Source organism: Streptomyces sp. NPDC088350 (genome assembly GCF_044753545.1).
Lineage (GTDB): Bacteria > Actinomycetota > Actinomycetes > Streptomycetales > Streptomycetaceae > Streptomyces.
In genome coordinates, this window is record NZ_JBIVNL010000012.1 from 1 (window position 1) to 57,671 (window position 57,671).

48 protein-coding genes and 2 tRNA genes (1 of these 50 running past the window's edge) are annotated in these 57,671 nt (G+C 67.9%); 22 read left to right on the forward strand and 28 right to left on the reverse strand.

Annotated features, from left to right (window positions below; genetic code table 11):
* Window positions 1-593: 593 nt before the first annotated feature.
* A tRNA-Ala gene (locus tag ACIQBL_RS35920) sits at window positions 594-666 on the reverse strand.
* Between the two features lie 180 nt (window positions 667-846).
* On the opposite strand from ACIQBL_RS35920, the gene ACIQBL_RS35925 reads away from it, so the two are divergent.
* The gene (locus tag ACIQBL_RS35925) at window positions 847-1,395 is read left to right on the forward strand and encodes a helix-turn-helix domain-containing protein (RefSeq protein ID WP_401949644.1); all 549 of its coding nucleotides are present in this window, start codon (window positions 847-849) and stop codon (window positions 1,393-1,395) included.
* Between the two features lie 204 nt (window positions 1,396-1,599).
* Window positions 1,600-2,961, forward strand: coding sequence for a protein kinase (locus ACIQBL_RS35930; RefSeq protein ID WP_401949647.1), 1,362 nt, complete (start codon window positions 1,600-1,602; stop codon window positions 2,959-2,961).
* A 19-nt stretch (window positions 2,962-2,980) separates the two neighbouring features.
* Here the strand turns inward: ACIQBL_RS35930 and ACIQBL_RS35935 are convergent, their stop codons facing one another.
* Entirely contained in the window at window positions 2,981-4,312 is a 1,332-nt protein-coding gene (locus tag ACIQBL_RS35935) for a hypothetical protein (protein ID WP_401949650.1), read from the reverse strand.
* A 191-nt stretch (window positions 4,313-4,503) separates the two neighbouring features.
* A complete protein-coding gene (locus tag ACIQBL_RS35940; protein ID WP_003999697.1) occupies window positions 4,504-4,632 on the reverse strand; it encodes a DLW-39 family protein in 129 nt (42 codons plus the stop codon).
* Between the two features lie 337 nt (window positions 4,633-4,969).
* Here ACIQBL_RS35940 and ACIQBL_RS35945 point away from each other — a divergent pair, with 337 nt between their 5' ends.
* Window positions 4,970-5,317: a DUF6344 domain-containing protein gene (locus tag ACIQBL_RS35945; protein ID WP_401949653.1), complete on the forward strand. Its 348-nt coding sequence runs from the start codon at window positions 4,970-4,972 to the stop codon at window positions 5,315-5,317.
* Window positions 5,318-5,458: 141 nt separating this feature from the next.
* Here ACIQBL_RS35945 and ACIQBL_RS35950 read toward each other — a convergent pair whose 3' ends face one another.
* From ACIQBL_RS35950 to dnaA, 10 genes are all read right to left on the reverse strand, one after another.
* Entirely contained in the window at window positions 5,459-5,869 is a 411-nt protein-coding gene (locus ACIQBL_RS35950; RefSeq protein WP_401949656.1) for a hypothetical protein, read from the reverse strand.
* A gap of 62 nt (window positions 5,870-5,931) precedes the next feature.
* A tRNA-Ile gene (locus ACIQBL_RS35955) sits at window positions 5,932-6,008 on the reverse strand.
* 123 nt (window positions 6,009-6,131) lie between these two features.
* Window positions 6,132-6,929 (reverse strand): DUF3566 domain-containing protein, encoded by a 798-nt coding sequence (locus tag ACIQBL_RS35960; RefSeq protein WP_401949659.1) that lies wholly within the window; start codon window positions 6,927-6,929, stop codon window positions 6,132-6,134.
* A gap of 18 nt (window positions 6,930-6,947) precedes the next feature.
* Entirely contained in the window at window positions 6,948-9,539 is a 2,592-nt protein-coding gene (gene gyrA / locus ACIQBL_RS35965) for a DNA gyrase subunit A (protein WP_401949662.1), read from the reverse strand.
* A 42-nt stretch (window positions 9,540-9,581) separates the two neighbouring features.
* Entirely contained in the window at window positions 9,582-11,642 is a 2,061-nt protein-coding gene (gyrB, locus tag ACIQBL_RS35970; RefSeq protein ID WP_401949665.1) for a DNA topoisomerase (ATP-hydrolyzing) subunit B, read from the reverse strand.
* A gap of 352 nt (window positions 11,643-11,994) precedes the next feature.
* Complete coding sequence (locus tag ACIQBL_RS35975; RefSeq protein WP_401949668.1) at window positions 11,995-12,564, reverse strand: DUF721 domain-containing protein; 570 nt, start codon at window positions 12,562-12,564, stop codon at window positions 11,995-11,997.
* Entirely contained in the window at window positions 12,561-13,682 is a 1,122-nt protein-coding gene (recF, locus tag ACIQBL_RS35980) for a DNA replication/repair protein RecF (RefSeq protein ID WP_401949671.1), read from the reverse strand. Before recF ends, ACIQBL_RS35975 begins: the two co-directional genes overlap by 4 nt.
* A gap of 79 nt (window positions 13,683-13,761) precedes the next feature.
* Entirely contained in the window at window positions 13,762-14,637 is an 876-nt protein-coding gene (gene gnd / locus ACIQBL_RS35985; protein ID WP_401949674.1) for a phosphogluconate dehydrogenase (NAD(+)-dependent, decarboxylating), read from the reverse strand.
* 233 nt (window positions 14,638-14,870) lie between these two features.
* Window positions 14,871-16,001 carry a DNA polymerase III subunit beta gene (gene dnaN / locus ACIQBL_RS35990; RefSeq protein WP_401950377.1) on the reverse strand — a complete coding sequence of 377 codons (1,131 nt, stop codon included), beginning with the start codon at window positions 15,999-16,001 and terminating at the stop codon, window positions 14,871-14,873.
* Between the two features lie 1,214 nt (window positions 16,002-17,215).
* Window positions 17,216-19,147 (reverse strand): chromosomal replication initiator protein DnaA, encoded by a 1,932-nt coding sequence (gene dnaA, locus ACIQBL_RS35995; RefSeq protein ID WP_401949677.1) that lies wholly within the window; start codon window positions 19,145-19,147, stop codon window positions 17,216-17,218.
* Window positions 19,148-19,546: 399 nt separating this feature from the next.
* Here dnaA and rpmH point away from each other — a divergent pair, with 399 nt between their 5' ends.
* From rpmH to ACIQBL_RS36040, 9 genes are all read left to right on the forward strand, one after another.
* Window positions 19,547-19,684 (forward strand): 50S ribosomal protein L34, encoded by a 138-nt coding sequence (gene rpmH, locus ACIQBL_RS36000; RefSeq protein ID WP_006381191.1) that lies wholly within the window; start codon window positions 19,547-19,549, stop codon window positions 19,682-19,684.
* 21 nt (window positions 19,685-19,705) lie between these two features.
* Complete coding sequence (gene rnpA / locus ACIQBL_RS36005) at window positions 19,706-20,077, forward strand: ribonuclease P protein component (protein ID WP_078532680.1); 372 nt, start codon at window positions 19,706-19,708, stop codon at window positions 20,075-20,077.
* On the forward strand, window positions 20,074-20,427 hold the full coding sequence (gene yidD / locus ACIQBL_RS36010) for a membrane protein insertion efficiency factor YidD (RefSeq protein ID WP_033285733.1): 354 nt from the start codon (window positions 20,074-20,076) through the stop codon (window positions 20,425-20,427). Before rnpA ends, yidD begins: the two co-directional genes overlap by 4 nt.
* 3 nt (window positions 20,428-20,430) lie before the next feature.
* Window positions 20,431-21,729, forward strand: coding sequence for a membrane protein insertase YidC (gene yidC / locus ACIQBL_RS36015; RefSeq protein ID WP_401949682.1), 1,299 nt, complete (start codon window positions 20,431-20,433; stop codon window positions 21,727-21,729).
* Between the two features lie 15 nt (window positions 21,730-21,744).
* Complete coding sequence (locus ACIQBL_RS36020) at window positions 21,745-22,257, forward strand: R3H domain-containing nucleic acid-binding protein (protein ID WP_019055151.1); 513 nt, start codon at window positions 21,745-21,747, stop codon at window positions 22,255-22,257.
* Between the two features lie 136 nt (window positions 22,258-22,393).
* The gene (gene rsmG, locus ACIQBL_RS36025) at window positions 22,394-23,110 is read left to right on the forward strand and encodes a 16S rRNA (guanine(527)-N(7))-methyltransferase RsmG (protein ID WP_401949686.1); all 717 of its coding nucleotides are present in this window, start codon (window positions 22,394-22,396) and stop codon (window positions 23,108-23,110) included.
* Between the two features lie 319 nt (window positions 23,111-23,429).
* A complete protein-coding gene (locus tag ACIQBL_RS36030) occupies window positions 23,430-24,503 on the forward strand; it encodes a ParA family protein (protein ID WP_078652772.1) in 1,074 nt (357 codons plus the stop codon).
* Window positions 24,500-25,603, forward strand: coding sequence for a ParB/RepB/Spo0J family partition protein (locus ACIQBL_RS36035; protein WP_401949689.1), 1,104 nt, complete (start codon window positions 24,500-24,502; stop codon window positions 25,601-25,603). The genes ACIQBL_RS36030 and ACIQBL_RS36035 overlap by 4 nt, the downstream gene beginning before the upstream one ends.
* A 326-nt stretch (window positions 25,604-25,929) precedes the next feature.
* Window positions 25,930-26,547, forward strand: coding sequence for a GNAT family N-acetyltransferase (locus tag ACIQBL_RS36040; RefSeq protein ID WP_401949691.1), 618 nt, complete (start codon window positions 25,930-25,932; stop codon window positions 26,545-26,547).
* Window positions 26,548-26,628: 81 nt separating this feature from the next.
* Here ACIQBL_RS36040 and trxA read toward each other — a convergent pair whose 3' ends face one another.
* The 7 genes from trxA to ACIQBL_RS36075 form a co-directional block, all read right to left on the reverse strand.
* Complete coding sequence (trxA, locus tag ACIQBL_RS36045; RefSeq protein WP_401949694.1) at window positions 26,629-26,961, reverse strand: thioredoxin; 333 nt, start codon at window positions 26,959-26,961, stop codon at window positions 26,629-26,631.
* Window positions 26,962-27,003: 42 nt separating this feature from the next.
* On the reverse strand, window positions 27,004-27,972 hold the full coding sequence (gene trxB, locus ACIQBL_RS36050; protein ID WP_401949697.1) for a thioredoxin-disulfide reductase: 969 nt from the start codon (window positions 27,970-27,972) through the stop codon (window positions 27,004-27,006).
* Between the two features lie 183 nt (window positions 27,973-28,155).
* Window positions 28,156-29,112: an anti-sigma factor family protein gene (locus ACIQBL_RS36055; RefSeq protein WP_401949700.1), complete on the reverse strand. Its 957-nt coding sequence runs from the start codon at window positions 29,110-29,112 to the stop codon at window positions 28,156-28,158.
* On the reverse strand, window positions 29,109-29,834 hold the full coding sequence (gene sigM / locus ACIQBL_RS36060) for an RNA polymerase sigma factor SigM (protein ID WP_401949703.1): 726 nt from the start codon (window positions 29,832-29,834) through the stop codon (window positions 29,109-29,111). The genes ACIQBL_RS36055 and sigM overlap by 4 nt, the downstream gene beginning before the upstream one ends.
* 27 nt (window positions 29,835-29,861) lie before the next feature.
* Complete coding sequence (locus tag ACIQBL_RS36065) at window positions 29,862-31,577, reverse strand: serine/threonine protein kinase (protein ID WP_401949706.1); 1,716 nt, start codon at window positions 31,575-31,577, stop codon at window positions 29,862-29,864.
* Window positions 31,578-31,695: 118 nt separating this feature from the next.
* Window positions 31,696-33,948 carry a murein biosynthesis integral membrane protein MurJ gene (gene murJ / locus ACIQBL_RS36070; protein WP_401949709.1) on the reverse strand — a complete coding sequence of 751 codons (2,253 nt, stop codon included), beginning with the start codon at window positions 33,946-33,948 and terminating at the stop codon, window positions 31,696-31,698.
* A gap of 46 nt (window positions 33,949-33,994) precedes the next feature.
* Entirely contained in the window at window positions 33,995-36,397 is a 2,403-nt protein-coding gene (locus ACIQBL_RS36075; protein WP_401949712.1) for a DUF6049 family protein, read from the reverse strand.
* Between the two features lie 257 nt (window positions 36,398-36,654).
* Between ACIQBL_RS36075 and ACIQBL_RS36080 the strand changes: the two genes are divergently transcribed.
* Window positions 36,655-38,097, forward strand: a complete 1,443-nt coding sequence (locus ACIQBL_RS36080; RefSeq protein ID WP_401949715.1) for a CCA tRNA nucleotidyltransferase — start codon at window positions 36,655-36,657, stop codon at window positions 38,095-38,097.
* Between the two features lie 96 nt (window positions 38,098-38,193).
* On the opposite strand, the gene ACIQBL_RS36085 is transcribed toward ACIQBL_RS36080, so the two are convergent.
* From ACIQBL_RS36085 to ACIQBL_RS36100, 4 genes are all read right to left on the reverse strand, one after another.
* Window positions 38,194-38,763: a hypothetical protein gene (locus ACIQBL_RS36085; RefSeq protein WP_401949718.1), complete on the reverse strand. Its 570-nt coding sequence runs from the start codon at window positions 38,761-38,763 to the stop codon at window positions 38,194-38,196.
* Between the two features lie 119 nt (window positions 38,764-38,882).
* Complete coding sequence (locus ACIQBL_RS36090; RefSeq protein ID WP_401949721.1) at window positions 38,883-40,160, reverse strand: MFS transporter; 1,278 nt, start codon at window positions 40,158-40,160, stop codon at window positions 38,883-38,885.
* A 78-nt stretch (window positions 40,161-40,238) separates the two neighbouring features.
* Entirely contained in the window at window positions 40,239-41,321 is a 1,083-nt protein-coding gene (locus ACIQBL_RS36095; protein WP_019055136.1) for an inositol-3-phosphate synthase, read from the reverse strand.
* 44 nt (window positions 41,322-41,365) lie between these two features.
* Complete coding sequence (locus ACIQBL_RS36100; protein WP_401949725.1) at window positions 41,366-42,052, reverse strand: PadR family transcriptional regulator; 687 nt, start codon at window positions 42,050-42,052, stop codon at window positions 41,366-41,368.
* A gap of 735 nt (window positions 42,053-42,787) precedes the next feature.
* Between ACIQBL_RS36100 and ACIQBL_RS36105 the strand changes: the two genes are divergently transcribed.
* Complete coding sequence (locus ACIQBL_RS36105) at window positions 42,788-45,031, forward strand: transglycosylase domain-containing protein (protein ID WP_401949728.1); 2,244 nt, start codon at window positions 42,788-42,790, stop codon at window positions 45,029-45,031.
* Between the two features lie 108 nt (window positions 45,032-45,139).
* The gene (locus ACIQBL_RS36110; RefSeq protein ID WP_401949731.1) at window positions 45,140-46,639 is read left to right on the forward strand and encodes a glycosyltransferase family 87 protein; all 1,500 of its coding nucleotides are present in this window, start codon (window positions 45,140-45,142) and stop codon (window positions 46,637-46,639) included.
* Between the two features lie 81 nt (window positions 46,640-46,720).
* On the opposite strand, the gene ACIQBL_RS36115 is transcribed toward ACIQBL_RS36110, so the two are convergent.
* The 3 genes from ACIQBL_RS36115 to ACIQBL_RS36125 form a co-directional block, all read right to left on the reverse strand.
* The gene (locus ACIQBL_RS36115) at window positions 46,721-47,752 is read right to left on the reverse strand and encodes an alanine racemase (protein ID WP_043676063.1); all 1,032 of its coding nucleotides are present in this window, start codon (window positions 47,750-47,752) and stop codon (window positions 46,721-46,723) included.
* A gap of 83 nt (window positions 47,753-47,835) precedes the next feature.
* Entirely contained in the window at window positions 47,836-48,957 is a 1,122-nt protein-coding gene (femX, locus tag ACIQBL_RS36120) for a peptidoglycan bridge formation glycyltransferase FemX (protein ID WP_401949734.1), read from the reverse strand.
* Window positions 48,958-49,166: 209 nt separating this feature from the next.
* Window positions 49,167-49,481, reverse strand: a complete 315-nt coding sequence (locus ACIQBL_RS36125; protein ID WP_401949737.1) for a hypothetical protein — start codon at window positions 49,479-49,481, stop codon at window positions 49,167-49,169.
* A gap of 276 nt (window positions 49,482-49,757) precedes the next feature.
* Between ACIQBL_RS36125 and rpsF the strand changes: the two genes are divergently transcribed.
* The 4 genes from rpsF (at window position 49,758) to rplI (ending at window position 51,493) form a co-directional block, all read left to right on the forward strand.
* Window positions 49,758-50,048: a 30S ribosomal protein S6 gene (rpsF, locus tag ACIQBL_RS36130; RefSeq protein ID WP_006604399.1), complete on the forward strand. Its 291-nt coding sequence runs from the start codon at window positions 49,758-49,760 to the stop codon at window positions 50,046-50,048.
* Window positions 50,049-50,125: 77 nt separating this feature from the next.
* Window positions 50,126-50,734 (forward strand): single-stranded DNA-binding protein, encoded by a 609-nt coding sequence (locus ACIQBL_RS36135; protein ID WP_359610746.1) that lies wholly within the window; start codon window positions 50,126-50,128, stop codon window positions 50,732-50,734.
* 57 nt (window positions 50,735-50,791) lie between these two features.
* The gene (gene rpsR / locus ACIQBL_RS36140) at window positions 50,792-51,028 is read left to right on the forward strand and encodes a 30S ribosomal protein S18 (protein WP_006381652.1); all 237 of its coding nucleotides are present in this window, start codon (window positions 50,792-50,794) and stop codon (window positions 51,026-51,028) included.
* Window positions 51,029-51,046: 18 nt separating this feature from the next.
* Window positions 51,047-51,493: a 50S ribosomal protein L9 gene (gene rplI / locus ACIQBL_RS36145; RefSeq protein WP_301973392.1), complete on the forward strand. Its 447-nt coding sequence runs from the start codon at window positions 51,047-51,049 to the stop codon at window positions 51,491-51,493.
* A 166-nt stretch (window positions 51,494-51,659) separates the two neighbouring features.
* Here rplI and ACIQBL_RS36150 read toward each other — a convergent pair whose 3' ends face one another.
* Window positions 51,660-52,997, reverse strand: coding sequence for an MATE family efflux transporter (locus ACIQBL_RS36150; RefSeq protein WP_401949742.1), 1,338 nt, complete (start codon window positions 52,995-52,997; stop codon window positions 51,660-51,662).
* A 460-nt stretch (window positions 52,998-53,457) separates the two neighbouring features.
* On the opposite strand from ACIQBL_RS36150, the gene dnaB reads away from it, so the two are divergent.
* The 3 genes from dnaB to ACIQBL_RS36165 all read left to right on the forward strand — a co-directional run.
* Complete coding sequence (gene dnaB, locus ACIQBL_RS36155) at window positions 53,458-54,936, forward strand: replicative DNA helicase (protein WP_043676076.1); 1,479 nt, start codon at window positions 53,458-53,460, stop codon at window positions 54,934-54,936.
* 230 nt (window positions 54,937-55,166) lie between these two features.
* Window positions 55,167-55,964: a TnsA-like heteromeric transposase endonuclease subunit gene (locus tag ACIQBL_RS36160; protein ID WP_401949745.1), complete on the forward strand. Its 798-nt coding sequence runs from the start codon at window positions 55,167-55,169 to the stop codon at window positions 55,962-55,964.
* A gap of 46 nt (window positions 55,965-56,010) precedes the next feature.
* A protein-coding gene (locus ACIQBL_RS36165; RefSeq protein ID WP_401949748.1) for a transposase crosses the window boundary here: on the forward strand, window positions 56,011-57,671 show its 5' portion. The gene runs 550 nt beyond the window's last position; only the first 1,661 of its 2,211 coding nucleotides appear in the window; its start codon is at window positions 56,011-56,013; its stop codon lies beyond the right edge, outside the window.

The following is a 57,671-nucleotide window of genomic DNA, read 5'->3' on the forward strand; positions in this document are numbered from 1 at the left end:
CCCCGCACGACCCGGCCCTGCACGACCTCACCCCGCACGACTCGGCCCTGCACGACCCCACCCCGCACGACCCGGCCCCGCCCGACCCCCCCCCCCCCCCCCCCCCCCCCCCCCCCCCCCCCCCCCCCGACCCCCCCCCCCCCCCCCCCCCCCCCCCCCCCCCCCCCCCCCCCCCCCCCCCCGCGGGGGGGCGGGCCCCCCCCCCCCCCCCCCCCCCACGGCGATGTTTCACGTGGAACATCCGAACAGCGGCGGTCGCGGGGCCCGGTAAACACCTTGATTTACGCAAGCTGCCTGCGATGACGTTTGCAACGCCCCACGTGCGCAAGTACCGCACAGACTCCCTTGACGGACCGCACACCCCTGATTACGCGACCGTATTCATGCCAGCTCACACAGGGCCCGCACACACGGGCACACCATCCCCACACCGCGCCGGCCGCCGACGCGACGCCTTCGCGGACTTCACTCGGCGCATCCGTTTGCGCAAACAACTGCAACGAAGATCCGCCCTTTGCGTGACACACGTCACCGCGCGGGCACAGACAAACACCGGCCGGACGCCACTGAGGGCGACCGGCCGGTGCGGGATGTGGAGCCTAGGGGAGTCGAACCCCTGACATCTGCCATGCAAAGACAGCGCTCTACCAACTGAGCTAAGGCCCCGCTAGGGAAGCGTCCGACCGGCAGAACCACGCGCCGGTGGGCTTCGGGGACCAGCGTACCGGGTCCTCCCCGGTATCTCGCAAAAAGATGGGGCTCCCGGTGAACGACCACTCTCCGTAAGATGCTCGTCGTGGTTCGCTAGAGCGAACCGCGGTTTTGGGGAAGCGATGGGGAGACGCAATGGACGCCGCACAGCAGGAAGCCACCGCCAGAGCGCGGGAGCTGCAGCGGAATTGGTACGGGGAGCCTTTGGGGGCGCTCTTCCGTAAGCTCATCGACGATCTTGGGCTCAACCAGGCTCGTCTCGCGGGGGTGTTGGGACTGTCCGCGCCGATGTTGTCCCAGCTGATGAGCGGTCAGCGGGCGAAGATCGGCAATCCGGCGGTGGTCCAGCGGGTGCAGTTGCTGCAGGACCTGGCGGGGCAGGTCGCGGACGGCAGTGTGAGCGCGGCCGAGGCGACCGACCGCATGGACGAGATCAAGAAGTCCCAGGGGGGCTCGGTGCTGAGCAACACCACGACCACGACGAGCAGTTCGGGAGCGCCCACGGTCAAGCGGGTGGTCCGCGAGATCCAGTCGCTGCTGCGCTCGGTGGCCGCCGCGGGCGACATCATCGACGCGGCGGACACCCTCGCCCCGTCCCATCCCGAACTGGCGGAGTTCCTCCGGGTGTACGGCGCCGGCCGCACCTCCGACGCGGTCGCGCACTACCAGTCCCACCAGAGCTGAGCCCCACGGCCCGGCCGCCGACGGGGGGTTCGCCGGCCGGGCACGCTTCCGGCGAGGGGCACGAGGGGGTCGTGTCACTCACCGGAAGCACGTGCGGAACAGCCGCGGGGAAGTGCCACAAGGAAGTACGGCCAGGGGGAGTCGTATCGCTCGTCTCGGGGGAAGCAACGGGGGTAACCGAAGGGGGAGGAGCGACGCACAGCCATGGGTGAGGTCTTCGCCGGCCGGTACGAACTGGTCGACCCGATCGGGCGCGGAGGTGTCGGCGCGGTCTGGCGCGCCTGGGACCACCGCCGTCGCCGCTATGTCGCCGCCAAGGTCCTGCAGCAGAGCGACGCGCACTCCCTGCTGCGCTTCGTCCGGGAACAGGCGCTGCGGATCGACCACCCCCATGTGCTCGCCCCGGCCAGCTGGGCCGCCGACGACGACAAGGTCCTGTTCACCATGGACCTGGTGACGGGCGGCTCCCTCGTCCACCTCATAGGGGACTACGGCCCCCTGCCCCCCGCGTTCGTCTGCACGCTGCTCGACCAGCTCCTCTCCGGTCTCGCCGCGGTGCACGCGGAGGGTGTCGTGCACCGTGACATCAAGCCCGCGAACCTGCTCCTCGAAGCCACCGGCACGGCCCGTCCCCGCCTGCGCCTGTCCGACTTCGGCATCGCGATGCGGCTCGGCGAGGCGCGCCTGACGGAGACCAACCTCGTGGTGGGGACGCCGGGTTACCTCGCGCCCGAGCAGATGATGGGCGCCGAACCGGACTTCCCCGCCGACCTGTTCGCCGTAGGACTGGTGGCGCTGTATCTGCTGGAGGGGGCCAAGCCGGATTCCAAGGCGCTCGTGCAGTACTTCGCGGAGCACGGGACGCCGGCGGCGCCCAAGGGGATCCCGGAGCCGCTGTGGCAGGTCGTGGCGACGCTGCTGCAGCCGGATCCGCAGGCGCGCTTCCGGACCGCCACGGGGGCGCGCAAGGCGCTTGCGGCGGCTGCGGAGCTGCTGCCCGAGCCGGGCCCCGACGACGAGTTGATCGAGATCTTCGACCAAGTGGGGCCGCTGCCTTCGGGGTTCGCGCCCGAGGGCCCGCTGGAGCGGGCCTCCGGGGTGGACACCGGATCGACGACGGCTCGTGTGCCGACCGAGCCCGAGCACGCCCCGGACACCGGTGCGAGCGGCGAAGGCATCGACTCGGCCTGGCCCGGCACGGACTCCGTGCCCGTGGATCCACGGCAGGGGATCGTCTCCCGGCCGACCCCGGCCGCGCCTCCGCCACCGTCCCCCATGTCGGACACCGGAAGCTTCCACCTGCCGCCCCCGCAGCCGCACCGGACGGACCGGGCACACCGGCCCGCGTACTCCTCCCCGGACGACGTCACGCGCGTCCTGGCCTCCCCCCAGCCTCCGACTGCCGCGTACACCACGCAGGTTCCGCCCTCCGCGCCGCCGGTCGCACAGCACCGCGCCAGGCGCGCCAAGCGCCGTCCCGGGCCGCCCGCGAGGGTGGCGGTACCGGTCCTGCTGCTCGCGCTGGCCTGCTACGCCGTGGGGTTCTGGGCGCTGACCCGCATCTGACCCGGCTGCGACGGGATCGCTACGACGCGGCAGCCGTCGAAGCGCGTCGCCGGGCCGTCACCGTCCACACGCCTAGCGTCGCCAGCAGCACGCTGCCCCCGCCGATGCCGGCCACCGCGAGCACCTTCATCGCGGTGCCGCCTCCCCCGCCGGTCCCCGTCACGGCCGCCTCGCGGTCCTGTGCGGTCACCTCGAAGACGTTCCGGGGTTCGGACCGCGCCGCGTACCCGGGACCGCCGTGCGCCGAGCCCTCGACGCGCACGCGCAGCGTCACCGGGAACGGCCCCCGGCCGAAGCTGTCGGCCACCTGCGCGGCGAGGTGTACGACGAGGTAGTACGACCCGGCGAAGCGCATCCCGCTCTCGTGGTCGACGACGGAGTAGCGGTTGCGGTACTCGACGGGCGGCAGCGGGTCGAGCGCGGTCGACTCCTGACTGCCCTGGTAACCGAGGCCGGCCTCGTCGACGGAGCCGCGCACGGGGTTGTAGAGCGCCAGGTCCAGCGCATCGGTCGCATAGCCGCTGCCGCCGCTCGTGGCGCCCAGTTCGGCGGTGACGGACAGCTGCTGGCCCCAGTCGACCGGCACCTTGTAGAAGAGGCTCCCGCCGGGCTCGACGTCGTCCTCCCACACCCCCTGTCCTACGGCGACCGCCCCGGCGAACCCCGAGCCGCCCGCACGGCGCCGGGCCTCCCCCGTGACGGCCTCGGGCGACGCGGAGTTCCAGTCCTGGGGCGCGCTCGTCGTGTCGACACGCGCCAACGGGGCTTCGGAGACCGCGGTGAGTTCCAGACCCCAGGTGTCCGGCGAGGAACCCGACGCGTCGACCCGCTCGACGAGCACGTAGTACTTGCCGGCCCCGTTGCACAGGGCCTTGCCCGCCTCCCGTACGGCCCAGGCGGCCACGGGGTGGGGACTCCGGCCCCCGCCGAAGGTGGCGCTCCGGTACGTGCAGCCGGTGCCCGCGGCGTTCCGCAGCGACACCTTGATGCCGTCGGTGGCGGCGACCGTGGTGCCCGCCGGAGGCACGGCGGTGACGGAGACGTAGACGTCCGACACGGCGTCGAGATCGAGGCCGTAGTAGAGGGCGGCGCCCTTCCGCAGGGAACTCCGGTACGTCCCACCGGGATCCAGACGTACCGCATGAGCGGTGTCGCTCGCTCCGTCGACGACCCGGTCGCCCTTGTCGTAGCCGTAGGCGCTCGGTGACCCGGCCGCGGAGGCGGGGTGGCCCGTCAGGGCGGCCGTCGCGCACAGGACGGCGACGACGGCACCGACACGTCGTACGGCCTCGGCGACGGGCGTACGGCCGCCCTGTGCCCGCGTCCGCCACCACGCCGTACGCCGCCCCATCACGCGCCACCCCTCGTCGTTGCTCCGGACGTGGCCCATCCTGCCCCGCACGCGCGCGTGGCATCCGGGCAATCCGTACGAGCGTCCGAAATTCCGGGGTCGTCGGGCCGTACCCGCACCGCGGCGAGGGCGCAACACAAAGCCCCGACCGCTACGGCGGCCGGGGCGTGCTCAGAACTGGATCTCGGTACTCACGAACCCGTGGGCACGGAGTCGGTCGCCTCCGTCCACAGGTCCTGCTCGGCGCGATCCGCCTGGATCTGGCGGTACACGAGGAGCCCGCCGATGGCGGCCAGTGCGACCAGGAGAAGCTTCTTCACCGCGCGACCTCGTCTTTCCTTGACGTAGGGGACCTCTGTCGCCCGACTATACACACCGACCGAGACCGATCGGTGACCTGCGTCCGAGGCCAACTCCCGCCCGGGACAGCGCAGTAGATGCGGACTCAGCCGCTCCGATCGGAGGGTGATCACACCTCCACGGACGGTCACTTCACCCCCGCTTCACCCTTCTTCGGCCGTTTTCTGGCTACTTGCACCCATCCGAGTGGTGTTCATCAGAACATCGACGCGCCATGGGCGTCGGTCCACCACTTCGCGAGCCCCATACACATCATGAGGAAAGTACGCAAATCGCCCAACCTGAAAGTGAGGGGCCATGACCCAGATCAAGGTCATGAAGCTGTGGAACGCCTTCGTCACCGCCTTCCTCGCGCTGTGCACGGCGCTCGGACTCATCACGATCACCGCGACGGCCGCCACCGCGGCGACACCGTCCGCGACGACGAGCACCAGCACCGCCGCGCAGGTGACGACACCGGCGATCTCCCCCTGGTCCTTCACCAGGTCACTGCCCCCCACGATGAAGCAACGCATCCGCGCCGAGGCCCACGGCAAGTCCCCCAGCTGCCGCCACCGGCCCCCGACGGACACGGACGAGGCCACGGAGGCCGTCGACCCGGCGGAGCCGGACCACGCCGAGCCGGGGACACCTCTCCAGCGCTGACGCTCCCCCTCACCCACTTCCACTTCCTTGACGCCCCGACCTCTCTGACACAGCGGCGAACTTGCGTACAACGCTCCAGAGAAGACCCCGGAGACCCCCGGCCCGTCGTGGCCGAGGGTCTCCTCGCCTGCCCGCGCGGCGTCATTCCGCGGGCCCACCGCCCGGCCCGTCCGTGCGGACCAGCATTCCGGGACAGTCCGCATCGACCTCACCCGTGTAGTGGTTCACCCAGAAGTCCCGGCGCGTGCGCGGCAGCGGTATCTCCACGAGCCTGCCGTCGTGCATCATCCACAGGCCGAAGCAGTCGTCCTCCTCGTCGTGGATCAGCACCTGAACGGTGTGCGGCGACGGCCAGGGCAGCGACTCCAGGTGTCCCAGCAGCCCGACCCATCGGCTCCGCCGCACGAACTCGATGGCCCAGCCGCCGAACATGCCCTGCCCGATATCGACGAACCGGCCCGTCCACGCACGGCTGTCGTCCCGCTCGGTCAGCGGCTTCATGATGTCTTCCGCGTCCCTGGCCAACACGATGACCTCGGCGATTCTGCTCATGGGCGAGTATCACCGGAAACGCCGAAGACCCCCAACCACATTTGAGTTGGGGGTCTTGGTGCTGGTGGGGCTAACAGGATTTGAACCTGTGGCCTCATCCTTATCAGGGATGCGCTCTAACCAACTGAGCTATAGCCCCGCCGCGCTCTGCGGAGTGTGTCCCGCGCGCTGACTCCTGAAGATTAGCGCACGACATGGGCAGTCCCAAAATCGATAGTCACAGGACCGCCCAGGGAGGTTTCAACCTCCGTTCACCCGACTCTCACTCGTCCTCGGCGAGCGTCAGCTCGATGCCGCCGACGAAGCCGGCGGAGAGGTTGTAGATGAACGCGGCGAGCGTCGCGAGCGCCGTGGCGAGGATCACGTCGATGACCGCGATGATCCCCGAGAACGTCAGGACGTGCGGGAGGGACAGGAAGGACTGGAGGTCGAAGCCGTTCGACTCGTTCGAGCCGGTCGCCTCCGAGATCGTGCCGCCGACGGTCGAGAAGACCCCCATCGCGTCCATGACCATCCACAGCACCGCGGACGCCACGACCGTGCAGATGCCCAGCGCGATGGAGAGCAGGAAGCTGACCTTCATCACCGACCACGGGTCGGCCTTGGCCACCCGCAGCCGCGCCTTGCGGGTGCGCGGCGCGGTGCGCGCACCGGTGCGCGGACGCCGTACGGCACCGCTCTGGGCGGCGGCGGGCGCCTGCGTGGGGTACGCCTGCGGCGGGTGGTACGGCCCCGCCGCCTGCTGCGGCTGGCGCTCCCCCGGCAACGGGGAACCCGGCGGCGGCGCGACCGGCTGGGCCGGCTGCTGGCCCTGGGCCGGAGCCTTGGCGCCGGGTGCGGCCGGGCCCGCCCCAGCAGACTGCTGCTGGGTCTGCGGACCTCGGGTGTCCGTCACAGTTCCCCCCTGGGATCCATGCGTGTCGGGCGAGTGCGCGTCCGTCTTCTTGACGTCGATCGCACGCAGTTGGGTCGTGTGCGGATCTGTCGCGTTCGCGGCGGAGCCACGGCCGCCGCCGTCCGTGTCCGTACCGGTCGATCCGGCGCCCGTGGCTCCGCTCACGATGACTCTCTCCTCGTGCTACTCGACCGAGGGTGCGTCACCCTCGTCCGTGCCGGTGGTCGCGGCACCCTCGGTGGTCTCGTCGACGGCTTCGTCGCCGGCGACTTCCTCCGCCTCGGATCCCGCCTCGGCGTTACGAGCGATACCGACGACGGCATCGCGCTTGCCCAGGTTGATCAGTTGGACGCCCATGGTGTCACGGCCCGTCTCCCTGACCTCGTTGACTCGCGTACGAATCACACCGCCGGACAGCGTGATGGCGAGGATCTCGTCCGTCTCCTCGACCACCAGCGCGCCGACGAGAGAACCGCGGTCCTCGACGATCTTGGCGGCCTTGATACCCAGGCCACCGCGACCCTGGACGCGGTACTCGTCGACGGCGGTGCGCTTCGCGTACCCGCCGTCTGTGGCAGTGAACACGAACGTACCGGGTCGAACAACATTCATCGAGAGAAGCTGGTCGCCCTCGCGGAAACTCATGCCCTTGACACCGGAGGTCGCACGCCCCATGGGGCGCAGTGCGTCGTCCGTCGCCGTGAACCTGATCGACTGTGCCTTCTTGCTGATCAGCAGCAGATCGTCCTCGGACGAGACGAGTTCGGCGCCGATCAGTTCGTCGTCGGAACCGTCCTCCGTCTCACGGAGGTTGATCGCGATGACACCGCCGGAGCGGGGCGAATCGTAATCCTTCAGAGGCGTCTTCTTCACCAAGCCTCCCTTGGTGGCAAGGACCAGGTAGGGCGCCGCTTCGTAGTCGCGGATCGCGAGGATCTCGGCGATCGCCTCGTCCGGCTGGAAGGCGAGGAGGTTCGCGACGTGCTGCCCGCGCGCGTCCCGGCCGGCGTCGGGGAGTTCGTACGCCTTCGCGCGGTAGACGCGGCCCTTGTTGGTGAAGAACAGCAGCCAGTGGTGGGTGGTCGACACGAAGAAGTGGTCGACGATGTCGTCTTCCTTGAGCTTCGTGCCGCGTACGCCCTTGCCGCCGCGCTTCTGGGAGCGGTAGTCGTCCGCCTTGGTGCGCTTGACGTAGCCGCCGCGCGAGATGGTGACGACGATGTCCTCTTCGGCGATGAGGTCCTCGATGGACATGTCACCGTCGAAGGGCACCAGCATCGTCTTGCGGTCGTCGCCGAACTTCTCGACGATCGCGGCGAGTTCCTCGCTGACGATGCCGCGCTGGCGCACCGGGGAGGCCAGGATCGCGTTGTACTCGGCGATCTTCGCCTGGAGTTCGTCGTGCTCCTGGATGATCTTCTGGCGCTCCAGGGCGGCCAGTCGGCGGAGCTGCATCTCCAGGATGGCGTTCGCCTGGATCTCGTCGATCTCCAGGAGGCCCATCAGGCCCGTGCGCGCGATGTCCACGGTGTCGCTGCGCCGGATCAGCGCGATGACCTCGTCGATGGCGTCCAGGGCCTTCAGGAGGCCGCGCAGGATGTGCGCCCGCTCCTCGGCCTTGCGCAGCCGGAACTTCGTACGACGGACGATGACCTCGATCTGGTGCGCCACCCAGTGCCGGATGAACGCGTCCAGGGAGAGGGTCCGCGGCACACCGTCGACCAGGGCCAGCATGTTGGCGCTGAAGTTCGACTGAAGGTCCGTGTGCTTGTAGAGGTTGTTCAGTACGACCTTGGCGACCGCGTCCCTCTTGAGGACGATGACGAGGCGCTGGCCGGTACGGGACGACGTCTCGTCGCGGACGTCCGCGATGCCGCCGACCTTGCCGTCCTTCACCAGGTCGGCGATCTTCTGCGCGAGGTTGTCGGGGTTGGTCTGGTAGGGGAGTTCGGTGACCACCAGGCACTGGCGGTTCTGGATCTCCTCGACCTCGACGACCGCGCGCATGGTGATCGAGCCGCGCCCGGTGCGGTAGGCCTCCTCGATGCCCTTGCGGCCGACGACGAGCGCGCCGGTCGGGAAGTCGGGGCCCTTGATGCGCTCGATCAGCGCGTCGAGCAGCTCCTCGTGGGAGGCCTCGGGGTTCTCCAGGCACCACTGGGCGCCCGCCGCGACCTCACGGAGGTTGTGCGGCGGGATGTTGGTGGCCATGCCGACCGCGATGCCCGCCGAGCCGTTGATCAGCAGGTTCGGGAAGCGGGCCGGCAGGACGGTCGGCTCCTGGGAGCGGCCGTCGTAGTTGTCCGTGAAGTCGACGGTCTCCTCGTCGATGTCACGGACCATCTCCATGGACAGCGGCGCCAGCTTGCACTCGGTGTAGCGCATGGCGGCGGCGGGGTCGTTGCCCGGGGAGCCGAAGTTGCCGTTGGAGTCCACCAGCGGCATCCGCATCGACCACGGCTGCGCGAGGCGGACCAGCGCGTCGTAGATCGAGGAGTCGCCGTGCGGGTGGTAGTTGCCCATGACGTCGCCGACGACGCGGGCGCACTTGTAGAAGCCCTTCTCGGGCCGGTAGCCGCCGTCGTACATGGCGTACAGGACGCGGCGGTGGACGGGCTTGAGGCCGTCGCGGACGTCGGGCAGGGCGCGCGACACGATGACGGACATCGCGTAGTCGAGGTACGAGCGCTGCATCTCCGTCTCGAGCCCGACGGGCTCGACGCGCTGCGCGATGACGCCCTCTTCAGGCGTACCGGAAGTGTTCTCGTCGGTCATTGCTGGTGGGGATCCTTCCTGGTGCGGTCAGCTGAGACCGACTCAGATGTCGAGGAAGCGGACGTCCTTGGCGTTGCGCTGGATGAACTGGCGGCGCGCCTCGACGTCCTCGCCCATGAGAACCGAGAACAGGTCGTCGGCCTGCGCGGCGTCGTCCAGGGTGACCTGGCCGAGGACGCGGTGCTCCTGGTCCATCGTGGTGATGCGCAGCTCCTCGGCGTTCATCTCACCGAGGCCCTTGAAGCGCTGGATCGAGTCTTCCTTGATGCGCTTGCCGTTCTGCCGGCCCAGCTCGATCAGCGCGTCGCGCTCGCGGTCCGAGTACGCGTACTCGAAGTCGTCACGGCCCCACTTGATCTTGTAGAGCGGGGGACGCGACAGGAACACGTGTCCGGCCTCGACCAGTGGCCGCATGAAGCGGAACAGGAAGGTCAGCAGCAGGGTGCTGATGTGCTGTCCGTCGACGTCGGCGTCCGCCATCAGGATGATCTTGTGATAGCGCAGCCTGGCGATGTCGAAGTCCTCGTGGACTCCGGTACCGAAGGCGGAGATCAGTGCCTGGATCTCCTGGTTCTGCAGGATCTTGTCGATCCTGGCCTTCTCGACGTTGAGGATCTTGCCCCGGATCGGGAGGATCGCCTGGTACTGCGGGTTCCGGCCGGACTTGGCCGAGCCGCCGGCGGAGTCACCCTCGACGATGAAGATCTCGCACTTGGTGGGGTCGTTCGACTGGCAGTCGGACAGCTTGCCCGGCAGGGACGCCGTCTCCAGGAGGCCCTTGCGACGGGTGAGGTCACGGGCCTTGCGGGCCGCCACGCGCGCGGTGGCCGCCTGGATGCCCTTGCGGATGATGTCCGAGGCCTCGTTCGGGTTGCGGTCCAGCCAGTCGTTGAGGTGCTCGTAGACCGCCTTCTGTACGAAGGTCTTCGCCTCGGTGTTGCCGAGCTTGGTCTTCGTCTGGCCCTCGAACTGCGGCTCGGCCAGCTTGACCGAGATGATCGCGGTGAGACCCTCGCGGATGTCGTCGCCCGTGAGGTTGTCGTCCTTCTCGCGGAGCAGCTTCTTGTCGCGCGCGTACTTGTTGATCAGCGAGGTCAGCGCGGCCCGGAAGCCCTCTTCGTGCGTACCGCCCTCATGCGTGTGGATGATGTTGGCGAAGGAGTACACACCCTCGGTGTAACCACTGTTCCACTGCATCGCGACCTCGAGGGACAGGCTCTTGTCCTTGTCCTCCGCCTCCAGGTCGATGACGGTCGGGTGCACCACGTCCCCCTTGCGGGAGTTGAGGTACGTCACGTAGTCGACGATGCCGCCCTCGTAGTGGTACGTGACGGTCTTGACCTCGTCCTTCTCGTCCGCACCCGCCTCGTCGGCACCGGCCGTGGCCTTCGCCAGCTCGCGCTCGTCAGTGAGTTTGATCGTCAAACCCTTGTTGAGGAACGCCATCTCCTGGAAGCGCCGCGAGAGCGTCTCGAAGGAGTACTCGGTGGTCTCGAAGATGTCCGGGTCGGCCCAGAAGGTGACCGAGGTTCCGGTCTCGGTCGTGGCCTCGTGCTGCGCGAGCGGGGCCGTGGGGACGCCCAGCTTGTAGTCCTGCGTCCAGCGGTGGCCGTCGGTCCTGACCTCGACGGCGACCTTGCTGGACAGCGCGTTCACGACGGAGACGCCCACGCCGTGCAGACCGCCGGAGACCGCGTAGCCGCCGCCCCCGAACTTGCCGCCCGCGTGCAGCACGGTCAGTACGACCTCGACGGCGGGCTTGCCCTCGGACGGGACGATGCCCACCGGGATGCCGCGGCCGTTGTCGATGACGCGTACGCCGCCGTCGTGGAGGATCGTGACGTCGATCGTGTCCGCGTGGCCGGCCAGCGCCTCGTCGACGGAGTTGTCGACGACCTCCTGCACAAGGTGGTGCAGGCCGCGCTCGCCGGTCGAGCCGATGTACATACCGGGTCGCTTGCGGACCGCGTCCAGACCCTCGAGGACGGTGATGGCGCTGGCGTCGTACGAGGCGGTGACCTCGCCGTTCGAGGCGTGGGCCCCGCCGGTGGCGCCGGCGTCGGTGGACGGGATGTTCTCGTTGGGGTTGCCGGAATCGGCCACGAAGCGCCCTTTCTGGCACAGCACAAGCCAGGCTCAGGCTGGTGGCCGGAGCGGCTGCGGCGTGTTGCGTTGGTAAGCCTTAGTCAGCGTTGCTCGGTGTGTGTCCCACAAGTGGGGCGGGATTGCTTCCAGTCTACCGGTAGCGCCGACATGGATGGGGGTTTGCCGGTACCTGAGTCCTCATGTGCCGCCCTGAACCGGTCTCTCCCGACTCCCCATATGCGGAACGGGGCTCAAAGAGGCTCACGGAGGCACTCAGCGCTTCCGGGTGTCAACCCTTTGCTACTCAAGGGTCAGGTCGGTATTCGCAACCGCGTCCGTTCACCCGCCGGAGCCCGCGCTGTGATGTCAGTCACCCATAGGTGTCGCCGGGACCCGTGCTGCCGGGAGCCCGCAGAGGGCCGTAGCGCCGGGGCGGTCCGCCGGGGTTGAGCACCTTGATCATCCGTACGGTGCCGTGTCCCAGGTCCTCGTTCAGCCGGGCCACCAGCGTGGGCGTGAGATGCCGCAGCTGGGTCGCCCACGCCGTGGAGTCGCACTGCACGACCAGGACCCGCTCGTCCTCGTCGTACCGCTCCGGAACACAGTGCTTGGCCAGGTTCTCGCCGACGATCTGCGGCCAGCGGCCCATCACACCGCCCACCGCGGCCGGCGTCTCCCAGCCGCGTTCGGTGAGCAGCCGGTTGATGGCAGCACCGAGGGCCATCGGGTCGCGGCCGTCGGCGCGCGCGCCGGAGCGCAGTCCGCCGCGCCGCGCCTGCTTCTTCTGCTGCGCCGCGTCCCCACGCGCGCGTGCCTGTTCCTTCGCGGCGCGCAACGCCACGCGCGCGAGGTCGACGCCGGAGGGCTCGGCGGCCTTCGGGGGCGCGGGTTCCTCGGCTGCAGGGGGCTTGGGGAGCCGGGCGGGCTCGTCCGTGCTCATACGCGCTCCACCGCCCCCTCCGCCACGCTGTACCGCGTCCCCGCCAGTACGTGCGGCACGTCGTCGTCGACCGCGGCCGTCACCAGCACCTGCTCGCCGGGCGCCACCAGCTCGGCCAGCCGCTCCCGGCGCCGCGTGTCCAGCTCCGCGAACACGTCGTCGAGCACGAGCACCGGCTCATTGCCCTCGGCCCGGAGCAGGTCGTACGACGCGAGGCGCAACGCCAGCGCGTACGACCAGGACTCCCCGTGCGAGGCATACCCCTTGGCGGGCATCTGACCGAGTTTGAGGACCACGTCGTCCCGATGGGGTCCTACGAGGGTGACGCCCCGCTCGATCTCCTGCTTGCGCGCCTCCGCGATCGCCGCCATCAACTGCTCGTAGAGGTCCTCACGCGTGTGTGCCTCACCGGGTGCCGACGGCTTGTACTCCAGGGCCACCGGGCCGCCACTGGGCGCCAGTTGCTCGTACGCCTTGTCCGCGAGGGGCTGCAGCGCGGCGATCAGATCGAGCCGCTGGGCGAGCAACTCGGCCCCCACGCGCGCGAGATGCTGATCCCACACGTCGAGCGTGGACAGGTCCATGGAGCGTCCACCGTGCCGCCGCGCCAACGCTGCCGACTTCAACAGGGTGTTGCGCTGCTTGAGCACCCGCTCGTAGTCGGAACGAACCCCGGCCATACGCGGAGAGCGCGCGGTGATCAACTCGTCCAGAAAACGCCGCCGCTCCCCGGGATCGCCCTTCACCAAGGCGAGATCCTCGGGCGCGAACAGCACGGTCCGCACGATGCCCAGCACGTCACGGGGTCTGACCTGCGAGGACCGGTTGATGCGGGCGCGGTTGGCGCGGCCGGGGTTCAGCTCCAGCTCGACCAGCTGCTGCCGCTCGCCCTGCCTGACCTGGGCCCGGATGATTGCCCGGTCGGCGCCCACACGGACCAGCGGAGCGTCCGAGGAGACACGGTGGCTGCCCAGGGTGGCGAGATAGCCGATCGCCTCGACGAGGTTGGTCTTGCCCTGCCCGTTGGGGCCCACGAACGCGGTGACGCCGGGGTCGAGCGGGACGTCGACCCCGGCGTACGAGCGGAAGTCGGCCAGCGACAGATGCGTGACGTGCATGGTCGTTCACCGACCTCCCCCAGGTTGTGGATCCACGGACCGCGGCCTATGGATCTGTGGATTACTTCATCTCTGTGGATTACTTCGTCTCGACCGCGTGGCCGCCGAACTGGTTGCGCAGCGCCGCGATCATCTTCATCTGCGGAGAGTCCTCCTGGCGCGACGCGAACCGCGCGAGGAGGGAGGCCGTGATCGCGGGCAGCGGCACGGCGTTGTCGATGGCCGCCTCCACGGTCCAGCGGCCCTCGCCGGAGTCCTCCGCGTAGCCCTTGAGCTTGTCGAGGTGCTCGTCGCCGTCCAGGGCGTTGACGGCCAGGTCGAGCAGCCAGGAACGGATGACCGTGCCCTCCTGCCAGGAGCGGAAGACCTCGCGGACATCCGTCACCGAGTCGACCTTCTCCAGCAGCTCCCAGCCCTCGGCATAGGCCTGCATCATCGCGTACTCGATGCCGTTGTGGACCATCTTGGAGAAGTGCCCGGCGCCGACCTTGCCGGCGTGCACCGCGCCGAAGTCGCCCTCGGGCTTCAGCGCGTCGAACACGGGCCGCACCTTGGCGATGTTCTCGGGGTCGCCGCCGTACATCAGGGCATAGCCGTTCTGAAGGCCCCAGACGCCGCCTGAGACGCCGCAGTCGACGAAGCCGATGCCCTTGGCCGCCAGCTCCTCGGCGTGCTTCTCGTCGTCCGTCCAGCGGGAGTTGCCGCCGTCCACGACGACGTCGCCGGGCTCCAGGAGCTCGGCCAGCTCGTCGACGGTCGCCTGGGTGGGGGCACCGGCCGGGACCATCACCCAGACGACCCGCGGGCCCTTGAGTCTGCCCACAAGCTCGCCCAGGCTGTGGACATCGGCGAGGTCCGGGTTGCGGTCGTATCCGATGACGGTGTGGCCTGCGCGGCGGATGCGCTCGCGCATGTTGCCGCCCATCTTGCCGAGGCCGACGAGACCGAGCTCCATCAGTTGTTCCTTAGGGTGCGACGTGGCATGAGGGCACTTGCGTACCTGTGTCCGAGCCTAGACCCGGACACTCATGCACACCTGTGGGCATACGCGCTCAGACGTATGCCCCGACCTGCGGTGTTCTCGTCGTTGACAGGATCAGCCGCTGAGGCGAACCGGCATACTGCGACCATGTGGGGGATAACCCCCACACCCCCAGCAGTCGTCCAGTCCGAGCGGACTCACATTTCTCAGCCGCTCAGTCGCACCGGCATGATCAGGTACTTGTAGGCCTCGTCCGCCTCGGCGTCCAGGGCGGGCTTGCCGCTGAGCAGCGCGGGCTTCGTGGACGTCGTGAACGCGAGCTGGGCCACCGGGGAGTCGATCGCGCTCAGGCCGTCCAGCAGGAAGGTCGGGTTGAAGGCGATCGACACGTCGTCGCCCTCCAGCTGTGCGTCGACGCGCTCCACAGCCTGTGCGTCGTCGCTGGAACCGGCCTCCAGGATCAGCACGCCCTGCTCGAAGCTCAGCCGCACCGGCGTGTTGCGCTCGGCGACCAGGGCCACGCGCTTGACGGCCTCCACGAAGGGGGCGGTCTCGATCACGGCGATGGAGTTGAACTCCGTCGGGAACAGCGAGCGGTACTTCGGGAGGTCGCCCTCCAGGAGACGCGTCGTCGTACGGCGACCGGCGCCCTCGAAGCCGATGAGGCCCTCGCCCGCGCCCGAGCCGGACAGCGCCAGGATCACGCTGTCGCCGCTCGTGAGGGCCTTGGCGGTGTCCAGGAGCGTCTTGGCAGGCACCAGGGCGACGGCGGACGCCTCCGGGTTCTCCGGCTTCCACAGGAACTCACGGACCGCGAAGCGGTAGCGGTCGGTGGACGCCAGCGTCACCGTGTCGCCCTCGATCTCGATGCGCACACCGGTGAGGACGGGCAGCGTGTCGTCGCGGCCGGCGGCGATGGCCACCTGGGCGGCGGCCGAGGCGAACACCTCACCGGGGACGGTGCCGGTCGCGCCCGGCATCTGCGGCAGCGCCGGGTACTCCTCCACAGGCAGTGTGTGGAGAGTGAACCGGGAGGACCCGCAGACCACCGTCGCCCGTACACCGTCTGTGGAGATCTCCACCGGCCGGTTCGGGAGAGCACGGCAGATGTCGGCCAGGAGTCGGCCGGAGACGAGGACCGTGCCCTCCTCCTCGACCTCCGCGTCGACCGACACACGCGCGGAGACCTCGTAGTCGAAGCTGGACAGGCTCAGCTGCCCCTCCTCGGACTTCAGCAGGAGGCCGGCGAGGACCGGCGCCGGCGGACGGGCCGGGAGGCTGCGTGCCGCCCAGGCCACGGCCTCCGCGAGTACGTCGCGTTCCACCCGGATCTTCACTGTTGCCGCCTCCTGCTGTTGCCGGCGCTTCTTGGCCTGCCTGGCTTCGTCGTCTGTCTCGGTGTCGTCGGTCCCTGTGAGGGGAAGGACATCGGGGAACAGTCTGACGCACGGCACTGACAGTAGGTGCCTCTCGGGGTCAAGTCGTGATGAGCCGCTGTCGGGCGACGAAGCGCGAGTTGTGCACAGGCCCCGCTTCGAAACGGTTTCCCAGCTCTCTCTAGTTGCTAGTAGTAGTAGGGGCTGTGGATACCGTGGATAACCGCGTTTTCGCAGCTCAGGCCGGGAATTTTGTCCACCGACCCTGTGGGCGACGGCGGTGGACAACCTCGGGTTTCTGTGGAGAACAGAAAGTTCTGCACACCCCATGCACAGCCGAGGGCCACTTCTCCCCAGCGCCGTCCCCAGCTTTACCCACCTTTCCCACAGCCCAACCCGGCACCTTCGTGTGACGCCTTTCACTCGACACGGTGAGGTGGCGCGTTGCGTTGCCGAACAGTGGACAGCGATGTGGAGAAGCTGGTGATCGCTGGGGACAACTGCCCCCAGCCTGTGGGTTGCCGGTGGACAACTTCGTCCCCAGCCTGTGGATCACGGTTTTGTCCACAGCCTGTGGAGATCTTTCGTCCACGAATCCACAACCACTTGACCTGGACTGATGGTCTCTCACCCCCAGTGCCTGTGGACACGATCTGGACAACTTCACAGTCCCCAGGATGTGGACGGAAGAAAGTCGCCGAATCTGTGGAGGGCGGCCGTAACTTGGCAGGTATTCGAACAGCGGGCGGCGGACGCGGGGGTGCGGAGGGGCGGCGAACCTCGTCCGGAGAGGCGCGGATCGGCCCCGGAAGGGCCTTGGGAGTGCCTCTGAAGGGCCTAGGACCGCTTCAGAACGGCTTCAGAACGGCTCCCGAGCGGCTGCCGGGTGGCTCCTGCGCGGCGCCGGCTTGGCTCAAGGACAGCTGCGAATCGGCTGGGGATCGCCCCCGAACGACTGCCGGATCCTTCGGGACGCCTTCCCCGGCGCCCGCCGAAGCGCCTTCTCGGCCCCCCTCCTGACGCTGCCCCGATCGATCCCTGCTGCTGTCCCGGTCCACTCCCGGCGCCGCCCCGCCCGCCTCCCGGGCATGCCGAAGGGCGCCTCGGGAGACCTCGATCCCCGGGGCGCCCTTCGGCGTCGTAACGCTGCTGTCGGTGTCGTAACTCTGCGGCTGCTAGCCGTTCTTGATGCGGTTGGTCAGCTCGGTGACCTGGTTGTAGATCGATCGCCGCTCGGCCATCAACGCGCGGATCTTCCGGTCGGCGTGCATGACCGTGGTGTGGTCGCGGCCACCGAACTGCGCGCCGATCTTCGGCAGGGAGAGGTCGGTCAGCTCGCGGCACACGTACATGGCGATCTGCCGGGCCGTGACCAGTTGTCGGCCGCGCGAACTGCCGCACAGGTCCTCGACCGTGATGCCGAAGTAGTCGGCGGTCGCACCCATGATCGCCGTCGCGGTGATCTCCGGTGTCGAGTCCTCGCCGCCCGGGATGAGGTCCTTGAGGACGATCTCGGTGAGACCGAGGTCCACCGGCTGCCGGTTGAGCGACGCGAACGCCGTCACCCGGATCAGCGCCCCCTCCAGCTCGCGGATGTTGCGCGAGATGCGGGAGGCGATGAACTCCAGTACCTCCGGCGGGGCGTTGAGCTGCTCCTGCACCGCCTTCTTACGAAGGATGGCGATTCGCGTCTCCAGCTCGGGCGGCTGGACGTCGGTGATCAGGCCCCACTCGAAACGGTTCCGCAGCCGGTCCTCCAGCGTGACCAGCTGCTTCGGCGGCCGGTCGCTGGAGAGCACGATCTGCTTGTTCGCGTTGTGGAGCGTGTTGAACGTGTGGAAGAACTCCTCCTGCGTCGACTCCTTGTCCGCGAGGAACTGGATGTCGTCGACAAGAAGGATGTCCATCTCGCGGTACCGCTTGCGGAAGCTGTCGCCCTTGCCGTCGCGGATCGAGTTGATGAACTCGTTGGTGAACTCCTCCGAGCTCACGTACCGCACGCGCGTGCCGGGGTACAGGCTCCGCGCGTAGTGCCCGATCGCGTGCAGCAGGTGCGTCTTGCCGAGCCCCGACTCCCCGTAGATGAAAAGGGGGTTGTACGCCTTCGCGGGCGCCTCGGCGACGGCGACCGCAGCCGCGTGCGCGAACCGGTTGGACGCGCCGATGACGAACGTGTCGAAGAGGTACTTCGGGTTCAGGCGCGCGGTCGGCTCGCCAGGACCGGCCGCCGGCGCGGGCTTCGAGCCCAGCGGTCCGGGCGACCCCGGACCACCGCGGTGCACATGGCCGGAGTTGGAGTGCGAGTCGGACAGATCGCGTCGCGCGTCGCGCTGGTTGTACTGCTCGCGGGACTTCTCGTACTCGGCCCGCGACTGCTCGTACTCCGCGCGCTGCTGCTCGTACGACGGACGCTCCATCGACTGCGGGCGGTACTCCTGCGCCGGCGGTGCGTACGGGTCCTGCTGCGGCTGGTACGAGTCCTGGGGCGGCCCGTACTTGTCCTTCGCCGGTGCCCCGTACTGGTCCTGGGACGGCGATCCGTACTGGTCCTGCGACGGCGACGCGTAAGGGTCGCGGTCCGGGAAGCCGAGCCGCTGCTGCTGCCATCCGTAGTCGTCCTGGGACGGCCGCGGCCAGGCGCCCGGCTCGGGGCGCTGGTACTCCGACGGATAGGCGGGACGCGCGGTCGGCAGCTGGTCGCCGGGGCCGCCCGGGAGCGGCTCGGCGCGATGACGGCCGTAGCCCCCCTCGTAGGGGTCGCGGCTCTGCTCGGGTTCTTCGTAGCGGCGCTGGGGCTGGGCGGGGGGTGCCGGCGGGCCGGGGGGCTCGCCGGCGGAGTCGTCGACGGTGATCGCGATACGGATCGGCCGGCCGCACTCGCGGCTCAGCGTCTCGCTGACGATCGGGGCGAGGCGGCCTTCGAGCACGCCCTTCGCAAATTCGTTCGGTACGGCGAGCAGGGCGGTGTCGGCGACGAGTGCCAGGGGTTGGCAGCGCCGGATCCAGTGCTCGTCCTTGGTTTCGACACCCTGCCCACGCCCCTCACCGAGAAGTTGCTCCAGCACTCGTGGCCACACTGCGGCAAGATCGGCAGGTACGTCAGCCACAGGGCACGCTCTCTCACGGGTCCCACGAACGTGTGGTTCGCGGACGGGACGGGATGTAAATCGGGTGGGACGCTCGGGAAAAAGGTGTGGGGGCGGGGGACAAAGGAACGAATCGGAGTCCAGCCACGGTAGTCAGGGCGACGGGTGCGGTTCAAGTTGTTGTCCCCAGCCTGTGGATAGTGTCTCGCTGTGACCGCTGGTTTGACCGGATGGCGTAGCCCCGCGTACCGTGACCAGGTCGAGTTGTCGATGGCTGCTGCCGCCTGCCTCCGATGGGCACAGATCGCTTCGAGGTGATCGGGAAGCGGTGCACTCGGGCGTAACTGCGAGCTACTCGTGGGCGCACGGTGACAGCCAGGACGGCACCCGCCACCACCGATTTATTTCTGGAGCCCCCTCGTGAGCAAGCGCACCTTCCAGCCGAACAACCGTCGTCGTGCCAAGACCCACGGCTTCCGCCTGCGGATGCGTACCCGTGCCGGTCGCGCGATTCTCGCGAACCGTCGTGGCAAGGGTCGCGCCAGCCTGTCCGCCTGATCCCGATCAGGTCATGACGTCGTGCTGCCTACCGAGCATCGGCTGAGGCGGCGCGAAGACTTCGCGACCGCGGTACGACGGGGTCGCCGGGCCGGCCGCCCGCTTCTCGTCGTCCACTTTCGTAGCGGTGCCACGGACCCGCACGCGCCAGGGGAGAGCGCTCCCCCGACGCGTGCGGGTTTCGTCGTCAGCAAGGCAGTGGGCGGCGCCGTGGTGCGCAACAAGGTGAAGCGCAGACTTCGCCATCTGATGCGCGAGCGAGTCGCCCTGTTTCCCCCCGGTAGCCTGGTAGTCGTACGAGCGCTGCCCGGAGCGGGCGACGCCGACCATGCACAGCTGGCCCAAGACCTGGATGCCGCCGTTCAGCGGCTGCTGGGAGGGGGCGCGCGATGAAGTACCCGCTACTGGCGCTGATCAAGCTGTACCAGTGGACGATCAGCCCTTTGCTGGGGCCTGTGTGCAAGTACTACCCGTCGTGCTCCCACTACGGCTACACGGCCATAGACCGGCACGGCGCGATCAAGGGCACCGCGCTCACGGCCTGGCGCATCCTGCGCTGCAATCCGTGGTCGCTGGGGGGTGTGGACCATGTCCCACCGCGCAAGCGTCCGCGGTGGCACGAGATGTTGCGGGGCGCATGGCGCGCCCGCAAGGGCGGGACCTCCGCCGCCGAAACGGCCACTGAAGGGCTGAGTCCTTCGAGCCCGGCCGCAGAGACACCGTCCCATGCCCAAGGAGCATGATTAGTGGACACGATTGCCAGTCTTTTCAGCTTCATCACGACACCCGTTTCCTGGGTCATCGTCCAGTTCCACTCGGTGTACGGGAAGGTTTTCGGTCCCGACACGGGCTGGGCCTGGGGCCTGTCCATCGTGTCCCTGGTGATCCTGATCCGCATCTGTCTGATCCCGCTCTTCGTGAAGCAGATCAAGGCGACCCGGGCCATGCAGACCCTGCAGCCCGAGATGAAGAAGATCCAGGAACGCTACAAGAACGACAAGCAGCGTCAGTCCGAAGAGATGATGAAGCTGTACAAGGAGTCGGGTACCAACCCGCTCTCCTCGTGCCTTCCCATCCTGGCGCAGTCCCCGTTCTTCTTCGCCCTCTACCACGTACTCAATGGCATCGCGTCGAACAAGACCATCGGCGTGATCAACGAGTCCCTGCTTGCCAGTGCCCAGAAGGCGCACATCTTCGGTGCCCCGCTGGCCGCGAAGTTCACGGACGGCAGCAGCAAGGTCGCGGCCCTCGGCGCCACGCTGACCGACGTCCGGGTCGTCACCGCGATCATGATCGTGATGATGTCGGCGTCGCAGTTCTACACGCAGCGCCAGCTGATGACGAAGAACGTCGACACCACGGTGAAGACCCCGTTCATGCAGCAGCAGAAGATGCTGATGTACGTCTTCCCGGTCATGTTCGCCATCTTCGGCATCAACTTCCCCGTCGGTGTCCTCGTCTACTGGCTGACCACCAACGTGTGGACCATGGGTCAGCAGATGTACGTCATCCACAACAACCCGACCCCGGGTTCCAAGGCTCAGGCCGCTTACCTGGAGCGCCTGACCAAGCACGTCACGCACCACGAGAAGACCCGCAGCCGGGGCGAGAAGGCCATCGTCAAGGCGATCGTCTCCAAGGGCCGTGACCGCAACGAGTTCGAGCGCAAGTTCATCAACAGCCTTACGAAGGTGGGCCTCGTGGCCCAGCCGGACGGCACCGTGGTGAAGGGCGAGAGCACGGCTGTGGAGTCCGAGGACGGTACGCCGACCCCGGCCGTCCCCAGGCGTCAGCAGCCCAAGCGGCAGACCAAGGCCCAGCGCCAGTCCGCCGCCGCGAAGGCCGCCGACGACAATGCCGAGAACGCGGCCGACGATACGGACGAGCCGAAGACCTCGCTGAGCAAGTCGGACGAGCCCGAGGACGCCAAGCCCGCCACCGCCGCGAAGAAGCCCGCCCCGAAGCCTGCCGGCGGCACCCGCAGCAAGGCCCAGTCCGGACAGCGCAAGGGTCCGCAGCGGCCCAAGTCCCCGTCCAAGAAGTAAGAAGGAGTCCATCCCGTGACGGAAGGCACCACCTCCGCCGCTGCCGAGGGTGCAGACACCCTGTCCCGCCTGGAGCAGGAGGGCGAGATCGCGGCGGACTATCTCGAGGGTCTGCTGGACATCGCCGATCTCGACGGCGACATCGACATGGATGTCGAGGCCGACCGCGCCGCTGTCTCGATCATCAGCGACAGCAGTGGCCGCGATCTCCAGAAGCTCGTCGGCCGCGACGGTGAGGTGCTGGAGGCACTTCAGGAGCTCACCCGCCTGGCCGTGCACCGGGAGACCGGGGACCGCAGCCGGCTGATGCTGGACATCGCCGGGTACCGTGCCAAGAAGCGCACCGAGCTCTCAGAGCTGGGCGCCAAGGCCGCGGCCGACGTCAAGAACACCGGCGAGCCGGTGAAGCTGAACCCGATGACCCCGTTCGAGCGCAAGGTCGTGCACGACGCCGTCAAGGCCGCGGGACTGCGCAGCGAGTCGGAGGGCGAGGAGCCGCAGCGCTTCGTCGTCGTGCTTCCCGCCTGATCGGTCCCTACGGTTCCACCGGCCCCGTCTGTTGAGCAGACGGGGCCGAACTTTGTCAGCCTGATAGTCCTGTAGTTCTGGTGGTCCTGGTGATCAGCGCCCAATGCGCTTTTGCGGTACGGAAGGACGGTTCCCCGTGACGGAGGCAGCGGAGCTTCCCCCCGCGCCCGAGCAGGCGCGCGAGGTGTTCGGCGATCGCTTCGATGACGCGGTGCGATACGCGGAGCTGCTCGCCGACGCGGGTGTGCAGCGTGGTCTCATCGGCCCAAGGGAGGTGCCCCGCCTGTGGGAACGGCACCTGCTGAACTGCGCGGTCCTCTCGGAGGTCGTGCCGGACGGAGTGACGGTGTGCGATGTCGGCTCCGGCGCCGGCCTCCCCGGCATTCCCTTGGCCCTGGTCCGTGAGGACATCAAGATCACCCTGCTCGAACCGCTGCTCCGCCGTACGAACTTCCTCAACGAGGTCGTCGAACTCCTGGGCCTCGACCATGTCACCGTCGTACGGGGGCGCGCCGAGGAGGTCATGGGCAAGCTGCAGCCGGTCCATGTGGTGACGGCGCGGGCCGTGGCTCCGCTGGAGCGGCTGGCCACCTGGGGCATCCCGCTGCTCCGCCCGTACGGCGAGATGCTGGCGCTCAAGGGGGATACGGCCGAGGAGGAGCTCAAGAGTGCGGCGTCCGTGCTCAGCAAGCTCGGAGCGGTGGAGACGTCCATCCTTCAGGTCGGCGAAGGCATCGTGGATCCGCTGTCCACGGTCGTTCGTGTCGAGGTCGGAGAGAGCCCCGGAGGGGTGCGCTTCGCGGCGAAGCGGGCCAAGGCGGCTCGCACGGGGCGTACCCGTCGGCGTCGTTGAGGATGCCTCAGTGCTTGAGGCGGGTCGGTCTCAGCACATGAGGTGTGTCGCTGATCCGTCCTGACGACGAAACTTACTCCACACAAGCTGCCAAACCTACGCATGCCGGAGTGTCGCGACAGTTCGGCCTCGGCTGCTGTGCATCGTGTTTCACGTGAAACGTCGCTCACTGCTACACGGCATCATCAGTCGCGGCCGCGCCGCGGCCGGACCCCGCGACCGGAAGCCTCTCGGATCACTCGGAGAGGGCACGGAGTTGTCCACAGAGGTGGAATTCTCCACAGAACAACAGGCCTCACTGGTTCACGACCCTGAAGACATGGGAGGCTCTGTTCATTGCGAGCCTGAAGTCGAGGAGAGTGAATCCTTGCGGTCCGACGCCAACATCGCGGGACCGATGACCGATCCGGTCCCCGGTCCCCGTACCGAGTCGATGGGGGAGGATGTTTCACGTGAAACACCGCCCCCTATGGACGACACTCCCATCGGTCGTGCTGCCCAACTGGCGGTGGAAGCCCTAGGTCGTGCCGGCGAGGGCCTGCCGCGGCCCGAGCAGACCCGAATCATGGTCGTCGCCAACCAGAAGGGCGGGGTGGGCAAGACGACGACGACCGTCAATCTTGCCGCTTCGCTGGCACTGCACGGTGCCCGTGTTCTGGTGGTCGACCTCGACCCACAGGGCAACGCGTCCACGGCACTGGGGATTGACCACCACGCGGAAGTTCCTTCTATCTACGACGTGTTGGTCGACAGCAGACCTCTCTCGGAGGTCGTGCAGCCGGTTCTTGATGTCGAAGGTCTCTTCTGCGCCCCTGCCACCATCGATCTGGCCGGTGCGGAGATCGAGCTCGTGTCCCTGGTGGCACGAGAGAGCAGACTGCAGCGGGCGATTCAGGCCTACGAGCAGCCGCTGGACTACATCCTCATCGACTGTCCGCCCTCGCTCGGCCTGCTGACGGTCAATGCGTTGGTCGCCGGTGCGGAGGTCCTCATCCCGATCCAGTGCGAGTACTACGCACTGGAAGGCCTCGGACAACTGCTCCGCAACGTCGACCTGGTGCGGGGGCACCTCAACCCCAACCTCCATGTGTCGACCATCCTGCTCACCATGTACGACGGCCGGACGCGTCTCGCGTCCCAGGTCGCGGACGAGGTGCGCAGCCACTTCGGCGACGAGGTGCTGCGGACGAGCATTCCCCGCTCTGTTCGTATCTCCGAGGCGCCGAGTTACGGGCAGACGGTACTGACCTACGATCCCGGATCGAGCGGTGCCCTCTCCTACTTTGAAGCAGCAAGGGAAATCGCGCTGAAGGGTGTGGGCGTCAGCTACGACGCACCGCATGCGCATATCGGCGCTCAGAGCGACCAGAGCATGGTGGAGGGCATCCAGTGAGCGAGCGACGGAGGGGTTTGGGCCGTGGGCTCGGCGCACTGATCCCCGCAGCCCCGACAGGGGAGAAGACAGCGGCTCCGGCCGTACTGGGGGGCGGCGCTGCTTCCGTGTCCCCCACGGTTGTTCCGGTCATCACCGGCGACCGAGGGGTGGCAGCGGCGAAGGTCACCACGCTGCCGCCGGTCTCCTATGAAACAGAGGACTCGTCGACGTACGGCGCTCCGGAGATGCCGGCACCTCCCGTCGGTGCCTTCTTCGCCGAGTTGCCCCTCGACGACATCACGCCGAACTCGCGCCAGCCGCGTGAGGTGTTCGACGAGGACGCGCTGCAGGAGCTCGTCACCTCCATCAAGGAGGTCGGCCTCCTCCAGCCCGTCGTCGTACGCCAGATCGGCCCGACGAGCTACGAGCTCATCATGGGCGAGCGGCGCTGGCGGGCCTGCCGTGAGGCGGGACTTGAGGCGATCCCGGCGATCGTGCGGGCCACGGACGACGAGAAGCTTCTCCTGGACGCTCTCCTGGAGAACCTGCACCGCGCCCAGCTGAACCCGCTCGAAGAGGCGGCTGCCTACGACCAGTTGCTCAAGGACTTCAACTGCACGCACGACCAGTTGGCGGACCGCATCGGTCGTTCCCGCCCGCAGGTCTCCAACACCCTGCGTCTGCTGAAGCTCTCGCCGTCGGTCCAGCGCCGGGTCGCCGCCGGAGTACTCTCCGCCGGTCACGCCCGGGCATTGCTCTCCGTCGACGACTCGGAGGAGCAGGACCGGCTGGCTCACCGGATCGTGGCCGAGGGACTCTCGGTACGGGCCGTCGAAGAGATCGTGACCCTCATGGGTTCACGGCCCCAGACGGCTCAGCGTTCCAAGGGTCCGCGGGCTGGCGCCCTGGTCTCCCCGGCGCTGAGCGACCTCGCCACCCGTCTCTCGGATCGGTTCGAGACCCGGGTGAAGGTCGACCTGGGCCAGAAGAAGGGCAAGATCACTGTCGAGTTCGCCTCGATGGAGGACCTTGAGCGGATCCTCGGCTCGCTGGCCCCGGGCGAGGGACCGGTCCTGCAGCGGAGCCTGCTGGACGACGACTCGGAGGACGAGGCCTGAGTCGTCCGGCTACGGCATGGGTTGGGTTCGTCCGACCCGCAGAGCGGGCCGTGTCCGGTGTGTACCGGAACACGGCCCGCTCTTTGCTTTCTGTCGGTATCGATGAAATCGCATCATGGATACGATGCGTTCGGGTATGGCGCATCCACCTGGCAGCACCTCTTAGGGGAGGCGGGGGCCATGCGAACGGTGAGCCGCACCGGACTGGTGAGCGCGGGTCTGGGCCTGGGGGCGGTCGGCGGGTTCGTCGGCAGTCTGCTCAGGGAACGCAGCGCTCTGACTGCCGCCCGCGACGCTGCGGGCGAGGGAAGCGAGGATCAGCCTTCATGGGGCGTCGGCTCGTACCGCTCACGCTGGACAACCTCCCGGACATTCCCCAGCGCTGTAGGTCGTGCGTCTTCTGGGAGCTGGACCCCGTCAGCGGACAGGCCGCGCTAAAGGCAGGCACGTCGTCACTGGAGAAGGAAGCCTGGATCTCCTCCGTCCTGCTGGACTGGGGCTCCTGCGGCCGGGTCGTCTACGTCGATGACGTACCAGTGGGCTTCGTCCTCTACGCGCCGCCTGCCTACGTCCCCCGGTCCACGGCGTTTCCCACGAGTCCGGTGTCGCCGGACGCCGTGCAGCTGATGACGGCGTTCATCATGCCGGGCTACCAGGGGCAGGGACTGGGCCGGGTCATGGTCCAGACGGTTGCCAAGGATCTGTTGCGACGGGGCTTCAAGGCGATCGAGGCCTTCGGCGATGCCCGCTCGAAAGAGGCCGCCTGCGTCCTGCCTGCCGATCATCTGCTCGCCGTGGGCTTCAAGACGGTCCGGCTGCATCCCACCTATCCACGGCTGCGGCTGGAGCTGCGTACGGCGCTCTCCTGGAAGGAAGACGTGGAGCTGGCGCTCGACCGGCTGCTGGGGGCCGTACAGAAGGAACCAGCGCTGCGACCGCTCTAGGCCTGCTTCAAAGCGAAAGGCTGCTTCAAAGCGAATGGGCCGACTCCGGGGAGTCGGCCCATTCGTGTTTCACGTGAAACATCACTCGGCGATGAAGTCCTCAAGGTCGCGAACGATCGCGGCCTTCGGCTTGGCACCAACGATGGTCTTGGCGACCTCGCCACCCTGGTACACGTTCAGGGTCGGGATGGACATGACGCCGTACTTGGCGGCAGTACCCGGGTTCTCGTCGATGTTGAGCTTGACGATCTCGATCTTGTCGCCGTACTCGGCGGCGATGGCCTCGAGGGACGGAGCGATCTGGCGGCACGGACCGCACCAGGAGGCCCAGAAGTCCACCAGGACGGGCTTGTCGCTCTTGAGGACGTCCTCGTCGAAGGAATCGTCGGTCACATTCTTCAGAGTGCCGGCCACGGCGGGCTCCTTAACTTATTCGTGCGGTGGGGCGGATGGGGGTCAGACGGTGGTCTTCGCGGGCTCTGCCTTCTCCTCGTCCGCGAGGGCGGCGAGGAAACGTTCGGCGTCCAGAGCGGCGGAGCAGCCGGTGCCTGCGGCGGTGATCGCCTGGCGGTAGGTGTGGTCGACCACGTCACCGGCGCCGAAGACACCGGTCAGGTTGGTCCGGGTCGAGGGCGCCTCAACCTTCAGGTAGCCCTCGCCGTCCAGCTCCAGCTGGCCCTTGAAGAGCTCCGTGCGAGGGTCGTGGCCGATCGCGATGAACAGACCCGTCACCGCGAGGTCCGAGAGTTCCCCGGTCTTCAGGTTGCGCAGCTTGAGGCCGGCGAGCTTCGGGTCGCCCTCGATCTCGGCGATCTCGCTGTCCCAGACGAACTTGATCTTCGGGTCGGCGAAGGCGCGCTCCTGCATCGCCTTGGAGGCACGCAGGCTGTCCCGGCGGTGGACGATCGTCACGGACTTGGCGAAGCGGGAGAGGAAGGTCGCCTCCTCCATCGCCGTGTCGCCACCCCCGATGACGGCGATGTCCTGGTCCTTGAAGAAGAATCCGTCACAGGTGGCACACCAGGAGACACCCCGGCCGGACAGCGCGTCCTCGTTCGGCAGGCCCAACTTGCGGTGCTGCGAGCCCGTGGTGACGATGACGGCCTTCGCCCGGTGCACGGTGCCCGAGGTGTCCGTGACGGTCTTGATCTCACCGGTCAGGTCGACGGAGACCACGTCGTCGGGGATCAGCTCGGCGCCGAAGCGCTCGGCCTGGGCGCGCATGTTATCCATGAGCTCGGGGCCCATGATGCCGTCCTGGAAGCCAGGGAAGTTCTCGACCTCGGTGGTGTTCATCAGCGCGCCACCGGCGGTGACGGCGCCTTCGAACACCAGCGGCTTCAGCGACGCGCGCGCGGTGTAGAGCGCCGCCGTGTAGCCGGCGGGCCCGGAGCCGATGATGATCACGTTTCGGACGTCGCTCACGGCTTGGTTCCTCGTCTCTGGACTGCGTCAGTACGACCGGCGGGAGCCCCTTTCAGAGCTTCCACCCCACCCAACGGATCCTACGGGGCCCGCATTCCCACTGTGTCCGGGCACACGAAGACGGCACGCCGTAGTGAGATACCACGCCGACCGAAGAGAGGACCGGAGACAAGACGTCCGCAGTCAGGAACGCGGGTACGACCGGGTCAGAAGGACCTTGCCAGGGGTGGACGTCTGGCGGCTCGTGCATGCCCCGTCGACGACGTAAGCCGTGACCCGGCTGTTGTCCGAAGCGTCGGGCAGCACCACGAGATAGGCGGCCTTCCCGTCGTAGGTCCCTTGCTTGGAACCGAGGACGTCCTCATTGCCGCGGTCGATGCCTTGGCGGACGCAGTCCGGGATGCCGTCGGAAGGCTTGATGAGGGTCTGGGGAGTCTTGGTGGAGGACTTCCCGGTGCCCGGGTCGGTTTCGGCCTTCCAGGGCTTCTCGCCGCCAGTGGCGCCCTGGCTCGTGGCCGTTTTGGTGGAGAGCAGCTCCGAGACCTGGCTCTCCAACTTCCCCTTGGAGAAGGTGTCCGCGGAACTGGTGGGGTTCCCCTGAGCCGTGTCGGACGACTTGTGGTCGCCCAGCGACTGGATGAAGAGAGAGCCGGCTCCCAGAACGGCCGCGGTGAACACGGCTCCCAGCACGATCCTCCCGCGACGTCCGCCGCGATTCCGCTCTTTGCGTCCGGGGCCGGTCGCCGCGTGCGCACGTCCCGACGGGCGGTCCGACGGAGGCGATGTTTCACGTGAAACATGCGTCTCGGTGCCCTCGCGGTCCTCACCCGACGTGGCCCGGTACGCACTCACCAACGTCGGCGTGGACAGGGACTCGGGGGCGTCGGCACCCAGCAGGGCTTCCGCGGCGAGGGCGGTGTCGATACGGCTCGCGATCTCGGCGGGCATGCGCGGTGGGCCTGGAAGTGCGCCCAGCAGTCCCCGGATCTCCTCCAGGGAGTCATGGACGTCCGCACAGAGTTCGCACTCGTCCAGATGCCGTTGTACCTCCGCGGTCCTGGACGGCGGGAGAAGGCCCTCGGTGAGGTCGGAGATCTCCGCGACGTCCGGGTGCCCGGTCGTGTCTGTCGTGGATGTCACGCTCGCCCACCTCCGCCCTTCACAGCAGCTGAATCGCTCGGCCCTGCATCCTCGGGGCCCGAGTCGCGGGGTCCCGCTGCCGGTGGGACGGATGTCCCCTGCGCCCGGTTCCGTCCTGCGTCCGGTTCGTTGCCGTCACCGGCTCTTTCCGGCCGTAGATGGGTGAGCAGCGGAAGCAGTCTGGCTCTTCCGCGGGCACAGCGGCTCTTCACCGTGCCGGTCGGCACGTCGAGCATGCGGGCGGCCTCTGCGACGGGGTAGCCCTGCATGTCCACGAGGACGAGGGCGGCGCGCTGGTCGGGCGGGAGGGTGCCCAGGGCTTCCAGCAGTTGGCGGTGCAGGTCGTTGCGTTCGGCGGGAGCCGAGGCCGACTCGTGCGGCTCCAGGAGCTGTTCCAGGCGCTCGGTGTCGTCGACCGGAGACGTCTTCCTGGACGCCGCCTTGCGGGCGCGGTCCAGGCAGGCGTTCACGGTGATCCGGTGCAGCCAGGTCGTGACGGCCGACTGGCCGCGGAAGGTGTGGGCGGCCCGGTAGGCGGAGACGAGGGCGTCCTGGACCGCGTCAGCGGCCTCCTCGCGGTCGCCCAGCGTGCGCAGGGCCACGGCCCAGAGCCGGTCCCGGTGTCGCCGTACGAGTTCGCCGAAGGCCTCCGGGTCGCCTTCAACATGGCGGGCGAGCAGATCCTGATCGCTCGTCCCGTCGTATCCGGCGCCTTCCGCCATCGGACCCCCTCCCCCTCCGGTGAGACGTCAGCCCGTGAACTTCACGTCGGTGATGGCCTGCTTGTAGCCGGCGTTGCTGTACTGGTCCCGGTCCGCGTGCGGCAGAGCGGTGAGCCAGACAAGAACGTACCGGCTCTTCACGTGCTTGGTGACCTTCACCGTCGCACTGGTCCCGGTCGTCGTGACGGTGCCGATCTGCGTCATGGAGTCCAGCGAGGAGGGCGACAGCGAGTCGGCCGCGTAGAGCTTCACCGTCGTGTGATCGCCGCTGTAGTAGAGCCCTATGGTCGCCGTGGAGACATCCTGGGCCGAACCGAGGTCGTAGACGATGCCCACGCCCGGCTTGTAGGGCGCGAGCACCGGGCCCCCTATGAAGCTCGAGGTCCTCCAGTATGTCGACGAGTCGCCGTCGTAGGTCTTGTCGACGTCGCCCGGATGCTGGGCGTCGCCCTTCGCCACGAACTCCTGGGCGTCTTGGATCGTGAGCGTCTTGACCGGCTTGGTCTTGTCGCCGCTCTTGTCGTTCCCGTCCGTCGTCTGCGTCTGCTTCGTGTCGTCGGACTTGTTGCCCTGCTCCATGAGAGCGTCCGCGAGCTGCCAACTGCCCAGGCCCAGCGCGGCGATCAGCAGCGCGGACACGGCCCACTTGAGGGCCTTGCCGGTGCGGCTCTGCAGGGGGGCCGGCGGGGTCGGCACGGCCTGGGTGGCGCCGGGGCGCGGTGCGGGGCGGCCGTACGTGCCCTGCTGGTACGTCGTGCGCTGGTACTCGGGCGGTGCGGTGAACGCGGGCTCCGGCGGGCGGATGCGGGGCATCTCGCCGATCGCCTTCACCAGCTCCTCCGGCGTGGTGCATGCGGCTTCGTGCCGGGAGGCCGTGGCGCCGTCGTTGGCGAGCGCACGCATGGCGAGCTCCGACAGGCCGCGGTGGACACCTGCGCGCACCTGGTCGGGGGCGATGAGACCGACGCCCTTGGGCAGCCCGGACAGGCCGTAGGCGTCGTCCTCGTACGGCCAGCGCTGGGTGAGTGCCGCGTACAGCAGGGCGCCGATCGCCTCCGTGTCCGTGCGCTGCGGAGTGTCCGAACTGATGCCGCGCAGCGCGGCGTTGACGGCCAGACCGCGGATGCGCCACTGGCCGGACGAGGTGCGCAGCACGGCGTTCGGGTTCAGGCGCAGATGGGCGAGGCCTTCGCGGTGCGCTGCGGCCATGGCTGAGGCGATCTGACTGACCATCTGGTAGGCGTCGTGCACCTCCAGCGGGCCGGGGGCCAGAAGAGCCGTCAGTTCCGTGGCGTCGGGCAGCCATTCGTGGACGACGTAGACGAGGTCGTTCTCCTCCACGGCGTCCAGGACCTGGACGAAGCGGGGATCACCCAGCAGCGCCGAGGAACGGGCCGCGGCCAGCACGGAACGGGCCCGCGCATGGTCCGCGGGCAGGATGTGGACGCCGACGGCACGGCGGAGTTTCTCGTCCACCGCACGCCAACTGCTGAAGCCGTCCAGACGGGTGACGCACTCTTCGAGTCGATAGCGTCTGGCGAGCTTGTGACCGCTGTGCAGTTCGGGAGGTGAGGCCTTCTCGGTTTCCTCGATCCCGCCGCTCCCCTGTGCCTCTTCGCTCTCCGTGTCCCGCTCCGGGTTCTGGGCCACCCCGTCGGCCGTGGACTGGTCCGCCTTGGCGGTCAGCGGCTCGTCGCCGCTGTTGTCTGCCACGTCGACGGCAGCCGTGCTCCGTTCCGCCACCGTCGCTCCTGCCTCCCCATCCGTTGCACGCTGTCCGACGCCGAAACCAATTGTGCCCACAGTCTGCCGCTATGCACGACACACAGCGGCGGACGATGGTTGTGCGTGTGCCCCCGCCTCAGCGCCCCAAGCGCCCGCGCACCATGCCGACGAGGGAGTTGAGCTCCTCGATGCGCATGCGGCGGGCGGCGACGTAGAAGATTCCGAGCAGTACGGCACCGCCCACCAGAAGCGCGGCGAACGAGCCGACGACCCCCTGGCCGAGCGTATGTCCGATCCCGTAGCAGGCCGCACCACTGAGCAGCGCGGCCGGCACGGAGGCGATACAGAGCCGAGCGTACGTCCGCAGCACGCGAGCGCCGTCCAGGTCGCCGTTCAGCCGCTTGCGCAGCCGGTTCCAGGCGACGCCGACGCCGATCGCGTACGCGAGGCCGTACGAGGCGGCCATGCCGACCACGGCCCAGCGGGCCGGGAGCACGAAGTAGCAGGCCACTGAGGCGCCGGCGTTGACGGCGGCCACGATGACCGTGTTGTAGAAGGGAGTTCGGGTGTCCTCGTACGCGTAGAAGGCGCGCAGGACGACGTACTGCACCGAGTACGGGATCAGGCCGAGGGCGAAGGCCATCAGCATGAAGCCCATGTTGGTGGCTGAACCGATGCCCGAGGAGCCGAAGATCAGGGTGCACATCGGGATACCCAGGGCGAGGAGCCCGAAGGCGATGGGCACGATCGCGACGGCGGTCGTCCGCAGGCCCTGGGAGATGTCGTCGCGGACGGCTCCGCTGTCGCCTTCGGCGGCCGAGCGCGAGATACGAGGCAGCAGGGCGGCCATCAGGGAGACGGTGATGATCGCCTGCGGCAGACCCCAGATCAGCTGGGCGTTGGCGTAGGCGGCGAAGCCGGTGCCGTCGACGGGCGAGGACTTGCCCGCGGCGGTGGACAGCTGGGACACGACGATGGCGCCGGCCTGGTTCGCGAGGACGAACAGGACGGTCCACTTGGCGAGCGTCGCGGCCTTGCCGAGGCCGTGGCCCCGCCAGTCGAAGCGCAACCGAAGCCGGAAACCGGTCTCCCGCAGATACGGGATCATCGCGAGCGACTGGACGACCAGGCCGAGCAGCACACCGATGCCGAGCAGCCGCTGGCCCTCCGGCGGGATGTTAGTGACCTTCATGCCGGAGTTCGCGGAGGTGCCGTAGACCCAGATGAACATGCCGAGCGTCACGATGATGACGATGTTGTTCAGGACCGGGGTCCACATCATCGCGCCGAACTTGCCGCGCGCGTTCAGGATCTGGCCCATCACGACGTGGACGCCCATGAAGAAGATCGAGGGCAGGAAGTAGCGGACGAAGGTGACGCCCACCTCGTTGGCCGCCGGGTCGCTGGCCACTGGGTCGGACAGCAGGCGGATCAGGAGGGGTGCCGCGAAGACTGCGAGCGCGGTGAGGGTTCCCAGCGCCACCATCACGAGGGTCAGCAGTCGGTTGGCGAATGCCTCACCGCCGTCCTCGTCCTCTTTCATAGCGCGCACGAGCTGCGGCACGAAGACGGAGTTGAGGCCACCGCCGACGGTCAGGATGTAGATCATGGTCGGCAGCTGGTAGGCGACCTGGAATGTGTCACCGAGCAGGCCGACACCCAGCGCCGAGACGATCAGCGCCGAGCGGACGAAGCCTGTCAGACGGGAGACCATCGTGCCCGCCGCCATCACGGCGCTCGACTTCAACAGCCCCGTGGCCCGCCCGCCCTTCGCGGAAGCGGGAGCCGCTGCGGGCGCCGGAGCCGTCGGGGTGAGCTGCATCGTGGCGTCCGACACCGGGGACGGCGCGGTGGGAGCGTGTCCCGAGGGGGGTGCCGGGGACGGGCCGGGGACCGCCGGGGACTCCATCGGCGGGCGTCCGCTGCCCTGGCCCTGGTCCCGGAAGAGATGGGCGAAGGCGTCCGGCTCGTGGTGCTCCTCGCCGGCCCCGGTCACCAGGTCGTCGACGCCCACGAACTGTGTCGTCCGGGCGTCGTCGCCGTACGGCAGGTACTGGGTCGGGCCCTCCGGTTCGGGCGCCGGGGTCTGCGCCCACACGCGGGGGTCGGGGGCGTACGGGGACTGCGGGGGCTGAGCGTAGAGCGGAGGCTGCGGCTGGTACGTGCCCGGAGGCGGCGGAGGGTGCGCGGCGCGGTCGTAGAGCGCCTCGGCGACCGGGTCCTGGGCGGAGAGGTCCTGCGCCCGGTAGGGGTCCTGGTCGTAGGCGTCCTGGAGGTACATGTCCGCGGGGGGCTGCGGCGGCACCTGGCCGTGTTCGGGCGGCGGACTCTCGGGGTAGCCCGAGCCGCCCGCGCCCTGACCGCGGTCACCGTCGTACGGCGCGTTCATGGTTACCCCACCTCATCGTCCCCGGGCCCACCGGCCACGACATCGCTCAACGGTCCACTCTCTCACCCGTGCCGGACGGGTCGGCGCTTTCCGGTGCGGTGTCCGGTGTCGGGTCACTCGGCTGCTCCGGGTCGTCTGCCCGGGACGGAGTGCCGGACTCCTCCTTGAGACGGTCTTGGGGGCCTACGGGGTTCTCGGGGCCGTCGGGTTCTTCGACCGCTCCGTCGTCGGGCCCGTCGGGGCCCTCCTCCTCGGCCTGGCGGGCGACGGCGCGCTTGCGGTGGGTGTACATGCGGAAGCCGGCGAGGACGAGCAGCAGGACACCGCCGCCGATGACCAGCATGACGGTGGCCGTGACCTCGGTGACCTTCACGTCGAAGCTGACGGCCTGTCCGTACTCCTGGCCGTCCTGCGTGTACAGCTGGGCGACCACGGTCACCTTGCCGTTGGCGTTGGCCGACGTCGTGAACTTCACCGACTGGCTGTGGCCGCCGTTGACCGTGACCCGCTGCTCCGTGTAGGCCTTGCCGCCGATCTTGAGTCGGGTGGGGCTCGTCGAGGTGAGGCGCAGGACCAGGTGGTCGACGCCCTGCACCAGGTTGTTCTGCACGGTCACAGGGATCGTGGCGCTGCGGCCCGAGAGCTTGGTCTCGGACTTGTCGATCAGCTTGACCTGGTCGGTGAGGTCGTCGAGATAGCCCAGCACGCTCTGGCGGAAGTTCTCCGCCTCACCCGCCCGGCCGCGCCACGACGTGGACATCTCACGGTTCACGGCCCGCCCGAAGGGGGTCACCACCCGGGACTCGTCGCTGAGGATCACCCGGAAGTTGTCGAGCTTGTCCTGAGTGGTCGCGATCTCCTCGAAGGCCGACTTCGGCAGTTCCTGCTTCCGCAGCGAGGAGGGGTACGCGGAGGACGACGGGACCTTCGTGGTGGCGCTCGGGTCCGGCTTGGCCTTGGCCGCCGCCGCGAGATCCTGCGATTCGGACCAGGTGCTGCCCTGGAGGGTCGTCAGCGCCTCGGCCATCGCCTGGGCCTGGCTCGCGGTGGGCATGCGCTGCGGGGCGACCACGATGCTGCGCTGCTTGTCCGACTGCAGGTCGAGCGCCAGGCTCTGGGCGAGGAACTTCTGCTCGGCGAGCGTGGCGTCCCCGGCCTTCGTCAGGTCCCCCTCGAACGCCGTCGACAGCCGTGCGTCCGCGACCACCGCCGTCGTACCGCCGCCGATCGGGCGAGCGGCGGAGGGCGTGTACGGCAGGCCGCCGGTCTCCTGGAGGCTGTCGCTGCGGGCGATCACCTTGTCGGCGCCGGCCGAGGTGGCGACCTTGATGATCGACGGGTCCACGGCGCCGCTCACCGGCCAGGCGAAGTCCGTGTTCGGCGTCACGTGGAGCACCGTCTCCACGGTGGTGGCGGCGACGTCCGTGGCGTCCTTGAGGTGGCTCAGCGAGCCGGTGACGCTGGTGCCGTTGTGCGCGAGGGACGCCAGGTCGGGGTCGGCGAAGGGGAGGGCGACGACCTCCTTGTCCGCCACCGCCGACTGCAGCTCGGCCAGCCACGCCTTGGCGACCGCCTGGTGGGTCCCCGTCGTCGTGGTGTCGCCGTCTCCCTGGATCTTGTAGCTGCGGGTCATCGCGTCCACGGAGGCCAGCAGGTCCGGGTCGATCACCCAGGTGACGTCGAGGTCCTTGCCCAGCGACAGCATCTGGTCGAGCCGCCCGCCCGGCGAGATCTCCTTGGCGAGGTCGTCGTTGAGGAAGACCGGCGTCTGCTGTTCGTTGGAACCCGTCTGCGCCGTCATGTGGACGCCGGAGACGAGGGGCCACAGATACGTCGTCTTCGTCTTCGTGTCCGCTTCGCCGGGCTGCCACGGCAGGAACGTCCGCTGGATGCCCAGCACCTGATCCCACGGCTGCGCCGAGGTCTGGCCGGAGAGCGAGACGGCAAGCGGGTACACGCCGTTGTCACCGAGGTCCAGCTTGTCCACCGGTACGGAGAGGGTGAAGGGCTCGGCGACGCCCGGCGTGAGCTTGGCGAACTTCTCGGTGTACTTGTCGCCGACCTCCGAGCCGTCGACGCCCTGGATGTAGTCGGTGCGCTTGGCGACGGTGTCGATCGCCGAGCGGGTGCTCAGCGCCTGCCCCAGGCGCAGACCCACGTGGGCGCCGGTGACCGCCTGCTTGCCGTTGTTCGTCACCGTTCCGGAGATGGTCAGCGTGTCCCCGTCCGTGGGGACGCTGGGGCTGAACGTGTCCACGGAGACCGACACCGTCTGAGAGCCGGAGACGGCCTGCGCGGACGTCTGCTCGGCCGCACCTGCGGGCGCGACGGCGGACAGCTGGAGGAGGCCGGCCAGCAGAGGCGCCCCGGCGAGCAGTGCGCCGGTGCGCCGCAGCCACTGGCGGGCAGGTGAGGGACACGTCCCCTGGAAGTCTGCCGCCTCGGCCACGCGCTCGCCCGTCCTCGTCATCGTCAGTGGTCGTCGCAATGTGCGTCCACGCATGGTAACGATGCGCGCTGAGGGGAAGTGCCGCGGACTGCTCCACAAGATCGGAGAACAGCGCCGGACCGTCCCGTATGTGCCCGTATAAAAGGGAGCACTCATGTACGTCCTAAGGGCAGTGCTTGTGCGGGTACTGAGGGATATATCCGTGCATGTTTAATGGAGGCGCTCGCGGTGGCCCGGGCCACGTACCCTTTTCTGTTGTGCCGAACGCCAACGAAGACAGCCCCAGTGCCCTGAGCCAGGTGCAGCACCGCGCGGTGAGTGAACTGCTGCGGGTGGCTCCCGTCGCCGACGACCTCGCCCGCCGTTTCCAGGAGGCCGGGTTCTCCCTCGCCCTGGTCGGCGGCTCGGTTCGGGACGCGTTGCTCGCCCGGCTCGGCAATGACCTGGACTTCACGACGGACGCGCGGCCCGAGGACGTACTGAAGATCGTCCGGCCGTGGGCGGACGCCGTGTGGGAGGTCGGGATCGCCTTCGGCACGGTGGGGGCGCAGAAGGACGGCTACCTGATCGAGGTGACCACGTACCGCTCGGAGGCGTACGACCGGACCTCGCGCAAGCCCGAGGTGTCGTATGGCGACTCCATTGAGGAGGACCTCGTCCGGCGTGACTTCACGGTGAACGCGATGGCTGTCGCGCTACCGGAGAAGGAGTTCATCGACCCGCACGGCGGCCTCGATGACCTGGCGGCTCGCGTGCTGCGGACCCCGGGTACCCCCGAGGCGTCCTTCTCGGACGACCCCCTGCGGATGATGCGGGCGGCGCGATTCGCCGCGCAGCTCGACTTCGAGGTGGCTCCCGAGGTCGTCACGGCGATGACGGAGATGTCCGGGCGGATCGAGATCGTCTCGGCCGAGCGGGTCCGGGACGAGCTGAACAAGCTGATCCTCTCCGCGAACCCACGCAAGGGGCTGACTCTGCTGGTCGACACCGGACTCGCCGACCATGTTCTGCCCGAGCTTCCCGCCCTCCGTCTGGAGAGCGACGAGCACCACCGGCACAAGGACGTCTACGAACACACGCTGATCGTTCTGGAGCAGGCGATGGAACTGGAGGGGAACGGTCCCGACCTCACCCTCCGCCTGGCCGCACTGCTGCACGACATCGGCAAGCCCCGCACCCGCCGCTTCGAGAAGGACGGCCGGGTTTCCTTCCACCATCACGAGGTGGTCGGCGCGAAGATGACCAAGAAGCGCATGCTGGAGCTCAAGTACTCCAACGACCTGGTGAAGGACGTCTCCCGTCTCGTCGAACTCCACCTGCGTTTCCATGGCTACGGCACCGGCGAGTGGACCGACTCGGCCGTCCGCCGGTACGTCCGTGACGGCGGCCCGCTCCTCGACCGCCTCCACAAGCTGACCCGTTCGGACTGCACCACACGGAACAAGCGCAGGGCTGCCGCCCTGTCCCGTGCGTACGACGGTCTGGAAGACCGCATCGCCCAGCTCCAGGAGCAGGAGGAGTTGGACTCGATCCGCCCCGACCTCGACGGCAACCAGATCATGGAGATCCTGGGAGTCACGCCCGGGCCGGCCATCGGCCGGGCATACAAGTTCCTGCTGGAACTGCGGCTGGAGAACGGGCCGATGGAGCATGACGTGGCCGTGGCAGCGCTCAAGGAGTGGTGGGCTTCGGAGGGCTGAGATTCAGAGACGGAGCGATGTTTCACGTGAAACATCGCTCCGGACAGTGCGAGGGGCGGTGTTTCACGTGAAACACCGCCCCTCGTCGCAACTGCCTTACTTCGAGTAGTCCTTCAGGCAGAGCAGGAAGTTACTGCCGTCGCCGCTCTCGGTGTACGAGTACTGGAAGTCCTTGGCGGCCGTCGCGCACTTGCTGTCGGCTTCGCTCTCGGAATACTTTCCGCTGATCTTGGCCAACACCACGTACTGAGCCTTCGAGTCACTGCACTTCACGACCTCGAGGTCCGGGTTGGTGTCGCTGGTGCTGCCGCGGTGCATGCAGTCGCCGACCTTTGCGGTGTTGGCGTCATCCTGGCTCGATATGTAGCTGAAGATGGCCGCGCCGGCAGCGATCAGGATGATGACGACGAGCCGGATCATCTTGAAGCTGAACCTACGCCTCGGCTGCGGCGGGACCGGAGCGTACGGGGCCGCGCCCTGAGGCGGGAACCCGGGCTGGCCGGGCTGCTGCGGGTAGCCGCCCTGGGGCGGATACGGCGCCTGACCCTGAGGCGGATACGGCGCCTGCTGGGCCTGGGGCGGGTACGGAGCCGGTGTCTGCGGCGGGCCGTAGGGCTGCTGCCCCTGCGCGTATGGGTTCGGGCTCTGAGGCGGCGGAGTGGTCACTTGGGGTCCCCCTGGAACTTGGGCGCATGGCGCGGTAGGGCACGCGACATGGTGCGAAGTAAGACGCACGTAAGTTACCGGCCCTCACTGACACTCCTGTGAGCCAGGGGGACTCCGTGTCAGTGATGTGACACTTTTCGGCCCTCAAAGTGGGCCATAGCCGCAGCAACTGTTCCGTAGACGACGGCCACCGTGATCACCAGCACCACTGAGCGACCGTCAGGGGGAAGCATCAGCGCGGCCGTCGAGGCCGCGCCGACGAAAGCGACGTTGAACAGCACGTCGTAGACGGAGAAGATCCGGCCGCGGAAGCCGTCGTCGACCGAGAACTGGACGATCGTGTCAGTGGCGATCTTCGCGCCCTGTGTGGTCAGGCCCAGGACGAAGGCCGCGGCCAGCATCGGGGCGGTGGCGAAGGGGAGGCCGAGGGCCGGTTCCAGGATCGCGGCACCCGCGGCGCACACGGCGATCCAGCGGCCGGGGCCGAGCCGTCCCACGGCCCAGGGCGTCACCACGGCCGCCACGAAGAAGCCGGCGCCGGAGACTCCCAACGCCAGCCCCAGCAGGCGCAGTCCGTCGTCCGGGGTCGACGACAGGGCGTATCGGCAGAGCATCAGCAGCAGGACGGTCAGGGCGCCGTAGCAGAACCGCATGAGCGTCATCGCGCCGAGAGCCCAGATCGCCTCGCGGCGCTGCGGTGCGGCGAGATGCCGGACGGCTGCCGTCAGATCCCGGGCGGTGCCGACGAGGGCCGTGGCCAGTCGGGGCGGGGGCAACGCGTGGTCGGGGCCCAGGAGTTCGGGGGCCATGCGCAACGACGTGAGGGCCGCGCACAGATACAGGGCGGCTCCCAGCAGCACCACGGCGGCGTCGGTGTCCGCGACCAGCAGCCGTACGAGGAAGGCGAGGCCGCCGCCCAGGGTCGCCGCCAGTGTTCCGGCGGTGGGGGAAAGGGAGTTGGCGACCACCAGCCGTTCGTCGTCGACCACGCGAGGAAGCGCGGCGGACAGGCCGGCGAGGACGAAGCGGTTGACGGCGGTGACACACAGCGCGGAGACGTAGAAGAGCCAGTCCGGGACGTGACTCACCATCAGGACGGCCGTCAGCGCGGCCAGCAGGGCACGCAGCAGGTTGCCGTAGAGGAAGACCTGGCGGCGGCGCCAGCGGTCCAGGAGGACGCCGGCGAAGGGGCCGATGAGGGAGTACGGGAGGAGCAGGACCGCCATCGCGGAGGCGATCGCGCCGGCCGAGGTCTGTTTCTCCGGGGAGAACACGACGTAGGCGGCGAGTGCGACCTGGTAGACGCCGTCGGCGCCCTGGGAGAGCAGCCGTACGGCGAGCAGGCGCCGGAAGCCCTGGAAGCGCAGGAGGATGCGCAGGTCACGGACGACGGCCATGGGCACAGCCTCACATACGAGGAGGGTCCCCGGGCGGAATGCCCCGGGGACCCTCGACGACCGAACCGGTGACGGGTCCTAGCGCTCGACCTCGCCCTTGATGAACTTCTCGACGTTCGCGTACGCCTCGTCGTCGAAGTACTGGACCGGCGGGGACTTCATGAAGTAGCTCGACGCGGAGAGGATGGGGCCGCCGATGCCGCGGTCCTTGGCGATCTTCGCGGCGCGCAGGGCGTCGATGATGACACCCGCGGAGTTCGGGGAGTCCCAGACCTCGAGCTTGTACTCCAGGTTCAGCGGGACGTCACCGAAGGCACGGCCTTCGAGGCGGACGTAGGCCCACTTGCGGTCGTCGAGCCACTGGACGTAGTCCGACGGGCCGATGTGGACGTTCTTCTCGCCCAGGTCGCGGTCCGGGATCTGCGAGGTGACGGCCTGCGTCTTCGAGATCTTCTTGGACTCCAGACGGTCGCGCTCCAGCATGTTCTTGAAGTCCATGTTGCCGCCGACGTTGAGCTGCATCGTGCGCTCGAGGCGGACCCCCCGGTCCTCGAACAGCTTCGCCATCACACGGTGCGTGATGGTGGCGCCGACCTGCGACTTGATGTCGTCGCCGACGATCGGGACACCGGCCTCGGTGAACTTGTCCGCCCACTCCTTGGTGCCGGCGATGAAGACCGGGAGGGCGTTGACGAAGGCGACCTTGGCGTCGATGGCGCACTGGGCGTAGAACTTCGCCGCGTCCTCGGAGCCGACGGGCAGGTAGCAGATCAGGACGTCGACCTGCTTGTCCTTGAGGATCTGGACCACGTCGACGGGGGTCTCGTCGGACTCCTCGATCGTCATGCGGTAGTACTTGCCCAGGCCGTCCAGGGTGTGGCCGCGCTGGACCGTGACGCCCTTGTTCGGGACGTCGCAGATCTTGATGGTGTTGTTCTCACTGGCACCGATGGCGTCGGAGAGGTCGAGGCCGACCTTCTTCGCGTCGACGTCGAACGCGGCGACGAACTCGACGTCACCGACGTGGTACTCGCCGAACTGGACGTGCATCAGACCGGGCACCTTGGCCGCCGGGTCGGCGTCCTTGTAGTACTCGACGCCCTGTACCAGTGAGGCGGCGCAGTTGCCCACGCCGACGATGGCTACGCGAACCGAACCCATTCCGGTTGCTCCCTGTGTGTGCGAGGTGAGGCCCTGACTGGACCTCATGTGGTGGTTTCGTCGGACGGATCCGGCCCGGGGGTGGCGCCCCCGAGCCGGGGCAGGCCGCCCGACTCCCCAGATGTGCTGTCCTGCTGAGCGGAGCCTCCGGAGGCGGAACCCTTCAGGTCCCGTCCGGCTCGCTCGCTCTCGATGAGCTCGTTCAGCCAGCGCACTTCGCGCTCCACGGACTCCATTCCGTGGCGCTGGAGCTCAAGCGTGTAGTCGTCGAGGCGCTCCCGGGTTCGCGCCAGGGAGGAACGCATCTTGTCCAGACGCTCCTCCAGCCGGCTGCGGCGACCTTCCAGTACCCGCATGCGTACGTCGCGTGACGTCTGCCCGAAGAAGGCGAAACGAGCGGCGAAATGTTCGTCCTCGTACGCGTCGGGCCCCGTCTGCGAGAGCAGCTCCTCGAAGTGCTCCTTACCTTCCGCCGTCAACCGGTAGACGATTTTGGCGCGACGCCCCGCGAGTGAGGCGGTGAGGGCGTCCTCAGGAGTGTTCCCCGGCTCCTCGATCAACCAGCCGTTGGCGACCAGCGTCTTGAGGCAGGGGTAGAGCGTCCCGTAGCTGAACGCACGGAACACACCCAGTGACGTATTGAGTCGTTTGCGCAGCTCATAGCCGTGCATCGGGGATTCGCGGAGCAGGCCGAGGATGGCGAACTCGAGGATGCCGGAACGTCGGCTCATCGTCGCCTCCTCCCTGTCCGCGGTCCGGCCGTAACGGCCTTTATGCCGAGCTGATGTATCGACTCGATACATCCAGACGATAGAACGGCCTTCCGGATGCGACAAGTGGGGAGATGGTGAGCGGCGTCACATCACTGATTCGTTGGAATCAAGTTGCCTGATTTGGGGTGAACTTCGGGGCTAAGCAGGTTTTGACGGTGCGTAGTCTGTGCGGCATGCACACCACCGGGAACCAAGTGACGCGTGGGGGCGTCATCTGCCCCGGTGCGGTACGGGTGAATGCAGAAGCGACCACATCCGTACTTCGGGGGGACCGGAAACCAGCCGCCGTTTCCAGGCGCGCACGGATGCGCCTGCCCGAGGAGTAATCGTTCGATGAGCGAGCACCGTCGCAAACCGCCGCAGCCGCAGGGAGGCGGACGTGCCGCGGACCGACGCGGCCAGTCCGGACCGACCTCCGGCCGCCGCGCGGCACCGCGAGGCGCCACCACCGGGTCTCCCTCCGACTTCTATGGGTCGAACCCCGCTGAGTCGGGGGGTGAACAGCGCCAGTACGGCAGCCGCGCCGAAGCACGTCGGGCTGCCCAGAGAGGCGGCGGCCGTCGCAGAGAGCCCGCCGGTCAAGGCCCCGGCGGCCCGAACGGGCCCGGCCGGGGCAGAGGACGCGCTCCCGCGCCCGGCAAGAAGCGGTTCATCGACTATCCGCGCTTCGACAAGTACGGATGGCGTCGCTGGATGCCCTCCTGGAAGCTTGTCTCCGGCCTGTGCCTGTTCTTCTTCGGCAGCCTGGTGGCCGCGGTCGGCGTCGGGTACGCGATGGTCCAGGTACCCAGCGAGAACATCGCGGCTAAGTCGCAGAACAACGTCTACTACTGGGCCAACGGCGACCAGATGGTCGCCACGGGCACCGGGGCGAACCGTCAGAACATCACCATCGACCAGATCCCCCAGGCCATGCAGTGGTCGGTGATCTCGGCCGAGAACAAGAGCTTCTACTCGGACTCGGGCGTCGACCCCATGGGCATCGCCCGAGCCCTGGCCAACATGGCCCGGGGCGGCCAGACGCAGGGTGGCTCGACGATCACTCAGCAGTTCGTCAAGAACACCTACCTGAGCCAGGATCAGACGATCACCCGTAAGTTCAAGGAGATGTTCATCTCCATCAAGGTGGGCACGAAGTTCAGCAAGCAGCAGATCTTGCAGGGCTACCTGAACACCTCGTACTACGGCCGCGGCGCCTACGGCATACAGGCCGCCGCGCAGACCTACTACGGCGTGAACGCGGTGGATCTCAAGCCGTCGCAGTGCGCCTTCCTCGCGGCACTGCTGAAGGGTCCGACGTACTACGACCCGATCGGCGCCACGAACATCGACCCCGCCGCGGACGCCAAGTCCAACACCGCTCGGTCCAAGGCTCGTTGGAGCTGGATCCTCGAGCAGATGCACAACGACAAGCACATCACGGACGCCGAGTACCAGGACGCCATCAAGAAGTACCCCGAGCCCCAGGGCCTGAAGGCGACCAAGGGCATGACCGGGCAGATCAGTTACCTGGTCGACACGGCCAAGAAGTACGTCCTGAACCACTCGGACATCTCGCAGACCGAGTTCGACCAGGGCGGCTTCCAGATCTACACGACCTTCGACAAGTCGAATGTCAACGAACTCGCCGCGGCCGTGAAGAAGGTCCAGAAGGAGCGCATCGACCCGAAGAAGCGCAGTCTGGACAAGTACGTCCAGTTCGGCGCGGCGTCGGTGAGGCCCAAGGACGGAGCGATCGTCGCCCTCTACGGAGGTGACGGTTACGAGAACGGCCACTTCACCAACAACGCCGACACCTCGGGTGTCCCCGTGGGTTCGACCTGGAAGCCGTTCGTGCTCGCCGCGGCCATGGAGTACGGCACGTACAAGACGGACGGCGTCGGTATCTCGCCGCTCAGCAAGTACAACGGAGACGACCATCTCAAGGTCAGAAACCAGGACGGCTCGTACGTCCTGAACAAGGACAACTCGATCTTCTACCAGAACAACGAGAGTGCCCACGCCTGGGGTTACATCTCGCTGCGCAAGGCGATGGAGCAGTCCATCAACACGCCGTTCGTGCAGCTGGGAATGGATGTGGGGAACTCGAAGGTGCGGGACGTGGCCAAGGCGTCCGGGATACTGGACGACAGTTTCGCCACGCTGAACGCGTCCTTCGCCATCGGTACCTCTACCCCCAGCGCGATCCGGATGGCCGACGCCTACGCGACGTTCGCCGCCTCGGGCAAGCAGGCGGACCCTTACTCGGTGGTCTCCGTCAAGCACGACGGACAGCCTGTGTCCGGCTTCACCAAGCCGACGGTGAAGCAGGCGATGCCGGAGAACGTGGCGAACAACGTCACGGACACCCTGGAGAACGTCATCCAGAACGGTACGGCCGAGAACGCGAAGGCTCTGGGCCGTGCGGCGGCCGGCAAGACCGGTACCACCGACAGCAACAAGTCGGCCTGGTTCGTCGGTTACACCCAGCAGCTCTCGACGTCGATCGCGATGTTCAGGGAGAACCCCAAGGACGCCGAACTGCTCTCCATGAACGGCACGGCGGGTGTGGCGTCCATCCACGGTGGTGACATTCCGACGTCGATCTGGACCGAGTACATGGAGGCCGCGCTGAAGGGGAAGTCCGACCTGGGCTTCCCGGACGCGACCAAGATCGACAAGGTGTCGAACGAAGACGGCGCTCCGTCTCCCACCCCGTCGGTCATCGTGACGCCGAGCGAGACGCCCAGTGCCACGCCCAGCGTGACACCGAGCGTGACACCGAGCGTGACACCTTCGCCGACCGATTCCTGCCAGTTCAGCTTGCAGTGCAGCGACAACGGGGGTACGGACGGAGGTACGACGTCCTCGCCAACGGTCTCGGCCACTACTTCGGAATCCACCGGCACCAATAGAGGCAATACCAATGGGGGCATCTTCGGAGGTGCAACCGGTTAGCCGTCATATCGCCCGTCAGGGGTGTTTCACGTGAAACATGGGCCGTCGCATCCACCAGGTGCGGCGGCCCTCGGCGTACTCCTAGGTGCGTACGGCAGGATGTGGCCCATGCCCAGTGCAGAACTGACGCCTACGAGCGTGGACGAGCCGGATCCAGTACGGCCGACCAGGAGTGATCAGGTCGCCGCCGCCGGAAGTGAACTGATCGGTGGCCCCATCGGCCGGCGTGCTCTCCTCGGGACGTCCTGGTGGACTCCCGTACGGGTCGTCGCGCTCGTGGCGATCGGCATCTTCGCCCTCGGCCTGGTCCAGAAGGCGCCCTGCTACAACAGCGGGTGGTTCTTCGGCGCCAGCTCGCAGTACACGCACGCGTGCTACTCGGACATCCCGCACCTCTACCAGGGGCGCGGCTTCGCCGACGGGCTCGTGCCGTACTTCGACAAACTCCCCGGCGACATGCAGTACCTCGAATACCCGGTGCTGACCGGTGTGTTCATGGAGGTGGCCGCCTGGCTCACACCGGGCAGCGGCACCATCCAGCACCAGGAACAGTGGTACTGGATGGTCAACGCCGGAATGCTGATGGTGTGCGCGGCCGTCATCGTCGTCTGCGTCAGCCGCACGCACGCCCGCCGCCCCTGGGACGGACTGCTGGTCGCTCTGGCGCCCGCCTTCGCGCTGACCGCCACCATCAACTGGGACCTGCTGGCGGTCGCTCTGACGGCCGCGGCGATGCTGATGTGGTCTCGGGGCCGTTCCCTCGCGTTCGGCGTCCTGTTGGGCCTTGCCACGGCCGCGAAGCTGTATCCTGTCTTCCTTCTCGGCCCGTTGTTCCTGCTGTGCTGGCGCGCGGGCAAGTGGCGGGACTTCGGGAGGGCGTTCGGAGGAACTGTCGTCGCCTGGCTGGCGGTGAACCTGCCGGTGATGCTCTTCGCCTTCGACGGCTGGTCGAAGTTCTACACGTTCAGCCAGGAACGGGGCGTCGACTTCGGGTCGTTCTGGCTGATCCTGGCCCAGAACTCCAGCGACCCGCTCAGCACCGACACCGTCAACACGTTCGCCACTCTGCTGATGCTGCTGTGCTGCGGAGGCATCGCGGCGCTCACGCTGAGCGCTCCACGCCGGCCGCGCTTCGCCCAACTGGCCTTCCTGATCGTCGCGGCGTTCATCGTGACCAACAAGGTCTACTCGCCGCAGTACGTGCTGTGGCTGGTGCCTCTGGCCGTGCTGGCCCGGCCGAAGTGGCGGGACTTCCTGATCTGGCAGGCGTGCGAGGTGGCGTACTTCCTGGGGATTTGGATGTACCTCGCGTACACGACCAGCGGAGACGCGCACAAGGGCCTGCCGACCGAGGGCTACTGGTGGGCCATCGGCCTGCACATCCTGGGCACGCTCTACCTGTGCGCCGTAATCGTGCGGGACATCCTCATGCCGGAGCGGGACGTGGTGCGCCTGGCGGGCGACGACGATCCCTCGGGCGGTGTCCTTGACCGTGCGGAGGACGTGTTCGTGTTCGGGGCGGCGGCCCATCCCGGACGGCATGCGGCCCCCTTCGACGGACCGCAGGTGGAGTGGGGCACCGAGGGACCGACAGACGGTTCGCTCTGAGCGAACAGGGCGCGGAGAGGTCACGCGAAAGGCCGTATACGGAAGCTTCCGTATACGGCCTTTCAGCTGTTTCGGAGGGACTCAGCGGTCCACGATGCGGTCGAACTGCGTGGTGGTGTGCCGCAGATGGGCCACCAGTTCCTCGCCGACCTTCGGTTCGGCCGCTTCCGCCGGCACGAACAGGATCGAGACCTGCATGTGCGGGGGCTCGGCGAACCAGCGCTGCTTGCCGTCCCAGACGAACGGGGAGAGGTTCCGGTTGACCGTGGCGAGGCCGGCGCGGGCGACGCCCTTGGCGCGCGGCATGACGCCGTGCAGCGCCTTGGGGGCCTCCAGGCCCACTCCGTGCGACGTACCGCCCGCCACGACCACCAGATAGCCGTCGGAGGCCGCCTTCTGCTGCCGGTAGCCGAAGCGGTCGCCCTTGGAGACCCGGGTGACGTCCAGGACCGCCCCGCGGTACTCCGTGGCCTCGTGGTCCCCCAGCCACAGCCGGGTGCCGATCCGCGCCCGGAAACGGGTCTGCGGGAACTGCTGCTGCAGCCGGGCGAGTTCCTCGGCCTTGAGGTGGCTGACGAACATCGTGTGCAACGGCAGCCGGGCGGCACGCAGCCGGTCCATCCAGCCGATGACCTCCTCGACGGCGTCCGAGCCGTCGGTGCGGTCCAGCGGGAGGTGGATGGCGAAGCCCTCCAGACGGACGTTCTCTATGGCGGAGTGCAGCTGCGGCAGCTCCTGCTCGCTGACGCCGTGACGCTTCATCGAGGACATCACCTCGATGACCACACGGGCGCCCACGAGGCCGTACACGCCGTCGATGGACGACACCGAGCGGATCACCCGGTCCGGCAGCGGAACGGGCTCCTCACCGCGGCGGTACGGCGTCAGCACCAGCAGGTCACCGCCGAACCAGTCCTTGATCCGGGCGGCCTCGTACGTCGTGCCGACGGCGAGGACGTCCGCGCCGAGACGCGTCGCCTCCTCCGCCAGCCGCTCGTGCCCGAAGCCGTAGCCGTTGCCCTTGCAGACGGGGACGAGCCCGGGGAACTGCTCGGCGACGTGCTTGTGATGCGCCCGCCAGCGCGCGGTGTCGACGTAGAGCGTGAGCGCCATGGCCGGACCTGGAACCTTTCGGGTGGCTGCGGTGTGAGGGAGATGTGCGAGCGATCGACGTTGTCGGAGCGAGGACCGTGAGGTCAGCGGCGCGACATGTAGATGTCGAGTGCCTTGTGGAGCAGCTTGTTCAGCGGGAAGTCCCACTCGCCGAGGTACTCGGCGGCCTGGCCGCCGGTGCCCACCTTGAACTGGATCAGACCGAAGAGGTGGTCGGTCTCGTCCAGCGAGTCGGAGATGCCGCGCAGGTCGTAGACGGTGGCGCCGAGCGCGTAGGCGTCGCGCAGCATCCGCCACTGCATCGCGTTCGAGGGCCGGACGTCACGGCCGATGTTGTCGGAGGCGCCGTAGGAGTACCAGACGTGGCCGCCGACCACGAGCATCGTCGCCGCCGACAGGTTCACCCCGTTGTGCCGGGCGAAGTACAGCCGCATCCGGTTGGGGTCCTCGGTGTTGAGGGCCGTCCACATGCGCTGGAAGTACGACAGAGGGCGGGGCCGGAAGTGGTCGCGCACGGCCGTGATCTCGTACAGCCGCTGCCATTCCTCGAGGTCGTGGTAACCGCCCTGGACGACCTCGACACCGGCCTTCTCGGCCTTCTTGATGTTGCGGCGCCACAGCTGGTTGAAGTTCTTGTGGACCTCTTCGAGGGAGCGGTTCGCCAGCGGCACCTGGTAGACGTAGCGGGGCTGGACGTCGCCGAAGCCGGCGCCGCCGTCCTCCCCCTGCTGCCAGCCCATACGGCGCAGCTTGTCGGCCACCTCGAAGGCGCGCGGTTCGATGAAGTCGGCCTCGATGTCGCGCAGTCGCTTCACGTCCGGGTTCTGGATGCCGGCCTTGATGGACGTGGCCTCCCAGCGCCGGATGATGACCGGCGGGCCCATCTTCACGGAGAAGGCGCCCTGGTGCTTGAGGTGCGCCAGCATCGGCTGGATCCAGTCGTCCAGATTCGGCGCGAACCAGTTGATGACCGGACCCTCGGGCAGATAGGCCAAGTAGCGCTTGATCTTGGGGAGTTGCCGGTAGAGGACCAGACCCACGCCGACGAGCTCGCCGTTCCTCTCGTCGAACCAGCCGAGGCTCTCGGAGCGCCACTCCGCCTTCACATCAGCCCATGCCGGGACCTGCATGTGGCTTGCCGAGGGCAGGCTCTGGATGAATGCCAGATGCTGCTCACGGCTGATGGTCCTCAGGGTCAGGCTCATTCGGGGCGCTCCTCGGGCTGGTGTGTCCCCATGGGTACAGGGGCTCCGGCTCTCGCGCCGAAGCCTACTGCGCCTTGCGAGCGCCCCGACTGGGCGTATGCAACCTTCGCCTCGGCCTGTCGCCCGCCGAGGCGTTCCGTGGTGTTTTACGCGGTGTTCGGAGTACGACGTCCTAGCCGTCGGCTTTCGAGCTGTCGGCTTCCGGGCCGTCAGCTGATGACACCGCCGAACAGTCCGCCGTGCGCCATGCCGAGGAAGAATCCGACACCTGCGGCACCGAGACCCAGGATCAGGCCGAAGCGCTCCCTCGTCGTCTCGGAGATCCACTGCCCGTAGGCGCCGGTGAGGATCCCCACCAGGCCGGCCCAGGAGCTGAGCAGGTGCAGGCTGTGGAAGAAGCCCGTGATGAACGCGGTCAGCCCGAGCACCAGGGTCACCGCGAGCAGCGTGTCCTGGAGCGGGTGGGGCTTGCCGTCTGTGGCGAAAAGAGAACCGGCGGTGTTGGGTCGCAATGCCTGTGCCATGTGGCACCTCCTGCGGAAGGCGGCGCGTCGTCGCGCCGGACACACCCGATGTGTACAGATTGACGCTCTCCGCCACCGGATTTCAACCGGAAGGCGGTGTGCGGGTACTCTGTACCCTCTGCACTGGTGTCTGCCCATGCCACGACCCGGAATCCCCGCGAGGGGCACCCGATGTCAGTGGCGGCTGTTTTACTGGCACACACTGTTGCTTACGCATCACAACCCTCCTGCCACGGATCGACCGTGGCCGCTGAGTCCAAAGGAGGTGGGTTCCACATGCGTCACTACGAGGTGATGGTCATCCTCGACCCCGATCTGGAGGAGCGCGCTGTCTCCCCCCTGATCGAGAACTTCCTCTCCGTCGTCCGTGAGGGCAACGGAAAGGTCGAGAAGGTCGACACCTGGGGCCGTCGTCGTCTCTCGTACGAGATCAAGAAGAAGCCCGAGGGCATCTACTCGGTCATCGACCTGCAGGCCGAGCCTGCGGTCGTCAAGGAGCTCGACCGCCAGATGAACCTGAACGAGTCGGTCCTCCGGACCAAGGTCCTCCGCCCCGAGACCCACTGAGCATCCTGCTCAGCTGATCTCGGGATTCGAGTAGCAGCACCAAGCAGCCAGCAGCAAACCCGCCGAGAGGTTCCCCCATGGCAGGCGAGACCGTCATCACGGTCGTCGGCAATCTTGTCGACGACCCCGAGCTGCGCTTCACCCCTTCCGGTGCGGCGGTCGCGAAGTTCCGTGTCGCGTCCACTCCCCGCACCTTCGACCGTCAGACGAACGAGTGGAAGGACGGCGAAAGCCTCTTCCTCACCTGCTCGGTCTGGCGTCAGGCGGCTGAGAACGTCGCCGAATCGCTCCAGCGAGGCATGCGCGTCATCGTGCAGGGCCGGCTGAAGCAGCGGTCCTACGAGGACCGTGAGGGCGTCAAGCGCACGGTCTACGAACTGGACGTCGAGGAAGTCGGCGCCAGCCTGCGCAGTGCCACGGCCAAGGTCACCAAGACCGCCGGTGGTGCTCGCGGTGGCCAGGGCGGCGGTTTCGGCGGCGGTGGTGGCGGTGGCCAGGGTGGCGGCGGCTGGGGTGGAAACTCCGGCGGCGGTCAGCCGGCCGGTGGCGCTCCCGCCGACGACCCGTGGGCCACCGGCGCTCCCGCCGGTGGAAACCAGGGCGGCGGCGGTGGCGGCTGGGGTGGAAACTCCGGCGGCGCCAGCGGTGGCGGTGGCGGCGGCTACTCGGACGAACCCCCCTTCTAGGCCTTCGGGCCGAGGGTGGGTCGTACCCACACTTCTTGATCACACAGGAGATACACCATGGCGAAGCCGCCTGTGCGCAAGCCGAAGAAGAAGGTCTGCGCATTCTGCAAGGACAAGGTCCAGTACGTGGACTACAAGGACACGAACATGCTGCGGAAGTTCATTTCCGACCGCGGCAAGATCCGTGCCCGCCGCGTGACCGGCAACTGCACGCAGCACCAGCGTGACGTCGCCACGGCCGTGAAGAACAGCCGTGAGATGGCGCTGCTGCCCTACACGTCCACCGCGCGATAAGGGAAGGGTGACCGACCAATGAAGATCATCCTCACCCACGAGGTCTCCGGCCTCGGTGCCGCGGGCGACGTCGTCGACGTCAAGGACGGTTACGCTCGCAACTACCTGATCCCGCGGAAGTTCGCTATCCGCTGGACCAAGGGTGGCGAGAAGGACGTCGAGCAGATCCGTCGTGCTCGCAAGATCCACGAGATCCAGACCATCGAGCAGGCCAACTCCGTGAAGGCCCAGCTCGAAGGCGTCAAGGTTCGTCTGGCCGTCCGCTCCGGCGACGCCGGTCGTCTCTTCGGCTCCGTCACCCCGGCCGACATCGCTTCGGCGATCAAGGCTTCCGGTGGCCCCGAGGTCGACAAGCGTCGTATCGAGCTGTCTGCCCCGATCAAGACCCTGGGCGCCCACGAGACGTCCGTGCGTCTGCACCCCGAGGTTGCCGCCAAGGTCAACATCGAGGTCGTCGCGGCCTGAACGCCGCGCTCGGCATAGCTGAGAGAGGGGCCGCACCCGTTGGGGTGCGGCCCCTCTGCCGTGTTCGGGACGGCGGGGTATGCCTCGCGCGTTGAGTTCGGGACGGTGCCACGGCACTCATGTTTCACGTGAAACATGACAGCGTGCGGTGTTTCACGTGAAACGGTCAGCGGGTCGCGCCCGTGACGATCCAGCGGCCCGAGCGGGCACGTAGCAGGAGCGTCAGCATGCGCACCGCCATCATGAGGGTCATCGCTCCCCAGAGCGCGGTCAGGCCACCGCCGAGGGTCGGTACGAGCAGAGCTGCCGGGACGAAGACCGCCAGGGTCGCCACCATCGCTCCTGCGAGATACGGCCCGTCTCCCGCACCCATCAGCACTCCGTCCAGGACGAAGACGACACCGCAGATCGGCTGCGAGAGGGCCACCATGATCAAGGCGGGCAGGGCGGTGTCCTTGACGCTGGGGTCGCTGGTGAACAGCGGGAGGAAAAGTGGGCGGGCCAGGATCACCAGGAGGCCGAGGACCACTCCGACGGCGATGCCCCACTGCACCATGCGACGGCATGCGGCGCGGGCGCCTTGGGGATCGTTCGCACCGAGGTAACGACCGATGATGGCTTGGCCAGCGATCGCGATGGCATCGAGTGCCATGGCCAGCAGCGACCACAGGGACAGAATGATCTGGTGGGCGGCGATGTCGGCGTCTCCGAGGCGGGCCGCGACGGCCGTGGCGATCAGGAGGATCGCTCTCAGGGACAGCGTGCGCACGAGGAGAGGCACGCCGGCCTGTGCTGAGGCTCTGATCCCTGCGGCGTCGGGGCTGAGGGAGGCGCCGTGTCGACGGGCTCCGCGGACGACCACGACGAGATAGACGGCAGCCATGCCCCACTGCGCGATGACGGTGCCCCAGGCGGAGCCGGCGATACCGAGATCGGCGCCGTAGACCAGACCGACGTTGAGGGCGGCGTTGGCGACGAAGCCCGAGATGGCGACGAACAGCGGTGTCTTTGTGTTCTGCAGTCCGCGTAGTACTCCGGTGGCGGCGAGGATGATCAGCATGGCGGGGATGCCGATGGAGGAGATCCGCAGATAGGTCGTCGCGTAGGGGGCCGCGGTGTCCGAGGTGCCGAAGAGGCCGACCAGGGTGGGTGCCGAGGGGAGGACGACGGCTATGACGGTGGCGCCGATCAGCAGGGCGAGCCAGATGCCGTCCATGCCCTGGCGGATGGCCGCCTGGAGGTCGCCCGCGCCGACGCGTCGCGCGACGGCCGCCGTGGTGGCGTAGGCGAGGAAGACGAAGACGCTCACGGCTGTCGTCAGGAGAGCGGATGCTACGCCGAGTCCGGCGAGTTGGGCCGTGCCGAGATGGCCGACGATCGCGCTGTCGGCCATGACGAAGAGGGGCTCGGCGACGAGGGCGCCGAAGGCCGGGACGGCCAGCATGACGATCTCTCGGTCGTGCTGTCGTCGGGTGGCCCTGGTGGCCGCGGGAGCCTGTGTCATGAGCACTAATCTAATCGTCCACAGGTAAGAGATGCAATTACTCTGTGACCCTTACCTCTGCTCTCTCGTCGTGTCCTCTCGCGCACTGTTCGAAGCGATCTTGGTCCGACCCGGAAAGTTTTTCTTCTGCACAGCCGGTGGACGGTGAAGGTGCAGGTCAGGTAGGCCGTGATCCAAGTGGCGAGGTCTTGTTCACAGGGCTGTCCACCGGGTCGTGCACAGGTTTTGCCGGGTTCTCCACAGCATCCGGGCCGTCGTCCACATGGCCTGTGGATAACCAGATTGGCTGACGGTGCCCGCGGGCCTACGGTGGACCGGTACCCGCCCCGTCAGTCGGACTGAGAAACATCACAAAACCGACGCGCCCGTACCGGAGTTGGGCGTCTCATTTGTCAGTGCCGTGCCGTAGAAATAAGGGGCACGGCGAGGTCCGCTCGGCGGACGGGAGGAGGTGGCTCGGTTGAGTATTTCCGAGCCCTTGGACGACCCGTGGGCCGACAGCGGTCCAAGTGATCGTCTGCCCGCTTCCCGACGGCGTGGTGACGGAGGCCGGGGCCGCGACGAGCAGCACGACCGCGGCCGGGAAGGCGGCGAGTGGGAGGGTGCCGGTTCGGCCTTCGAAAGGGTGCCGCCGCAGGACCTCGATGCCGAACAGTCCGTGCTCGGCGGCATGCTCCTGTCCAAGGACGCGATCGCCGATGTCGTCGAGGTCCTCAAGGGCCACGACTTCTACAAGCCCGCGCACGAGACGATCTACCAGGCGATCCTGGACATCTACGCCAAGGGTGAGCCGGCCGACCCGATCACCATCGCCGCCGAACTGACCAAACGCGGCGAGATCAACAAGGTCGGCGGCGCATCGTATCTGCACACACTCGTCCAGACCGTGCCGACGGCGGCGAACGCGGAGTACTACGCGGAGATCGTCCACGAACGGGCCGTCCTGCGGCGCCTGGTCGAGGCCGGTACGCGCATCACCCAGATGGGATACGCGGCCGACGACGACGTCGACGAGATCGTCAACCGTGCCCAGGCCGAGATCTACGCGGTCACCGAGCAGAGGACCAGCGAGGACTACCTTCCGCTCGGCGACATCATGGAGGGCGCGCTCGACGAGATCGAGGCGATCGGCTCACGCAGCGGCGAGATGACCGGTGTGCCCACCGGGTTCACGGACCTCGACTCGCTCACCAACGGTCTGCACCCGGGCCAGATGATCGTCATCGCCGCCCGTCCCGCCATGGGCAAGTCCACCCTCGCCCTGGACTTCGCCCGCGCGGCGTCGATCAAGCACAACCTGCCGAGTGTCATCTTCTCCCTCGAAATGGGGCGCAACGAGATCGCGATGCGCCTGCTGTCCGCCGAGGCCCGCGTCGCTCTGCACCACATGCGCTCCGGCACCATGACCGACGAGGACTGGACCCGGCTGGCGCGTCGGATGCCCGAGGTGTCGTCCGCGCCGCTCTACATCGACGACTCCCCGAACCTGTCGATGATGGAGATCCGGGCGAAGTGCCGCCGGCTCAAGCAGCGCAGCGACATCAAGCTGGTGATCATCGACTATCTGCAGTTGATGCAGGCCGGTGGCTCCAAGCGTTCCGAGAGCCGTCAGCAGGAGGTCTCGGACATGTCCCGAAACCTCAAGCTCCTGGCCAAGGAGCTGGAGGTCCCGGTGATCGCGCTCTCGCAGCTCAACCGTGGTCCCGAGCAGCGTACGGACAAGAAGCCGATGGTGTCCGACCTGCGTGAGTCCGGCTCCATCGAGCAGGACGCCGACATGGTTATCCTGCTGCACCGCGAGGACGCCTACGAGAAGGAGTCGCCGCGCGCGGGTGAGGCGGACATCATCGTGGGCAAGCACCGTAACGGCCCGACGGCGACGATCACCGTCGCCTTCCAGGGCCACTATTCGCGCTTCGTGGACATGGCGCAGACCTGACCGGACGATTGTAGGTTCGCATTTCGCGTGTCCCTTTCTCACCGGGGATGGCCCTCTTCTGGCCCATGGGACAACACGGTGAGACGGACTCCTGTTTGATCGTTCACTCGTCGTAGTGCTGTTCCCGGACTCGATCTATGCAGTGCTCCTCTTCCGTCTGATGGTGGAGGCTGTCGCAACTGGTCGAGAACGGGATCTCTGCCCCCGCTCTTGCTAGTCGGGGGTGGGGCATGTCGCGTGTGATCGGCGAAGTCTCGATGAGTCTCCGTCGTACGGACGGGAAGATCGACGAGGACCTGATCTGGTCCAGGTCGGGCGTCGACGTCTTCGAGCCTTCGATCCCCTGGCGTACGTTCCGCTGGCGCAACGGGCAGAAGCACTACTCGGGCACTCACTGGTCATCCACCATGCGTGACCACGTCGCCTACGAATCACGCCTTGAGCTGACGCGCTTGCTCTACGCAGACTTCGACCAGGACGTGACGGCGGTATTCGCGCAACCATTCCTCCTCAGCACCACGGTGGACGGGCGAAGGCGTCGCCATGTCCCGGACTATCTCGTGCTTCGCGAGAAGGATGTGCCGCTGGTCGTGGACGTCAAACCGCGGCATCTGCTCTCGCGGCCGAAGGTGAACTTCGTGCTCGGCTGGGCCCGCGAGGTCGTCCTGACACGCGGCTGGGACTTCGAGGTGTGGTCCGAGCCGCCAGAAGCGGAGCTGGCGAACCTGCGCTTCCTCGCGGGCTATCGCCGCGACCGGCTCTTCGACGAGGACTTGCTCGCGGAAATCCGGGCGGCCGATCTGGATGGGGCGACGCTGGGGGATGCGCTTCACGCCTTCCCTCGCCACCCCGACTGGGAGGGTGCGGGCCGCCGTACTGCGGCTGTTGTGGAGCCAGCACTTGGTGACTGGCCTGACGACAGTGCTGTCCCAGCGGCACGTGCTGCATGGAGGGCAGGCCACGGTGGTCGGCTCAGGTCGCGGCGATCTTCCTCGACCCGTCGACGAGTCCGAGCTCGACGAAGGTGATGACGAACTGGTCTGTCGGATGCAGGGATCTCGTTCGGGAGGGCATGTGAACGAAGCCGCGGTGCGTGTCGGGGTGGGCACGAGGCTGAAGTACGACGGTGAAGTCGTCGTGGTGGAAGAGATGTTCGGCTCGGCGGCCGGCAACGAGCTTCTGGTTCGCGACGGGGCCGACCGCAGATTCCGGCTGTCTCTGCGGGGCGTGCTCTCCTCGGGCCGAGCCACGGTCATCGCGACCGGACCGGGACCAGAGGCCGACGACGACCGTGAGACGGCCTCGGTGCTGTTCGCTCTCCTCAGCGAGGAGGAACTGGCCGAGGTCAGGGGGCGAGCCGCCCATGTCAATGAGGTGCTGACCGGGTTTCGTTCGGGCAGCGAGGAACTGGCGGAGCCGGGTGAGCCGACGCCGCAGTACGCGGCCACAGTGCCCAAGCTGCAGCGGTACGAAGCGAAGGCCACCGAGCTGGGCGTGAGCGTACGGACCATCAAACGGTGGGTGCGCGCCTACCTGCTCGACCGGGAGGCCGGACTCGTGCACGGCGGCCCGGAGCGCGCAAGCGGGGACATGGGCAGGCTCGGCCGGGCCGACGAGCGGTGGGTGGAGATGGCCCTGGAGATCATGGCCGAGCACGGGAAGGAGTCGAAGCCGACCCGCGCGAAAGTGATCCGCATGATCGGCCCACGCCTGGAGGCCCGCCACGGCAAAGGCGAGGTGAAGCTGCCGACCCGTGCGACCGCGTACCGGTGGCTGGAGGAGCTCGAGCGACGGTTGCCGACGTTCTGGCTGAGCACGAAACGCAACCGGGACATCGCCTCCCGGCCGCGCGGCACGTACGGGAAGCTGCGGCCGACACGGCCGGGCGAATACCTGCTGATGGACACCACGCGCCTGGATGTCTTCGCGATGGACCCGATCATGATGAAGTGGGTGCAGGCCGAGCTTACCGTCGCGATGGACTGGTACACGCGCTGCATCACGGGGCTCAGGGTGACGCCGGTGTCCACACAGTCCATCGACGTCGCGGCGGTGCTGTTCCAGACCTACCGTCCTCGGCCGCCGGGTAAGGACTGGCCCTCCTGGGCGGTTTGGCCCGATCACGGCATTCCCCGCGGCGTCTTCGTGGAACGCAAGGCGCTTGAAGAGGACGTGGCCGAAGAATCGAAGGGCGGCGCGACGAAAGGTGCGGCGGGGCCCGCGCTGGTCCCGGAGACCATCGTGGTCGACCACGGAAAGCCGTACATCAGCGAGCACATCACCTCCGTGTGCCAGCGTCTCGGGCTGTCCATCCAGTCGGCCCGCCTGCGGACGGGACGGGACAAGGGCCCGATCGAACGCTTCTTCAAGACCCTGCGCGAAGGGCCGCTCGAAGTGCTGCCCGGATACAAGGGGCCGGATGTGTTCTCGCGGGGCGAGCGGCCAGAAGACGAGGCGTTCTTCTTCCTCCACGAGCTAGAGGCGATCATCCGCGAGTGGGTGGCGTGCGTGTATCACTGCCGGGCCCATCGTGGCCTCCTCGACCCCAATGTGCCGGGCCTGCGACTGTCGCCGTCAGCGATGTTCGAGCACGGGATCGCCCGCGCCGGATACATCGAGGTGCCCCGCGACCCGGCGCTGGGGTTCGAGTTCCTCAAGACCGAGTGGAAGCAGCTGCACCACTACGGCGTGGAGATCCGCAAGTGCCGCTACAACGGCCCCGGCCTCGACGGCTA

Excerpts from the sequence above, each read along its gene's own strand:
- ACIQBL_RS36090 (WP_401949721.1), bottom strand. The coding sequence starts at position 40,160 with ATGGCCGTCGTCCGTGACCTGCGCATCCTCCTGCGCTTCCAGGGCTTC.
- ACIQBL_RS36110 (WP_401949731.1), top strand. The coding sequence starts at position 45,140 with ATGCCCAGTGCAGAACTGACGCCTACGAGCGTGGACGAGCCGGATCCA.
- murJ (WP_401949709.1), bottom strand. The coding sequence starts at position 33,948 with ATGAACGCGCCGTACGACGGTGACCGCGGTCAGGGCGCGGGCGGCTCG.
- ACIQBL_RS35925 (WP_401949644.1), top strand. The coding sequence starts at position 847 with ATGGACGCCGCACAGCAGGAAGCCACCGCCAGAGCGCGGGAGCTGCAG.
- ACIQBL_RS36135 (WP_359610746.1), top strand. The coding sequence starts at position 50,126 with ATGGCAGGCGAGACCGTCATCACGGTCGTCGGCAATCTTGTCGACGAC.
- ACIQBL_RS36125 (WP_401949737.1), bottom strand. The coding sequence starts at position 49,481 with ATGGCACAGGCATTGCGACCCAACACCGCCGGTTCTCTTTTCGCCACA.
- ACIQBL_RS35945 (WP_401949653.1), top strand. The coding sequence starts at position 4,970 with ATGACCCAGATCAAGGTCATGAAGCTGTGGAACGCCTTCGTCACCGCC.
- ACIQBL_RS35975 (WP_401949668.1), bottom strand. The coding sequence starts at position 12,564 with ATGAGCACGGACGAGCCCGCCCGGCTCCCCAAGCCCCCTGCAGCCGAG.
- ACIQBL_RS36160 (WP_401949745.1), top strand. The coding sequence starts at position 55,167 with ATGTCGCGTGTGATCGGCGAAGTCTCGATGAGTCTCCGTCGTACGGAC.
- ACIQBL_RS36095 (WP_019055136.1), bottom strand. The coding sequence starts at position 41,321 with ATGGGTTCGGTTCGCGTAGCCATCGTCGGCGTGGGCAACTGCGCCGCC.
- rplI (WP_301973392.1), top strand. The coding sequence starts at position 51,047 with ATGAAGATCATCCTCACCCACGAGGTCTCCGGCCTCGGTGCCGCGGGC.
- ACIQBL_RS36100 (WP_401949725.1), bottom strand. The coding sequence starts at position 42,052 with ATGAGCCGACGTTCCGGCATCCTCGAGTTCGCCATCCTCGGCCTGCTC.
- ACIQBL_RS35950 (WP_401949656.1), bottom strand. The coding sequence starts at position 5,869 with ATGAGCAGAATCGCCGAGGTCATCGTGTTGGCCAGGGACGCGGAAGAC.
- ACIQBL_RS35935 (WP_401949650.1), bottom strand. The coding sequence starts at position 4,312 with ATGGGGCGGCGTACGGCGTGGTGGCGGACGCGGGCACAGGGCGGCCGT.
- rpsR (WP_006381652.1), top strand. The coding sequence starts at position 50,792 with ATGGCGAAGCCGCCTGTGCGCAAGCCGAAGAAGAAGGTCTGCGCATTC.
- ACIQBL_RS36115 (WP_043676063.1), bottom strand. The coding sequence starts at position 47,752 with ATGGCGCTCACGCTCTACGTCGACACCGCGCGCTGGCGGGCGCATCAC.
- gnd (WP_401949674.1), bottom strand. The coding sequence starts at position 14,637 with ATGGAGCTCGGTCTCGTCGGCCTCGGCAAGATGGGCGGCAACATGCGC.
- yidD (WP_033285733.1), top strand. The coding sequence starts at position 20,074 with ATGAAGTACCCGCTACTGGCGCTGATCAAGCTGTACCAGTGGACGATC.
- ACIQBL_RS36105 (WP_401949728.1), top strand. The coding sequence starts at position 42,788 with ATGCCCTCCTGGAAGCTTGTCTCCGGCCTGTGCCTGTTCTTCTTCGGC.
- gyrA (WP_401949662.1), bottom strand. The coding sequence starts at position 9,539 with ATGACCGACGAGAACACTTCCGGTACGCCTGAAGAGGGCGTCATCGCG.
- ACIQBL_RS35930 (WP_401949647.1), top strand. The coding sequence starts at position 1,600 with ATGGGTGAGGTCTTCGCCGGCCGGTACGAACTGGTCGACCCGATCGGG.
- rpsF (WP_006604399.1), top strand. The coding sequence starts at position 49,758 with ATGCGTCACTACGAGGTGATGGTCATCCTCGACCCCGATCTGGAGGAG.
- femX (WP_401949734.1), bottom strand. The coding sequence starts at position 48,957 with ATGAGCCTGACCCTGAGGACCATCAGCCGTGAGCAGCATCTGGCATTC.
- sigM (WP_401949703.1), bottom strand. The coding sequence starts at position 29,834 with ATGGCGGAAGGCGCCGGATACGACGGGACGAGCGATCAGGATCTGCTC.
- ACIQBL_RS36030 (WP_078652772.1), top strand. The coding sequence starts at position 23,430 with ATGGGAGGCTCTGTTCATTGCGAGCCTGAAGTCGAGGAGAGTGAATCC.
- recF (WP_401949671.1), bottom strand. The coding sequence starts at position 13,682 with ATGCACGTCACGCATCTGTCGCTGGCCGACTTCCGCTCGTACGCCGGG.
- ACIQBL_RS36150 (WP_401949742.1), bottom strand. The coding sequence starts at position 52,997 with ATGACACAGGCTCCCGCGGCCACCAGGGCCACCCGACGACAGCACGAC.
- ACIQBL_RS36040 (WP_401949691.1), top strand. The coding sequence starts at position 25,930 with ATGGGGCGTCGGCTCGTACCGCTCACGCTGGACAACCTCCCGGACATT.